Origin of the sequence: Pseudomonas sp. QC2, from assembly GCF_002859085.1 — a bacterium.
GTDB classification, from domain to species: domain Bacteria; phylum Pseudomonadota; class Gammaproteobacteria; order Pseudomonadales; family Pseudomonadaceae; genus Aquipseudomonas; species Aquipseudomonas petroselini.
The window spans coordinates 170,964-228,464 of the sequence record NZ_PKKS01000008.1 but is presented as its reverse complement, the minus strand read 5'-3'; the positions used below and the strand labels follow the sequence as shown (position 1 = coordinate 228,464).

The window sequence follows — 57,501 nt, the reverse complement described above, 5'->3', positions numbered from 1 at the left end:
AGCATGCCAGCGCAACAAGGGACTTGTCTTGAACGATCTTGCTCAGGCGAGCCTGACAGACACTTGCTCCACCGAGTCGCGTGCTTCGCGCAATTCGTGGGCGTCCTGGTTGAGCCGGTGAATGGTATTGAGCAGGCGCTGGCGCAGCACTTCATCGCCGAGTTTTTCGACCGCGCGCATCAAGTCGAACGCCGCGGTTTCGTTATTATCCGCGACGGAATCCAGGGTCTTGCGCAGGTTGCGAGTGGCACGGGTCACGCGGGGTCTTCCTTCATCAGCAATGGGGAGGCACTTTAGGACATTCATGTTTCATTTTAATTTCAAACACTTGTGGCGGATTTCAAGGGATTTGATCCATATCAATTGATACAGCATTTGACCGATACTTCAGCCATGCCGCTATCGAACCCTCTGGCATGCGAACTTTGCGTCCGCGAACTGATCCATGCTCTGCACCACCTACCACAGCGCGCCAGCAGCACCTGCTGAGCCATCGGAGCGTTAACCCATGCTTGTCGCAATTGGCATTTTCATCTTCACCATCGTACTGGTCATCTGGCAGCCCAAGGGCTTGGGCGTCGGCTGGAGTGCAACAATGGGCGCCATCCTGGCCCTGGCCTCTGGCGTGATCAGCCTGGCCGACATCCCGGTGGTGTGGCACATCATCTGGAACGCCACCGGGACCTTTGTCGCGTTGATCATCATCAGCCTGTTGCTGGACGAGGCCGGCTTCTTTGCCTGGACCGCCTTGCACGTCGCGCGCTGGGGCCGTGGCCGCGGCCGACGCCTGTTTGCTTATATGGTGTTGCTCGGCGCGCTGGTGTCGGCCCTGTTCGCCAATGACGGCGCGGCGCTGATCCTTACGCCGATCGTGATGTCGATGCTGTTGGCCCTGCGCTTCTCCCCGGCAGCGACCCTGGCATTCGTCATGGGCGCAGGCTTTATCGCCGACACCGCAAGCCTGCCGCTGGTGGTGTCGAACCTGGTCAATATCGTCTCGGCGGACTATTTCAAGATCGGCTTCAACGAATACGCGGCGGTGATGGTACCGGTCAACTTTGTCAGCGTCGCAGCTACGCTGGCGGTGTTGCTGTGGTTCTTCCGTCGCGATATCCCCCAGACCTACGACCCAGCCGACCTCGAAGACCCCGCCAGCGCCGTCCACGACCGCGCCACCTTCCGCGCCGGCTGGTGGGTGCTGGGCATCCTGCTGGTCGGTTGCTTCGCCCTGGAACCGCTGGGCATTCCCATCAGCGCGATTTCCGCCGTCTGCGCCGTGCTCCTGCTGGTGATCGCCGCCAAGGGCCACAAGATCTCCACACGCAAAGTGCTGAAGGAAGCACCGTGGCAGATCGTAATCTTTTCGCTCGGGATGTACCTGGTGGTGTACGGCTTGCGTAACGCCGGCCTCACCACCTACCTGGCGACCTGGCTCGACACCTTTGCCACTTACGGCGTGTGGGGCGCAGCCATGGGCACAGGGGTGCTGACGGCGCTGCTGTCCTCGGCGATGAACAACTTGCCGACGGTGTTGATCGGCGCGCTGTCCATCGAGTCCAGCCATGCCGTGGGCGTGGTCAAGGACGCGATGATCTACGCCAATGTCATCGGCAGCGACCTGGGCCCGAAAATCACCCCGATCGGCAGCTTGGCCACGTTGCTGTGGCTGCATATTCTTGCGCGTAAGGGCATCACCATCACCTGGGGCTACTACTTCAAGGTCGGCATCGTACTGACGTTGCCGGTGTTGTTGATCACCCTTGCCGCCCTCGCCGTGCGCCTGAGTGTCTGACGGAGATACCGCAATGAAAGTCCTGTTCATGTGCACCGCCAACAGTTGCCGCAGCATCTTGTCCGAAGCGGTGTTCAACCACCTGGCGCCGCCGGGTTTTGAGGCAACCAGCTCCGGCAGCTTTCCCAAGGGCCAGGTTCTGCCGCGTAGCCTGAGTACGCTACAGGCCGCGGGCATCAGCACCAAGGGCCTCTACAGCAAGGGTAACGAGGCCTTTGCAGACAGCCCGCCGGATGTGGTGATCACCGTGTGCGACAAGGCGGCCGGCGAAGCCTGCCCGGTGTACTTCGGGCCCGCCATGAAGGCGCATTGGGGCTTGGAAGACCCTTCGGATGTGCTCGGTGATGAAGCGAGTGTGCAAGCTGCATTCGACGCCACCCTGGCGATCATTGCCACGCGCTGCCGGGCGTTTTTTGCCGTGCCATTTGACCGCCTCAGCCCTGCGGAACGCAACGCTGAACTCGCGCGCATTGCACTGCTGTAACCGGAGGAACCATGACCACCCTGCCCTTGCCCGAGTCGAATCGATGAACGCCGTGCAACACGCCTGGCTGGGCCCCTACGAAATCAGCAGCACCGTCTGCACCGGCCTGACCTTTGCCCGCCACAGTCATGATGAATGCGTGATCGGCGTGAACCTGGTCGGCGAGGAAAAGGTCTGGCTGGACCGCCGGGAATTCGACGCCGGGCCGGGGTCGATTACCTTGTACAACCCTGGGCAGATCCAGGGCGGGGGTGCAGCGAATGGCGCGCCGTGGCAGTTTGTGAGCCTGTACGTCAACGCCGACCAATTGGCCGCCGACCTCGGGCTGGCACACGTGGAGTTCGATCGCTCGCTGTGTGTTCAGCCGGACCTCGCCCGGCGACTGGCGCAGACCGTACGAAGCGCATTGAGCGATGAGGCGCGGGCCCGCGAACTGAACGAAGACGCCTTGGTCCTGTTGCTCGGTGAGGTGGTCAGCCTCAGTGGCGTGCGCCTCGCGGGCAGCGCCGCCCCAGGCAAACACCTGATCAGCCGCGCCCAGGCATTGCTCGCCGAACACCTGCATCAAACATTGCCCTTGGAGCAGCTTAGCAATGAACTGGGGTTGACCAAGTTCCACCTGCTGCGCACGTTCCAGAAAGAAACCGGGCTGAGCCCGCGTCAGTGGGCCATGCAGTTACGCACCCGTCGGGCCAAGGGCCTGTTGCGGGCAGGCGTGGCGGTATCCGACATCGCCCACGACCTCGGGTTTGCCGACCAAAGCCATCTCAATCGGCACTTCCGCGCCGCCTACGGCATCACACCCGGTCGCTATCAAAGCGTGTTGAAGCGCTGACAGCGCAATCTGGTCCAAGACAGCGTCCCTGCTTATCGCCAAACTGCCCCCCTCTCTTGAAGGAATGCGGGCATGCTGACGATCTTTTTCTACGCGCTGATATTCGGTTTTGTGTTTTGCCTGTCGCCCGGCGCGGTGCTGGCGGAGACTTTGCGCCGTGGCTTACTCCACGGGTTCACCCCGGCGCTGCTGGTGCAGTTCGGCTCCCTGGTCGGCGACGCAGTGTGGGCGGTGATCGGCCTGACCGGAATCGCCCTGTTGATCCAGCATGACGCGGTGCGCGTGCCGTTGACCGTTGTCTGCGCGCTGTACCTGGCCTGGCTGGGCGTCCGTAGCCTGATCGATGCGTGGAAACTGCCAGAACCAGACGATGCCCCCACCACCACCCGGCAAAATGCGCTGGCCGTGGGCGCGGCGATTTCCCTGGCCAACCCGAAGAATATTGTCTACTGGGGCGCGCTGGGCAGTGCGCTGTCGGGCATCGTCGGTGCCACGCCGAGCCACGGGCAGACGCTGATGTTTTTCGCCGGGTTCATGCTGGCGTCGGTGCTGTCGTGTTTTCTGATCGCAGCGCTGGTCAACCTGCTGCGCAAGAACGCATCACCGTTGTGGCAACGCATCAGTTATGGCACTTGCGGGATAGTACTGATCTATCTGTCAGTTCTCGCGGCACTGGGTATATGAAGTTATATATGCACTCACTTTCGAACGCCTCTTGTCTGAATGAACTCTGAACAGCGGATCATTTAATTAATCATGCGTTGACATTTTGTAACCGTCTGAGTAGATTGCCCGTGCCCGCAACTTGGGCCTTTTTTAAACCTCACAAAAGAAGCCAATGGACACAGTATCTAGTCGCTGTCCGAGCACCGCATCAGCGGGCATCGGGCGCCAAACCCAGAATATGACAGGACTCGCTTCCCGGTCCGGTAAGCTGCGCTAGAGCTCGATGCTCCACCGTAACTGCCTCGCCGGTCGCCCGTCCGGTCCCGAGGTGTGTTATGACCTTCAAAACCCATGCTTTGCCCGATCCATCTACACTGGCCGCAGCCCTGCGCGCCAAGCATTGTGTTACCTGCGTGGTGTTTCTCCCGCAGCGCACGACCGGTGTCGCACCCTCCCCCCAAGACCCACAGAGACCGAAGGTTTTCAGCCTGGGTTTTTGCTGAGCGCTCGCGCCATTCAACCCCACTGAAACAGCCGTTTCCTGATTAAACCCTGGAGTTCTTTATGAACCATTCCAGTTGTAGTCCGCTGCGCGCTCGTTAACTAACGCGCCAGTAGAAGTTATGTAAGCACCTCATTTAAACCGATCGCGAAGTTAGCGACTCGGCATGCTTTCGCTCGCCTGTATTCAGGTAAGTACCGGGTATGTTTTGTCGAAAAGTTGGCGACAGGAGCACACACCATGAGCGCCGTAAAAAACGTCCCATTGAACAAAAAAACCAGCACCGCCGCTGACATCAAACTGTCGATGCGTGCCGCCCGCGAAGCCCACAACGGGCTGTCGGCCACCCTCGCGAACGTGCGTGCCACCCAAGACGGCTTGACCGAGTTGGATGCAACCGCCCGCCTGCAACGGGAAGGCCACAACGAAGTCGCCCACGACAAGCCGCCTCACGCCATCGTCCAGTTCCTGCAGGCACTGAACAACCCGTTCATCTACGTGCTGCTGACCCTGGGTGGCATCAGCTTCTTCACCGATTGCTGGCTGCCGATGCAGGACGGCGAAGACGCGGACCCCACCAAAGTCATCATTATCATGACCATGGTGCTGCTCAGCAGCCTGTTGCGCTTCTGGCAGGAACACCGCTCGGCCAAATCCGCCGAAGCCCTGAAAGCCATGGTGCGCACCACAGCCACCGTGCTGCGCCGTGAGCAAGTGGGCGCCCAACCGACCTTGCGCGAAATACCGATGCGCGAGCTGGTGGCTGGCGATATCGTGCAACTGTCGGCCGGCGACATGATCCCGGCCGATATCCGCTTGATCGAATCCCGCGACCTGTTCATCAGCCAGGCCGTGTTGACCGGCGAAGCCTTGCCGGTGGAGAAGTACGACACCCTTGGCGATGTCACGCAGAAATCCGCCGGGCCGGTGACCGCCGACCAAGGCAACCTGCTGGACCTGCCCAACATCTGCTTCATGGGCACCAACGTGGTCAGCGGCCGCGCCAAAGCCGTGGTGGTCGCGACCGGGCCGCGCACCTACTTTGGCTCCCTGGCCAAGGCGATTGTCGGCTCGCGGGTGCAAACCGCCTTCGACCGTGGGGTGAACAGCGTCAGTTGGTTGCTGATCCGCTTCATGTTGGTAATGGTGCCGATCGTGTTCTTCCTCAACGGTTTCTCCAAGGGCGACTGGGGCGATGCCTTTCTGTTTGCCTTGGCGGTTGCGGTCGGCCTTACCCCGGAAATGCTGCCGATGATCGTCAGCGCCAACCTGGCCAAGGGCGCCACCGCCATGGCCAAGCGCAAAGTGGTGGTCAAGCGCCTCAACGCGATCCAGAACTTCGGTTCGATGGACGTGCTGTGCACCGACAAGACCGGCACCCTGACCCAGGACAAGATCATCCTCGAACATCACGTCAACGCTTTCGGCCAGCGAGATGAGGCGGTGCTGTCCCTGGCCTGGCTCAACAGCTATCACCAGAGCGGCATGAAGAACCTGATGGACCAGGCGGTGGTGCAGTTTGCCGAGCAGAACCCGAAGTTCCAGGTGCCGTTCGCGTACAGCAAGGTCGATGAATTGCCCTTCGACTTCGTCCGCCGTCGCCTGTCGATCGTGGTCAAGGATGCCGCCGACGACCAGCTGTTGGTGTGCAAAGGCGCCGTGGAAGAGATGCTGAGCATTTCCACGCATGTGATGGAAGCCGGTAAAGCCGTGCCGCTGGATGAGCGTCGCCGTGAAGTGTTATTGGCGCTTGCCAACGACTACAACGAAGACGGTTTCCGTGTGCTGGTGGTGGCCAGCCGTCACATCCCTAAATCAATGGCACGCCAGCAATACACCACCGCCGATGAGCGCAACCTGGTGATCCAGGGCTTCCTGACCTTCCTCGATCCACCGAAGGAAACCGCTGGCCCGGCGATTGCGGCACTGCAACAGATCGGTGTGGCGGTCAAGGTACTGACCGGCGACAACGCCGTGGTCACCAGCAAGATCTGCCGCCAGGTCGGCCTGGAACCCGGCCAACCGCTGCTGGGGGCTGAAATTGAAGCGATGGACGACGCCACCCTGCTGCGCCGCGTGGAAGAACGCACGGTGTTCGCCAAGCTCACGCCGCTGCAGAAGTCGCGGGTGCTCAAGGCGCTGCAAGCCAACGGCCACACAGTGGGCTTCCTCGGTGACGGCATCAACGATGCGCCAGCGCTGCGCGATGCCGACGTGGGTATCTCGGTCGACAGTGGGACGGACATTGCCAAGGAATCGGCCGACATCATCCTGCTGGAAAAGAGCCTGATGGTGCTGGAAGAAGGCGTGCTCAAGGGCCGCGAAACCTTCGGCAATATCATGAAGTACCTGAACATGACCGCCAGCTCCAACTTCGGCAACGTGTTCTCGGTGCTGGTGGCCAGTGCGTTCATTCCGTTCCTGCCGATGCTGTCGATCCACCTGCTGCTGCAGAACCTGATGTACGACATCTCCCAACTGGCCCTGCCGTGGGACAAGATGGACAAGGAATACCTGGCCAAGCCGCGCAAGTGGGATGCGAAAAACATAGGTCGCTTCATGATCTGGATCGGGCCGACCTCGTCGATCTTCGACATCACCACCTTTGCGCTGATGTGGTACGTGTTCGCGGCCAATAGCGTGGAAATGCAGACCCTGTTCCAGTCCGGCTGGTTTATCGAGGGCCTGCTCTCGCAAACCCTGGTGGTGCACATGCTGCGCACCCGCAAGATCCCGTTCTTCCAGAGCACCGCCGCGTGGCCGGTGTTGATGATGACCTGCGTGGTGATCGTACTGGGGATCTACGTGCCGTTCTCGCCGCTGGGCACTCTGGTGGGCCTGCAACCGCTGCCGCTGGCGTACTTCCCATGGCTGGCAGGCACCCTGGTCAGCTACTGCTGCGTGGCCCAACTGATGAAGACGATCTACATCCGCCGCTTCAAGCAGTGGTACTGATCGCCCCCGCCGTTTAAACGGTGGCGGTCGCCCGGCCGCCACCGCGCACTACAAGGAAATACCTTATGCGCGTCTTGATCTGTGCAGGTCGTCATTACGCCGACACCAAAATGTCCCGCCAAGTGCTGGACGCTTACCACCGCCTGCGCCCGGTGCAGGTACTGATCCACGGCGGCAACCAATTCCTCGGCAGCGACGTCGAGGAGTGGGCGCGGGAACTGGGCATCGACGTGGTGCGCTACCCGCCCAACTGGCAACGCCACGGCAAGCAGGCGGAACGTCAGCGCAACCATTTCATGCTGACCGACAGCCGCCCTGACGTGGTCATCGCCTTGCCAGGCGGGGACGACACCTGCGAGCTGGTTTGCCAGGCCAAAGCCAACGGCATTTCGGTGCTGACCGTAGAAAGCTGAATTCAAGCGAGGTGCATCATGCACAAAAAACACCTTCCACTGCGCAAGGACGGGTTTGCCAAATACCGTGCGCGTCAGGCCCGAGGCGCACGCCACACCTTACTGCTACTGCCGCCGGCCAAGCGTCGCGCATTGCAGCGCAACCTGATCTTTATCGGGCTGACCCTGGGCACGTTGTTGACGCTTGCCGTTCTGTCAAAAGCCAACGCGGCCGGTGGTGCTTATGGGGTCGACGACGGCGCAATCAATGCGCCAGGTGAATGCAACATCGACGCCTGGTCCACCGCGAACCGGCACGACGGCAGCACCCATAATGAAACGCTGTCACCGGCCTGCACCTTCGCCGCGATGCCGTCGGTGCAGTGGGGCGCGGCGCTGTCACGCGCCAGCAGCACAGACACGCGCGAAACCCAGGTGAGCCCGCAGCTCAAGGCACAGGTGTGGTCACGGGATGACCTGGGGCTGCAAATGGCCGTGGCAGCCGGCGCGCACTTTGCACTGGATCGCCGGCACGGGCTTGATGGCGCCGACGTCAACATCCCGTTGACGTGGCAGCCGCTGGAGGCACTGCGACTTAACCTGAATGCCGGTTGGTCCCATGCCTACAACGACGGTGATCAGCAACACCGACTGACCTGGGGCACGGGTTTTGAGTACCAGGCAGCGCCCTTGCTGACGCTGATCGCCGAGCGTTACGGCCAGGAAGGCGGTGATCAGGCCTGGCAGGCCGGGCCGAGGTTCCATTTGGGCGAATATGTCGACATCGACTTGGTGGTCGGGCGCAGCCTGATCGGCGAGCGTGCGCAATGGCTGACCACCGGCGCCACGCTGCGTTTCTAGCGGCCACCCGTACTTCGGTGGCGCCTACAGACACCATTTTTCATCGAAGACGAAGATCAAGTGTGGGAGCTGTCGAGCCCCGGCGAGGCTGCGATAGCGGCAGCACTGCTGGCATTTTCTGTGCCTGACACACCGCTATCGCAGCCTCGCTAAATCTCGACAGCTCCCACAGGGGATCGGCTGTGTAAGTGGGATTTTGGTCGTAGCGGCGAGCGCATTTTGAGCCACGACGAAGATCAACTGTGGGAGCTGTCGAGCCCCGGCGAGGCTGCGAAGGCGGCGGCACTGCGGGCATCTTCAGCGTCTGACACACCGCTATCGCAGCCTCGCTAAAGCTCGACAGCTCCCACAAGGGATCGGCTGTGTAAGTGGGATTTCGGTCGTAGCGGCGAGCGCAATTTGAGCCACGACGAAGATCAAATGTGGGAGCTGTCGAGCCCCGGCGAGGCTGCGAAGACAGCGGCACTCCGGGCATCTTCAGCGCCTGACACACCGCTATCGCAGCCTCGCTAAAGCTCGACAGCTCCCACAAGGGATCGGCTCTGTAAGTGGGATTTCGGTCGTAGCGGCGAGCGCAATTTGAGCCACGACGAAGATCAAATGTGGGAGCTGTCGAGCCCCGGCGAGGCTGCGAAGGCGGCGGCACTGCGGGCATCTTCAGCGTCTGACACAACGCTATCGCAGCCTCGCTAAAGCTCGACAGCTCCCACAGGGGATTTGCTTTAGCCTGGAATTCCGTTTTCCCTCAGGCCTTGGCCTGTTGTTCCAGGTGCAGCTGTAATTGCGGGTCGATCTGCAGTTGCCCGGCCAGGTCGTCCAGGTAGTTGCGTTCGGCGTCCTGCTGATCATCCACCATCATCACACTGGCCAGGTAAACCTCTGCCGCAACAGCCGGGTCGCTGGCGAATTCGGCGAAGTCCGCCGCGTCCAGAGGCTTGGCAACCTCAGCGTCAAGCCACTGCTGCAATTGCGGGTCGTCGGTATGCCGGCCCAGTTCACTGGAAATCAGTTGCTGCTCTTTTTCATCAATGCGGCCGTCGGCTTTGGCGGCAGCAATCAAGGCACGCAACACCGCATGGCTATGGGCCTCAGCTTCGGCGCCGTCAAGCTGGTCCACAGTCTGCAAGGCTTGCTGCGGTGCATTGGCTTGCTGGCGCTGCCAGGCTTGGTAGGCCTGGAATGCCGCCATGCCCAGGGAAGCCAGCGCTGCATAGTTCATCCCGCCAGAGCGTCCTTGAGCCGGACGCGCGCCAGTGGCACCTCCCAACAGACCGCCCAGGCCGCCCAACAGACCACCCAAACCGCCACCGGCCGAAGAATTGCCAGTGCTGGTACCTTTCAATAAACCGCCGAGCAGCCCACCCAGGCCGCCCGAGGAAGCACTGCCCCCTTGCCCGGCGCGCAAGAGTTGCTCCAGTAAGTCGCTGGTGTTCATGGTGTCACCCTCCCAGGGCGCAGTGTTGGCGTCTACCAACCATAGCCCGCCGCTGTCGGAACACCATGACCGCCGGGCGGGCACGGCCTATCATGGCGTCACCGTGCCTGTGAGAGAAAACCCAAGTGAACCGGATTGAGCACCTCGCATTGATGGCGAGCTATAACCAGTGGATGAACCGCAAGCTCTATGACGCGGCCGGCACGCTGTCGGACGCGGCGTTACTCATGGACCGCAAGGCGTTTTTCGGCTCGATCCTCGGCACGCTGAATCATCTGGCCTTGGGCGACACAGTCTGGCTCAAGCGTTTTGCCGAGCATCCCGCAAACTACGCGGCATTGGCTCCGTTGAGTGCGATCACAGCCCCTGCCGATCTCAAGCAACTGGCCTTTGCCGATATCCGTGAGCTGTCAGCCCATCGCGCCTGGCTGGACCAGCTGATCGTCGACTGGGCTCACACGGTGCAGGACCCCGATCTGGACCATCGCCTGCATTACCACAACATGCGAGGTGTCGCCGCCGATAAAGACTTCTTCAGCCTGCTGGTGCATTTTTTCAATCACCAGACCCACCACCGGGGCCAGGCAACCACCCTGTTGAGCCAAGCAGGGCTGGATGTGGGCACTACGGACTTGCTGGCGCTGATCGATTGAATTCTGCATCAAACGCGGGAACGCACACGTTCACCGCGGCAGCGGCCCTGGGGTTGAACAGGCCCGCAAACAAAACCGAACGCTGCCTCGCCAATGGGGTCGAAATCCCAGGTGCCGGGATTTTTTAGCGCCCCGCCCTCCCCGCGTGCATTGTGGGTCTACCGATGCGCGTACCCCCAAGAAGGAGACGCTTACATGGTCATTCACTTCAAGGTCGCAGGTCACTTAGCCTGTGGCCATCACGGCACCAACCTCCCTTCCAGCACCGAGCTGAACCGAGTCAAATGCCGTACCTGCCGCAATACCGAAGCCTACAAGGACGCGCGCCGCACCCAGCGCAACGCCGCCCGCCGCGCCAACCGCAAAGCCAAGACCCATACCGCCGTTGATTGGCGCAGTGCGTGGACACAACGCCTCACCGACCTGCCCGGCTTGCAGCGTTTGCCACGCGGTTTCAGTGGTCAGCCTTTCGTGTAGGCCACTGATGCAAAAAAGCCCTGGATGTTCCGGGGCTTTTTGCACCCTACAAGCGAGGGATCAACTCCAGCACACCAATGTGGTGATGACCGAGAACTCCATCCGCAAACGAATCGGCAAAAAGGTCACGCCAACTAAGTGAGTTACGGAGCAATATTTGAAATTGCAGACCGGAAACAAACAAGGGCTTGCATCAGCTTTCGTCCGCAAACCCTTGATTTGATTCGCCATTCTGGCTTACGCCGAAGAGCTTCTGCCCGATTGCATCGAGATAAGTATCCTCGGCATTCCCACTGCTTTTTATGAAGCGTTGTTTGCTGACCATGTGATCAAGTACACGCACCAATTGGCTAGGTGAGCCGCTCTATGGCGAGCAAGATGGGCCGTCTTTAGCAGGGAGGTGTGATCCTTGAGTTATCGGAGACCGCAAAAGCTACTGACTGGAGCAATTGGCAGAGCCTCAAGAGCAGGGTCAGGAACTCCGCATTGAATGCCTCAGACCAGGCTCGGCCGTATCTGAGAGTCAGGTGTATGGAGGTCACGGGGTCTCCATTCTGAGCAGACTCGAGCGAGTAGCGTTCACCATCCGAAAATGCACCTCGGGCACATCCAGGGAACACCAACTCCAGAAATGTGATTACGGCCTCAGGGCATCCAATATCTAGCACGTCCTCGACGTTGGACAGATCGCTTTCACTGAGGTCTGTAGGCTTCAAAATAATAATGTCAAAGCTCATTGCTGCGGGCTCCCATCTTGTAATCCGTTTGGCATCGGCATTCCCTTTTATATGCCCAGCCATCACGCCTCGCGTAATCAAACCGGCGATCACTTATGCGGCAGCAATTGATCGATTTCGCTCGCCCAACTGGCTTTTATTCGCCACACCATCATGCACTAGCACGTTCATGCGGTTGGCCCGCTGGTTGGCAAACAGGTAGGTGTGTTCGCCATCCGCTTACCCTAGCTCCTCCTCCCCGTGCGGGAACTCACTCTGCTAAGGTATCGCCCCAATCGACAGCAAATGGAATCAACGAAGAATGGACTCATGGAAGATTCTGGCGTTAGCCCTACTGGCATCGGTCAACACTCAGGCCGTATCAGGTGACAACGTCAACCCTGTCGCGGCAGGAATATTTATCACAATTTCCTTCCCAACCATCTTAATTGGAGCAACCACATCGCTCACAACCGAGCCCCCAAAGATTTTCAAGTCCGCCAAGACCGATGCTCTGGCATTCATCGGTTCGGACAGCGAGATTCGTGGTGCAGAGTTTGAGCAGGCGGTGCGCTTTTATCGCACGACTTACACGCCACCGTTGATGACTGACCAGCAGCTGGCCCAGGCAATCGCGGCTTCATTCTGAGGTCGGCCGGCAAGCTGTCGTAGGCAATGGTCGTCATCGATGTGCTACCCCGCCTTGAGTTGGTGAATGGTTCCCGGTATTGATAGTTGTCAAATCACAAGGACGTCCACATGAGTGAAACGCAACACGCTGGCCCTCTCCGCCCCAAACTAACAATCGCGTTTTGGTCATTCGCGTTGGGGGTCGCTACAACGATAGCTGGAGCAGCCGCCCACTACGGTCGTCAGGACAGCGACCTGACAAACGTAAGGGAGCGAGTCGAAGACTTCAGAAAGGCAAACGACAGCCTAAATACTTCACTCAACCAATGGATAGAGGCGTACAACAAACAGGCCGCGACGCTCGCAGCTTCAGAGGAGAGAGTGCGTCAGTTGGAAAACGATCGGTGCACGCCCATCAAATCGGATGTCGACGATATAAGGTCCGATATCAGCTTGGCAATGAAGTACTACCCCGAGAGGGTTGGCTCCCTTAAAGAAATGATGGACCAATATCAACAGACTTTGCGCGCTTGCTATGCCGCGTCATCTAGTCCCACTCATACACCGTAAAAATCCAGCGCTACGATTTTGCACATTCTAAACCGTGGCGTGGATCACTTGACCCGGCGCTCGACGCCACCAAGTGCCTTGTCACAGTGCAGGCAGTACTCGCAGTTCAGCGTCCGGCACAGCCAGACCTTTGCCCCGTCCCTCACCTTCCCGCTCAGTACGCACAAGGTCGCCCAAAACGTGATAAGGCCGCAGGCGATGGCGTTGATCAGCTCAAGATTCAGGGTGGGTTACCGCATCTGAATTCTTTCAACATCTGCACATTCCTTTTGCTGAATCGCCCTTTCCATGGGCAATAAAAAACCCGACTCAAAGGCCGGGTTTGCAGGCTGATTTTACTCAGTTGTCAGGATGCTCGCTTGCTACTGAATCAGCGGCGTCTACATCCGACATGTCCTCTTCGAGCGGCGCGTCATCGTCTGGCGGCAACGGGATACCGTCTTCATCGCGCTTCGGGTCGTGCCCTGTCTCGTTGTCAGTGCCGCGAGTTACATCCTGCTGGGAAATATTCCCTGGTGCATTTTCATTGATTTCCATGCTGGCTCTCCGTTCTAACGCTCGGGATATCCGCGCTCAAACATGGGAGTCGGCAGGTCACAGCGAGTGCCGAGCACTGGACGAACGGCAGAAAACGAAGACGCCCCCGCACAAGGCGAGGCTTTCATAATTCCTTTCGCCCTACTTTGGGACCCGTAGTGCGGATCAAGACTGGCTTACGCTGCTTTCATTTGTCGAGATCTATCAGCTCGCCCATTCGCCCTCCTAACATTCCACGCAACCACGCACCATGAAACTCAATATTTTCGAGAGAAGTACCGTCACCTAGACGATGCTCAAAAACCTTGCCCTTCGCTCCGCGATACACGACGCGAAAATGTCCATCATGAGCAGACGATGTCATCACATAAGGGCGGATGGAGATGATTTCGCTAAACGGTACGTGTACTTCAACGGGGCTTCGACAACGACGAGTTAGGGTGAGGGTCAACAGCTGCTGGTTTTCGTCGAACGTGAAGGCCTGCACTTGAGGCTCAGAGACAACCCACGCAAAGAACGCACCAATGAACACTGCACTGGCCAGCATTATCAGAATGAAGGATGACGCTGTGAGGCTCTCACCCTGGTTAGCCTGCACACCCTGAATGACGTCCGGCCCTGTGAAAAGGAACGTCGCAAGCCCGTAGCCCGGTAAAAGCAGAAGCAGCGCAAGAGAGAAGCCAAAAACACCCATACCATTGCTTCCGATAATTGGTATTTCGGGGCCGTAATACCAAATAGGCGGGTGGGCAGTACTTAGCCCGCCAGCATTGGTTGCTGTGGCGCTAGCGGGTCTTTGATGATTCATCTGGCCGTCTCCAGGGATTGCAGCGCAGACGTTATCACTACTACCGGACAGTCTGGAAACGGATCACAGGGCTTTCTCTGGACATACCACTGTCGTGATGACCGAGCAGTACATCCGCAACCGCAAAGGCAAGAAAGTCTCACCAACGAAGTGAATTGCGGCCCCGTTGTTTTATTGCGGAGCGGAAACAAACAAGGGCTTGCATCAGCTTTCGCCCGCAAACCCTTGATTTTAGATGGTGCCCGAACCCGGAATCGAACCGGGACGCCCTTACGAGCGGGGGATTTTAAGTCCCATGCGTCTACCAGTTTCGCCATTCGGGCGGTAGCGCGTGTTGCAGGGTTGGGAATATATAGATCCAGCCGCTTCGACGCAAGTTCGCAGGGCAGCTTTCTTGCACCACGGAACAGCTGAAAAAGCTTGGTAGATCAGTGATCTAGATACGCGAATAAAGGCAAAGCAACAGGTTTTCGGCTCGAAGAGCCTCCCGCTACTCTGTTAAAGTCACGCCCACCCAAAACGCATGGAAGCGCTGCAGAATGGATTCATTCAAGGTTATCGCAATCGCCAGCCTGGCATTGCTCGGCACTCCGGTCGTAGCGGCCGAAAACAACAACCCGGTTCAAGGCGCGCTGATGCTCACGTCGGTCGCGCCCTTTTTGCTTGTCTCAGGGGCCACAGCCCTGACCTCCGCCATTCCAGAGCAGTTCACATCGTCCAAGAGTGATGCGCTGGCGTTTATCGGTTCAGGCGGTGAGATCCGTGGGGCACGGTTTGAACAAGCATCACGATTTTATCGTTCCACCTACAACACGCCGCTCATGTCTGACATGCAGTTGGCCCAGGCAATTGCCACGGCGTTCTGACCCACAGCCCCGGCGTCCGACGCGGGCTGCTTGAGTGAACCAGCCTCCACGCGCCTCTTATTCAACGATTCAACTGCCGTTGAATGCCAACCACAATAATAAAAATAGGTAATCTTAAAAATAATATAAATAACATTATCTGATAATTAGCTTATTCCAAAAAAGACTTTCACTCAGATTTTTTATAGGATTATCTTCGCTTCACAGACCGACCCCATACCTGGTGGAGGACGTACCTCCGACCATCAGGAGCCTACCAGGCTTAAGGGATCCTTCTCGCTATGCCACACATCGCCTCTCACGCCGCGCTCAACAACTTTCACTTGTCGCTGCTGACCAGCTCCCTGCTCCTGGCGGTCGCGCCCACTTTCGCCGAGGCGGCAACCGAGGACGCCAAGCTCGGCACTGTGACGGTGATCTCCACCGGCCTGCGTGGCCAGGAACGCACCGTGGCTGACAGCCCGGCGCCGATCGATGTGATCAACAGCGACCAGTTGCTTAAGACCGGCCGCGCCGAGTTGTCCGAGGCGATTGCCAAGCTGTTGCCGTCCTTCAACTTCGGCACCAACATCGCCGGCTACAACTCGGTGACCCGCCCGCTGAGCAACCGCAGCCTCGGGCCTGCCTACACGTTGGTGCTGGTCAACGGCAAGCGCCGGCACAACGGTGCCACCGGCCAACGCGGTTCCATCGACAACAGCGGCGCGAACGCGGTGGACATCGACCTGATCCCGGTCAGCGCGGTGGACCATATCGAAGTACTCAAAGACAGCGCTGCCGCGCAATACGGTTCGGACGCGGTGGCCGGGGTGATCAATATCATCCTCAAGTCCACCCATGACGGCGGGCACCTGGAAACCAGCTATGGGCAGCTGTATACCGGCCAGGGCGAAACCATCAAGGTCGCGGGCGACCAGGGTTTCAAGTGGGGTGATAGCGGCTTCTTCCACCTTTCGGCCGATGCGCGCAAACGCGGCAGCGCCTCCTGGAACGACAAGGCCGACAACAGCGTGCGGGCCTTCAATGACCCGGCCAAGGAAGCGGCTTGGGACCGGGTAGCGATCAAGAACGGCGACCCCGACCTGAAGGCCTTCAACCTGGCCTACAACGCCGAACTGCCCCTGGAAGACCTCACGCTGTACTCGTTCTCTACCTACGGTGAACGTGACGCCGAAGCCGCCAACTATTTCCGCCTGCCCACCGGCACGGCGGCGGTGCCTGAGGTGTTCCCCGACGGTTACTTCCCGCTGAACAACATCAAGGACCGTGACTACCAGTTCCTGTTCGGCGGCAAGGGCTTGGTGGCCGACTGGAACTGGGACCTGAGCACCACCTACGGGCGCAACAACGTGCACCATTCCAGCGACCTGAACATCAACCCGTCGCTGGGCACCGCATCACCGACCCAGTTCGACAACCTGGCAACCTTCCGCTTCGAGCAGTGGGTCAACAACCTGGACTTCACCCGCCGCTACGACAGCCTGTTCAAGCTGACGCCACCAGTGCAGGTGTCGGCGGGCCTGGAGCATCGCTGGGAGCATTTCAGTACGTTCGCCGGCGACCCCGAGGCTTATCTCACCGGCACCTACCCCGCCGCTTCCGGCGCGCAGGCCGCCGTGACGATTCGCCCGGAAGATCAAGTGAGCCTGATCCGCAACAACTACGCGGGTTACCTGGACCTCGGTTTCGACCTGACCGAGCGTTGGTTTCTCGACGTGGCCGGTCGCGTCGAGCATTACGACGATGACTCCGGCAATACCTTCGGCCTGAAAGTGAATTCGCGCTACGAACTGACCAACACCGTGGCCGTGCGCGGCACCGTGGGCACTGGTTTCCGTGCACCCTCCCTGACGCAGATCGGCTACACCGTGGCCGACAACCGGGTGGCGGTGGATGTGAACGGCAATGTGGTGCCCGCCGTGACCCGCCTGACGCCGTCGGGCAGCAACCTGGCCAAGGCCCTCGGTGGCGATGACCTCAAGCCGGAGAAGTCGCGCAACTTAGGGCTGGGCCTGACCTGGCAACCGGCGCCACGCACCAGCATCACCGCCGATGCCTACCTGATCGACATCGACGACCGTATCGCCCTGACCAGCAATATCTACGACCGCGGCAATGGCGCGATCAACGCCATCCTCGCCGCGCAAGGCGTGCCCACCGGCACCTGGGTCAACTATTACACCAACGCCTTTGACACGCGCACCAAGGGCCTGGATGTGGTGGCTGACCACACCACCCCGCTGGACGCCTGGGGCGATGTGCGCTGGAGCCTGGGCTTCAACTGGAACAAGACCACCATTGAAGGCACCCGCGACACGCCGAGTGCGCTGGCCGGTTCCGGCGTGACCCTGGTGGGCCGCGACCGCGAAGGCGACCTCACCGACGCATCACCCAAGACCAAGTGGATCCTGGGCGCCAACTGGAAGGTCGAGGACCTGGCCGTCAACCTGCAAACCGCCCGCTATGGCGCGGTCAAGACCCTGGCCGTCAACCCCAGCGGCGACCGCAGCTTCGGCGCCAAATGGATCACCGACCTGGACATCAGCTACACCTTCGTCGACAGCGTCACCGTCAGCATCGGCGGTACCAACATCTTCGACGTACGTCCCGACAAAAACGCCGTGTACAGCAACCTCGGCCTGGCGGCCTACGGCAACCCGCCGTTCTACCCAGGCGGCGGCTATTGGTACACCAAGCTGGCCTACGACTTCTGATTCACACCTTGCATGCACCCGAAACGCCACATGAGGGCACCCCATTGAATACCTCCAACTTGATGAGCCGTCTGCTGGCCCCCTGCGCCTTGGCGCTAAGCCTCGCCGCTTGCTCGCCCGGGAATGACACCCAGGCCGGCAAAACCCTGAACATCGCGTTCTTCGGCGACAACACCACCCTGGTCAGTGTCGACCCGTTCCAGGTCTATTGGCTGGAACACCGTGTGCTGCTGCGCAATGTCGCCGAGTCCCTGACCGACCAGGACCCGCAGACCGGCAAAATCATTCCCTGGCTGGCCAAAAGCTGGGAGGTGAGTGACGACGCGCTGACCTACACCTTCCACCTGCGCGATAACGTCACGTTCAGCAATGGCGAGCGCTTCGATGCCAAGGCGGTGAAGATCGCCTTCGACAGTGACAAGGCCCTGGCGACCGAGCTGCCGGCGACCTTCGGCGCCACCTACCTGGCGGGTTATGACCACGCCGAAGTGGTGGACGACTTCACCGTCAAACTGGTGCTCTCGAAACCCAACGCCGGCTTCCTGCAAGCCACGTCGACGACCAACCTGGCGATCCTCGCGCCCGCCTCCTACGCCCTGACCGTCAAGGAGCGCTCCCTGGGCAAGATCATCGGCACCGGGCCCTTCGTGCTGGCCAGCTACACCCCGGAAGTCGGTGCGCACCTGACCAAGCGCAAGGGTTACGCCTGGGCCTCGGCCAACATGAAAAACCAGGGAGAAGCGCACCTGGACGCCGTGGACATCAGCTATATCCCCGAAGAAAGCGTGCGCAACGGCCTGTTCCTGCAAGGCAAGGCCGACATCCTATGGCCGCGCAACCCGTTCTCGGAAGTCGACCTGAAACTGTTCCAGTCCAAGGGCGCAACCATCCAGAGCCGCTCGCTGCCAGGGCCTGCGCTCAACCTGTACCCCAACACCCGTGGCGAACGCATCCTCGCGGACCCGCACGTGCGCCTGGCCGTGCAAAAGGCGCTCGACCGCAAGAGCTACGCCAGCACCGTCTACAACGCCGAGTTCCCGGTGGTGGACGGCATTTTCGACGTGACCACGCCTTACTTCAAAAGCCAGGGCAATAAGCTCGCCTACGACCCGGCGGGCGCCGAGCAACTGCTGGATCAGGCCGGCTGGACCAAGGGTGCGGACGGTTACCGGCACAAGAACGGCAAGCGCCTGAGCCTGAGCTACAACATCAGCCCAGCGGAAACGGCGGGCGACGTGCTGATCCAAGACCAACTGCGCAAGGTCGGGATCGAGCTGAAACTCAGCGTGGTCACCCGCGCCGAATGGGTCGCCAACAACTCCGCGGGCAATTACGACCTGACGATCAACTACATGACCCGCGCCGACCCGATCATCCTGCAAACCATCCTGGACCCGCGTAGCGCCAACAGCTCGACCCTGGCCACCAACACCTACGAGCCAGCGGCGCTGGACAAAGCCAAAGCCTTATTTGATGCCGGTATCACCGCGACCCAAAGCCAACAGCGCGCCGCGGCCTACGGCGACCTGCAAGACCTGCTGATTGATGAAAGCTCGGCATTCCCGGTGTATGAACGCGTGTGGCAGGCGGCGACGTCGCCCAAGGTGAAGAACTTCCGCTGGACCGCCGAAGGCTTTGCGCTGCTGGGTGATATCGAGATCGGCACGCCATGAGCCGTTACCTGATCGGTCGGGTGGGCCAAGCGCTGCTGGTGCTGTGGGGCGCCTACAGCATCACGTATTTCATCCTTTATCTGCTGCCGGGCGACACGCTGTCGATCATGCTCAGCGCCTCGGGCATGGAAGCCGACTCGTTGTCGGTGGAAGACCTGGCAAAAGCGCGGGCTTACTACGGCCTGGACAAGGGCCTGTTCGAACAGTATTTCGACCTGCTGCTGGGCGCACTGCGGGGCGACTTTGGCCAGTCACTCTCGCTTAACCGCCCGGTAGCCGAGCTGCTCGCCGAACGCCTGCCGCAAACCTTGTCCCTGGCAGGCCTGGCCATCGTGCTGTCGCTACTGGGTGGCATCGGCCTGGCCTACCTCACCGCCTATATCCGCTGGCAACCGTTGAAAAAAGCCCTGGCGCGCCTGCCGTCCCTGGGTTTTTCGGTGCCGGTGTTCTGGATGGGCCTGCTGTTGATCCAGGTGTTCGCCTTCGGCCTCGGCTGGTTCCCCGCCACCGGCAGCCGGGGCGTTGAAAGCCTGGTGCTGCCCGCCATCACCCTGGCGATTCCGAGCGCGGCGGTGTACGCCCAGGTGCTGCAACGCAGTTTCCAGGGTGTCTGGAAAGAGTCCTACATCACCACCGCCTACGCCAAGGGCCTGAGCCGTGGCCAGGTGCAGGCGCGCCACGGGTTCAAGAATGCCGCGCTGCCGATCCTCACGCTGATCGGCCTGCAGGTCGGCAACACGGTGTCGGGCGCGGTGCTGGTGGAAACCATCTTCGCCCGCTCCGGCATTGGCCGCCTGGCCCAGGAGGCGGTGTTGCGCCAGGACATTCCAGTGGTGCTGGCGATTGTCGCGGTGTCGGCGGCGGCGTTTGTCCTGGTCAACCTGTTGGTCGACCTGCTCTACCCGTGGCTCGACCCGCGTATCTCCCACACGCCAAAGGTGTCCTAGACCATGACCATCCTTGAGCAGAACCTGGGCCGCAAGGCCATCCCGGCCAGCCCCGCACTCTGGCGGCGCCGCAGCCGCCTTCAACGCGCGACGGCGGTGGTGTTGCCGCTGCTGCGCCGGCCGGGGTTCAGCCTGGCGCTGTTGGTGGTGGTGTTTTCTCTGGTGGCGGCCGTCGCGCCGCACCTGTTGAGCAACTTTGACCCTTACGCCACGTCCCCCCTCGACAAGCTGCGCGCCCCCAACCTGAGCCACTGGTTCGGCACCGATGAGCTGGGCCGCGACCTGTACACCCGCGTGGTATACGGCGCCAGCCTGTCGGTACTCGCGGCGTTCCTGGCCGTCGGTATCGCGCTGTTGGGCGGCCTGGGCCTGGGCATCCTGTCGGGCTTTGCCGGTGGCCGCATTGATGCCGTGATCATGCGCTTCGTCGATGTGCTGCTGGCCCTGCCCGGCCTGCTGCTGGCCCTGGCAATCGTCACGGCCATCGGCTTCGGTACCGTGCCGGTGGCCATCGCCGTGGGCATCGGCATTATCCCAGGGTTCGCCCGCACCACCCGTGCCGAAGTGCTGCGGGTCAAGACCCTGCCCTACGTCGAGGCCGCGCGCCTGGGCGGCGCCAGCTGGGCGCGCACCTTGCTGCGGCACATCTTGCCCAACGCCTGGGGACCGGTGGCGGTACTCGCGACCCTGGACTTTGGCGCGGCCATCCTGGCCACTGCCGGCCTGAGTTTCCTCGGTTTTGGCGCCGCGCCACCGGCCGCCGAATGGGGCACCTTGATCGCCAACGGCCGGCACTTTCTGATCACCGCCCCGTGGGTGTCGCTGCTGCCCGGCCTGTTCCTGGTCGCCGTGGTGTTCAGCCTCAACCATATCGCCCGCACCTTCGAGGAGATCCAGCGATGAGCGCTTTAGTGGATGTTCGCCAACTCAGTGTCACCTACCGTTCCGGCGGGCAAGTCAACCAAGCGGTGCGCACGCTGTCGTTCGCCATCGCCCAAGGCGAGACCGTGGCGATTGTCGGCGAGTCCGGCTCGGGCAAGTCGACCCTGGCCAACGCCATCCTCGGCCTGCTGCCGGACACTGCACAGATCAGCGCCGGGCAATTATGGGTCGACGGTCACGACCTGACCCACGCCAGCGAGCGGCAGAAACGCACCCTGCGCGGCCGCACCGTCGGCCTGGTGCCACAGGACCCAATGGTCAGCCTCAACCCGACCCTGCGCGTCGGCCAGCAAATCGCCGAGGCGCTGATATTGGCCAAAGGCAAACGCTACCCCGCGGTGGATGCGGACATTGTCGAGTTGCTGCAACAGGTCGGCATCGACAAACCGGTGCTGCGCGCCCGCCAATACCCCCATGAGCTGTCCGGCGGCATGCGCCAGCGCGTGCTGATCGCCATCGCCCTGGCCGGCAACCCGCGCCTGATCATCGCCGACGAGCCCACCAGCGCGTTGGACGTCACCGTGCAGCGCAAGATTCTCGACCACTTGCAACGCCTGGTCAGTGAACGCGGGATTTCGCTGCTGATCATTACCCACGACCTGGGCGTGGCCACCGACCGCGCCGACCGGATCCTGGTGATGCAACAAGGCCAAGTGGTCGAGCAAGGCCCGCCACGGCAGATCCTGAACGCACCGCAGCATGACTACACGCGCGCATTGATTGCCGCCGCACCGGCGTTCGCCAAGCGTCGCGAACCCTTGATCAAGATTGACCCGCTGCAGGCGCCGATCCTGCGCCTGCAAAACGTCGGCAAGACGTTCACCTTGCCCAAGGTCAAGGGTGAGGACTCGACCTTCGTGGCCCTGGAAGACCTGAGCCTGCAGGTGTTTCCCGGCCAGACACTGGCCATCGTCGGCGAGTCGGGTTCGGGCAAGAGCACCGCGCTGCGCATCGCCCTGGGCCTGGAACAACCCACACGAGGTCGGGTCTGGTTCGAACAGCAGGACGTCACTCACCTGAGCTGGCGCGAATTCCGCCCGCTGCGCCAACGCCTGCAACTGGTGCAGCAAAACCCGTTTGCCGCCCTCGACCCGCGCTTCACCGTGTTCGACAGCATCGTCGAGCCGCTGGTGTCGTTCGGCGTGCTCAAGGGCCCGGCCCTGGAGCAGGCGGCACGGGAGTTGATCAGCCGCGTGCACTTGCCGGTGAGTTTTCTGGATCGTCTGCCGCGCGAACTCTCCGGCGGCCAGTGCCAACGGGTCGCCATCGCCCGGGCCCTGGCATTGAAACCCGACCTGCTGCTGCTCGACGAACCGGTCAGCGCCCTGGATGTGTCGGTGCAGGCGCACATTCTCGACCTGCTGGAAGAGCTGCAACGGGAGATGGGGATTGCCTATGTGCTGGTGTCCCACGACCTGTCGGTGGTGGCTAACTTTGCGCATGAGGTGCTGGTGCTGCGCAATGGCCGCGTGGTTGAGCAGGGTTCGGTCGCACACATCTTCAACCAGCCGGCCAGCGACTACACCCGTGAACTGATTGCCGCCATCCCTGGCCGGCACGTGACCGCCACCGCCGCCTGAGGGCTACGGCGCCGAACAGTCCCGCGCCACGATGCCCTTCTCCTGGGCATACGCGGCGGACTTGGCCTCGATCAGCGGGCGCAGGGTGGCGCGGTCGGCTTGTAGCCAGTCGGTCACCAGCACCCACTTTTGCCCGTCCCATTGCTGCACGCGGGCCGAACCGCCACCTTCATGATCGGCGCAGGTCAACTTCAGTGGCGCCAGCAAACCTTCAAGGCCCAATGCTTTGATGCGCGCGGCGTCGATGTCCAGGTGTTCGAAGGCCCAGCGGGTTTCCTCGCCATTGAGCGCACGGTGACCAAACTTGGCCTGGCCGGTGCGCAGCGCTTCGACCGCAATCGCCGCGTTGATCAGGCCGATATTGTAGTAGACCTTGCCGAAGTAGCTGGCGTCCTTGAGGTTGCTTTTGCCGGGATCGAGGATGAACTGCTTGAGCTTCTTATGGATGTCAAAGGTGTCGCCTCCGGGGAATGGCGCCAGGGCCTGGTAGCCTTTGGCGGCAGTGCCGGCGGGAATCACATCGGCTTCGGAGCCTGCCCACACATCACCGATCAGGCGGTCCACCGGCACGCCAAAGCGCACGGCGGTCTTGATGGCGACCGGCGTGGACACGCCCCAGGTGCGCAAGAACACCCAGTCCGGGTTGAGCTGGCGGACCTGGCGCCATTGGGTGGACTGCTCGTTACCGGGGTCGGCGACCGGGATCTGAATGTTCTCGAAACCGTACTTTTCGGCGAGCAGCTGCATGGCCGCCTGGGTTTCACGACCGTAGGCAGAATCGTGGTAGACCGTCACGATTTTCTTGCCCTTGAGCTTGTCCAGGCCGCCTTCGCGTTGGGCGATGTAGTTGATCCCCACCGACGCCTGGCCGTAGTAGTTGAGCAGCAGCGGGAAGGCGTAAGGGAACACGCGGCCATCGGTCGACTCGGTACGCCCGCCCGCGCCGTCGATCAGCGGAATGTGATCAACCGCCGCACGGTCCATCAACGCGTAGGAAGCCGGCGTGCTGTGAGTGAAGAAGAATGCGGTGGGTGCGCCGTCCAGGCCGCCTTTGTAGCGTTCGTAGCATTCGATGATGCGGTCGGTTTTCCATTCGGTCTCGCATTCCTGCCAGACCAGCTTGACGCCATTCACGCCGCCCTCGACTTCGTTGATGTAGCGGAAATAGTCGATCTCCCCTGCCCACCACGGAATCCCGCTGGAGGCATAGGCCCCGACGCGGTAGGTGGCCAGTGGGATGAACTGTCGGTCGTTGGCCGCCTGGGCGAGCGTGGACAATGGCCCGCCCAGGGCGCCGAGTGCCAGCAGGCTGGCGAAAACAGTGCGTTGCAAGACGTTGTGCATGGGTATGGTTTCTTATGAAAAGGTTGGGGATTTCCCTCCCGTGGTCGGGTCAGCGCCAATCACCTCACAACACAATCCATGCCAACCCCTCAAGCCCTCAAACTCAGGTGCTCACGCGCGACCGTGGGAGCCCTCGGCCCGCAAAATCGGGCACTTTATTGAATGTCTGTTGCGCCACCAACACTGCATTCGCCAGGCCTGCGGCGAAATGGCGCGGGAAAGCACTTTTACTTCATCCCCGAACTGCGGCTAAATATCTGCCCCCCTTGCGTCGACTGCTCTGATGGCTACGTTCAAACGCATCAGCCCCTGGATCGCCTGCCTGGCCCTGCTGCTGAACATGCTGGCCATGCCGCTGAGCCGTGCCATGCAGACGCCGGATACCGGCTTGATGCTGTGGGGCGGATTCTGTTCCGGGGGCGCCTCCCAGGCCCTGCCGCCGGGGTTTGACCGGCTGATCGACCTCTCGCAGTCCGGCCCCGCCAAACCCGCGATGAAGCACAGCGACTGCTGCTGTGGTCATGCCGGGCTGGCCGCACTGCCGTCCGACTATTACCGGCACTGGCTGCCGCGCTTCACGCCGGATACCGTCCTCGACAACCCGACACTGCCCGCGCTGCACCCCAGGGTTCGCTGGCCGAACTTGACCCCGCGCGCCTCCCCTGTTGCCTGATCGACCCCACCTTCGTTGTGTTCGTCTTTTGGTCATCAAGAGGTCTGGCTTATGCCTGCTCCATTCCTTGTGCCCGGCGCAAAACGTCGCCCGGGTTCGCGTTACCTGTGGCCGCTGCTTTCCACCGGCCTGTTCATTCTTCACCCGCTTGCCGCCGTTGGTAACACTGAGGATTCGACCCTCACCCTCGGTACCGTCACGGTGCAAGGCGCAACGGGTGCCAGCGGCCCGCTGAGCACCGCCAGCGTACTCAGCTCGGTGGATATCCTCGGCGCGGACATCCTGGAAAAAATGCCGGTCAACTACAGCTGGGAACTGTTCAGCCGCGCGCCGGGGGTCATGCTCACCGAGTTCAACCAAGGCACGACGTCCGGCAAAATCTCCTTTCGCGGCTTCAATGGCGAAGGCGAAGTGAATGCGGTGAAGCTGCTGATCGATGGCATCCCCAGCAACAGCAACGACGGCAACATGCCGTTCTTGGACATGATCTTCCCGCTGGAGCTCGACAGTATCGAGGTGGTGCGCGGCACCAGCGATGCGCGCTATGGCCTCAACAATATCGCCGGCAACGTCAACATGCTCACCCGCACAGGCGGCGAATACACCCGGGCACGGCTGCGCTATGGCAGCTACAACACCCAGGAAGCTCAACTCGCCAAAGGCATCCAAGGCAGCAACTGGACGCAGAACTACTTCTTCGCTTACCAGAAGTCCGATGGCTACCGCGATCATGCCGAGGCGGACAAATTCTCGCTGTCCGGCAAATGGTTCTATACGCCGGACGACGACAGCTACCGTATCGGCCTGATCGCCCGGCATTATGAAACCGAGGCACAGGAGCCCGGCTACTTGAGTGAAGAGGATACCCACCAGCATCCGCGCATGACCAACAGTTACAACGCCACCGACAAAGGCACGCGGCGCATGAACCAGCTCAGTGTGCATGTCGACACCGAGCTGGCCGAGACCCTGGCTTGGTCGGCGAAAACCTACGTGAACACCTTCGACGACCGGCGCTGGACGCAATACTGGAGCACCAGCGCCCAGCAGGAACGCGACGCCTACGAAACCCAGTACGGCGCCCTCACCTCCCTGACCTGGCGCCCGCAGGTCAGCTGGCTGTACGACTTCGCCCTGGAAGGCGGCGCGGACATGCAGCAGCAACAGAACAAGAGCGAGCGCTACCGCACCCGTGACCGGGCGCGCCAGGCACAAACCCGCGACCAGCAATTTGACTTCGACACTTACGGTGCCTATATCCAGGCCGAGATCAAACCGTTCGAGTCGCTGAAGATCATCCCGGCGTATCGCGTCGACAAGATCCAGGGGGACTTCACCAATGAAATGACCGGCCTGGATTACGACATCAATGACTATGGGTTGATCAAACAACCCAAGCTCAGCGTGGTGTATTCACCCTGGGAGGTGGCCAGCGTGTACGCCAACTGGGGACGTACCTTCCAGGTGGGCACCGGCGCGGCGGCCTACAAGATTCCGCCCAGGGACACCGACCTGGCGCCGTCGATCAATGAAGGCTGGGAAACCGGCATTAAATTCACCCCTGCCGACTGGATCGACGGCCGTGTGGCGTATTGGCAACAGGACGCCAGTGGCGAAGTCAGCCGCCGGCTCAACGACCCGAGTGGCGAGTCGGATAATGTCGGCGAAACCCGCCGCTGGGGCTACGACGCCCAGTTAAACCTGCACCCGAACGCGCGCACCGACATCTGGATGGCCTACGCCTGGCAGTACTCGAAAATCCTCAAGGCCAGCGCCACGCTGCCCAACAGTAAAGGTCAGGAAATCGACCACATCCCCCATCACCTGTACAACGCGGGCGTCAGCTACAAGGCCACGCCGTCGCTGCAACTGACCGCCTGGATGAACGGCCAGACGAACTACTACCTGGAGCGCGAGAACACCAAGGGCACCTACGGCGGCTATGTCCTGATGAACCTGGGGGCGACGTATCAGGTGACCGAGTCGGTGAGCGTTGACCTGCAGCTGAAAAACCTCACCAACCGCTACTACGAGTACGTCTGGTATGACCCGGACGGTGCGCGTGCGTCACTGCACTCACCGGGTGACGGGCGTGCGTTGTACAGCGGGGTGACGCTGGATTTCTGATCGGCGCACACGCAAAAAAGTCCACACCCGTCAGGGCGTGGACTTTTCGATCTGCGGTTACTGCTTGGCGTGTTTCGCCTGAACCTCGGGCATCGCCGAGGAGTGGTGGTTGAGGATTTTCCACTGGCCGCCGACCTGCTCGTAGACAAAGGTGTAGCGGGCCTGCACATGACGCACCTTGCCGTTCTTCTCGGTCAGGGTGAAGGTGTAGACCCCGCTGTCCATCGCCACGTTACTGCCCAGTTGACGGATTTCACGGTAATTGATCTGGCCTACCGGCTTGAGGGTCATGAAGTGATCAAAGTAATCCGTGATCTGCTCCGGGGTGGTACGGACCTGGTTGGACACGGTCGGCTGCAGCACCGCGCCCGGTGCATACAAGTCGACCACCGACTTGACGTTACCGGTCTGCAGCGCGCTGTTCCAACGGTCAAACAACCCGGCAATCTCGCGGTCTTGCGCATTGGCAGGCGCCTGGGCCACGTCGCGGTAGACGTAGGGAGCGGTCTGGGCCGCCTGCACAAAGGGGGCGCTCAAGGCAAAAATCACGGCGATCGACACGGCTTTAACGTTCATTGGGATGCTCCTGTTGTGAGTGAGCCCACTTTGCCAATCGCCTGCCCGGCCGACATCGGCCAACCGGAGCCATTTGCCTATGCCATTTGGCAGATGGCGCCCAACCCGCTCGCCAAGGTTTAATAGCCTCCCTCGCGCCTGCGAAACTGTGTCGACAGCGGAGCCCAAGCATGCAAAACACACCACACGATCCCGGGAGTGCCTTGGCTATCCGCGCGCATTATCGACAATCCGAAAGTCGTACCGCGCGGTTGCGGTTGCTGGTCGATACCGGGCAGGCGCTACCCCAACTGGCGCCGGAGGCCATGCGTGAGCGCGTGCTGTCGCGGGCATGCGCGTTCCTGGCGATGGACCATGGGTTGATTCAGGAGTGGGATGCCGAGGGCGGCATCACGGTTACCGCGCGTCATGGCAGCCAGGATCGCCTCAGCAGCCTTGCCGCCGTCGCTGACCGGCGCCTGCGCAATCCCTGCTGGCTGGAGCTGCCGGGCAGTGCCCTGCCCAGTGTGTTGCAGGTGCCGTTGCGCGGTGACGACGGCGATGCCTTGGGCGTGCTGGTGCTGGGCAATAGCGTCAGCCTGCGCGCGCCCGACCACGAAGACAGTGAATCACTGCAATTGCTCGCCACGCTGCTGGCCGCGCACCTGCAGAACGATCGGCTGCTGACCACCCTCAAGGCGCGGGACAGGACGCTGTCCGATCTGGTCAACCGGCTGCTGCACGCCCAGGAAGACGAGCGCAAACGCGTGGCCTACGACTTGCACGACGGGTTGGCGCAAACCCTCGCGGGGTTGCATCAGCGCCTGCAAGGGTTTGCCGGGCGCTGCCCGACGCTGCCAGGCACCTTGAACGCGGACCTGCAGGCGATTCTGACCCTGGCCCAGCATTCGGTGGGTGAAGGCCGGCAACTGATCGCCGGCCTGCGCCCGACTGTGCTGGACGATTTCGGATTATTCAAGGCGCTCGACAAAGAGGCTGACCGCCTGCGCGAAGCCGGCGTCAGCGTGCAATGGTCCACCGGCTACGCGGAGCGCTTGCCCAGCCAGGTGGAAATCGCCCTGTTCAGGATCGGCCAGGAAGCCATCAATAACGTGCTCAAGCATGCGCAGGCTGGCCATGTGCAACTGGCCCTGGCACTGCACGACGGCCAGGTTTCGCTGCGCATAGACGACAACGGCAAAGGCTTTGACCCCGGCCAACCGCTCGACGCCCAGGATGCGCAGCACCTGGGCCTCGCCACCATGCATGAGCGCGCCAGCCTGCTGGGCGGGCAGTTCATCTGCACCAGCGCCCCCGGTGGTGGCACTCAACTGCACGCTCGCGTGCCTGCCCCTCTGAATGGAATGCCGCAATGAGCCGACTCTTGCGCCTGGTGCTGGCGGACGACCATGAAGTCACACGCACCGGTTTTGTCGCACTGCTGGCGGGTCACCCGCAGTTCGAAGTCGTCGGCCAGGCCCGCGATGGGCAGCAAGCGGTGGAGCTGTGTGAACAGCTGCTGCCGGATATCGTCATCCTCGACATTCGGATGCCGGTGCTCAATGGACTGGGCGCGGCGCGCCTGCTGCAACAGCGCCTGCCGGCCATCAAGGTGGTAATTTTCACCATGGACGACAGCCCCGACCATCTGGAAGCCGCGATGAACGCCGGGGCCGTGGGGTACCTGCTCAAAGACGCCAGCCGCGACGAGGTGATCGAGGCGTTGCAACGAGTCGCCGCCGGTGAAGAAGCGCTCAACACGGCGGTGAGCGCGCGGTTGTTGCGACGCATGACCGAACGCAACGCCGCCGGCAGCGTACCCACCGAGCACCTGACCCCACGGGAGCGCCAGGTGCTCGGGCTGGTGGCGAACGGCATGAGCAACCGGCAAATCGGTGAGCACCTGGGGATTACCACCGGCACCGCCAAGGCCCATGTTGAACGGGTCATCGGCAAGCTCGGTGCCGCCGATCGAACCCAGGCGGCTGTGCGCGGCATCGCACTGGGCCTGGTGACACAGTCATGAAAAGACGGTGGGCCGACCTGCCCCTGCGCGGCAAGGCGCTGGTGGTGATTTCCCTGCCGCTGGTGGTGCTGCTGCTGTCGCTGGTGCTGATCTACACCACCGAGCGGCAGACCGCACGCGCCGAAGAAGACGTGCGTCGGGTATTGCGCGTGCAAAGCGATATCCGCGCCGTACACACGCTGTTGGCCGAGGCGGCTGCCAGCGTGCGTGGCTACCTGCTGACGCGTCGCGAGGACTTCCTGCCAGGCTACCTGAACGCCAAGCCACAGATTGCAGCGGCCCTGCAGCGGCTCGACGGCAATGTGCGCGATCAGCGCGTGCGCGAACAACTCGTCGCCATCAGGCCGCTGATCAACAGCAAAGTCGAGGGGCTGGAAGACATGCTCAGCGACCCGACGACCAGCACCGCCACGATGACCGAGATCCTGGTCAGCAACAAACACATCCTCGACGCCCTGCGCCAACACATCGCCAACATGCTCATGCTGGAGGACTCGTTGCTGGCCGAGCGCACCGCCGCTGCGGCCGAGACGCGCCAGCGGTTACTACTGTCCACGTGGCTGGCGGCGATCTGCGGGTTGTTCGGGGCTATTGTCGCGGTGCTGTTCTTGTCCAAGGGCATTGTGGCGCGTGTGCAGAATGTGCAAGGCAACGCACAACGCCTGGCCCTCGGCCAACCGCTGTTGCCACAACCGCCGGAGCATGACGAGATTGGCCAGTTGGGCACGCGGCTGGTGGAGGCCGGCTTGCTGCTGGCGGAACGCGAACGCGCGCTGCGCGAGAACGAAGAACGTTTACGGCTGATCATCGACGGGGTGAAGGACTACGGGATTTTCGCCCTCGACACGGCGGGCCACGTCACCAGCTGGAACGCCGGGGCCGAGCGGATCAAGGGCTACACCGAGCAGGAAATCATCGGCCAGCATTTCTCGGTGTTCTACCTGCCACAGGAATGCCCGCAACACCCGGCCATGGCCCTGGATGAGGCCACCCGCCACGGGCATTACATGGAAGAAGGCTGGCGCCTGCGCCAGGACGGCACGCGTTTTTGGGCCAGCGTGGTGATCACGGCACAGTTCGACGCAACCGGGGCTTTGCGCGGTTTTTCGAAGATCACCCGCGACATCACCGACCGCCGCGCGGCGGAGATGGCGCTGGGTAACGCCCGTGAGGAGGCCGAGCGCGCCAGCCGGGCCAAGAGCGAGTTTTTGTCGCGCATGAGCCACGAGCTGCGCACCCCGCTCAACTCGATCCTGGGCTTTGCACAGCTGCTCGACATGGACTCGGCTGCAGGGCAAAAAGCGCACGTCGGGCATATCCTGCGGGCCGGCCAACACCTGCTGACGCTGATCAACGAAGTGTTGGACATTGCCAAGATCGAGGCCGGACGTCTGCCGTTGAACATCGAGCCGATCCGGTTGGCGGGCGCACTGCAGGAAGCCCTGGCGCTGGTGTCTCCCATGGCCGCCGACGCCGGTATCCAGTTGCAGCCGCTGCCTGCGCTGGCGGCGGATATCGGCATCGCGGCCGACCCTCAACGCTTGACCCAGGTGCTGCTGAACTTGCTGTCCAATGCGATCAAATACAACCAGCCGCAGGGCCAGGTGAGCATTGAGGTCAAGGTCGAAGGGCCGCGCATCGGCGTGGCGGTGTGCGATACCGGCAAAGGCATCCCGGCGGACAAGCTCGGGCAGTTGTTCAAACCGTTCGAGCGCCTGGGCGCCGACCCGAATGTGGAAGGCAGCGGCCTGGGCCTGGCGCTGAGTAAAAGCCTGCTGGAAAAGATGGATGGCCAACTGAGCGTGCACACCCAACAGGGCATCGGTTCACGCTTCACGCTGGAGTTGCCGTTCGTGAGTGTGCAGGCATCCAATGGCCTGCCCGCCGCCGTCGCCGACACGGTGTCGATACGCCCTGCCCCCGTCGCCCCCGCCACCCAAGGCAAGGTGCTGTATATCGAAGACAACCTCTCCAGCCTCGCGCTGATCGAGACGTTGCTGCACCGCAGGCCGGGGATAAAACTGCTGTCCAGCATGCAAGGCCAACTCGGCCTGGACCTGGCCGCGCAGCATGCGCCCCGGTTGATTCTGCTGGACGTGTCACTGCCGGACATCGACGGCTTGGCCGTGCTGCAGCGGTTGCGCCGCTCCGCGATCACCCAGGACACACCGGTGCTGATGCTCACCGCCGATGCCAGCGACCTCACCCGCCAAGCCTTGCACGCAGCCGGCGCGACGGCCATTCTGCACAAGCCGATCAACGTGCCGGCCTTTTTAGCCCACCTCGACCAGTACTTTCCGGAGCCCGCGTGAACCTTGACCTGCGCATCCTGATCATCGACGACCAACGCCCGAACCTTGAGCTGGTGGAACAATTGCTGGCACGTGAAGGGCTGACCAACGTACTGAGCAGCACCGAGCCATTGCGCACCCTGGAGCTGTTCAACAGCTTCGAACCGGACCTGGTCATTCTTGACCTGCACATGCCCGAGCTCGACGGTTTTGCGGTGCTGGAGCAACTCAACCGACGCATTCCCAACGGTGAATACCTGCCGATCCTGGTGCTGACCGCCGACGCCACCCGCGACACCCGCCTGCGCGCCCTGGCACTCGGTGCCAGGGACTTCATCAGCAAACCCTTGGATGCGTTGGAAACCATGCTGCGGGTATGGAACCTGCTGGAAACCCGCGTGCTGTACAAAACCTTGCGCACGCGGGTGCCGGCGGACCAGATCGAGTTGTTGCAACGACGCGGCACTATGACCGCGCCCAGCACGCTTGAGGGAGGGCCGGGTTCACCGGCGATACGACGTTGTTAATCCGACCGGCTACAGCGTAGCGTCGATCTTTTTGGCTGCCGCCTCACTCACCCAGCCGTGCCAGATGTCCGGGTGTTGCTGGAGGAACAGCTTTGCCAGCTTGGGAGAGTCGATGTGCTCCCTGGTCATCCGTGCCAAGTTCTGGTTGAGCAGGTCAATCGGCAAATTGACCTTTTCCAGCACCGCGACCAGTTCAGGTGCTTGCTCATGGAAAGCTTTGGATAAACCCACCTGAATGCTGATCTTCTTATCCACCCCCGGTTTCTCCTCCAGCTTGATCAGGTCGACTTGCCCCATCAACGGCGTAGGCGTCCAGTAATAGAACAGGATCGGCTCACCCCGCTTGTAACTCGACAGCACCGCCGCATCCAAAGCCGGGCCGGTACCCGGTCGAAAGTTGGTATAGCGCGATTCCAGGCCATAGCTTTTGAGCATTTCGCTGTTCTCCAGCTCGCACGTCCATCCCGCCGGACAATTGTAGAAACGGCCTTTGCCGGGCTCTTCCGGGTCCTTGAACAGCTCGGCGTACTGCGCCAGATCGGCAATCGTCTTGAGCGCTGGCGCCTTGGCTTTCAGCGCGCGCTTGGCATCCCCTTCCACCACGTAGCGGGGCACGTACCACCCTTCGGTCGCGCCAAGGATGGGTGCGCCCACCCCTACGACCTTGCCGCTGGCGGCGGCCTTGTTCCAGACCTCGCTGCGCCCCACCCACTCTTCGGACAGCACCTGAACGTCATTACTGCTCAACGCGCTCTCCATGGTGATGGAGTTCCCAGGCAAGGTATCGACCGTACAGCCATAGCCCTCCTTGAGCAGGGTTTGCAGCACGTCAGTCAGCAACATGGCGCTCTCCCAATTCAATCCGGCGAACTTCACCGGTTTGCCCGAATCGCACCAACCGGCAGCCTGGGTCGCTGCGCTGCCCGTAAACAGCCCAAGCGAGAGCAGGCCAGCCATCACGTTTCTATTCAGCTTCATCATCGGTGCACCTATGCAGTGAAAGGGTCAGATCAGGGAGGGGCAGATGGCAGCGAAATACGCTCTGAAAAGTTATGTGTCAGCCAGCTTTATGTAGTGTAGGAAACCAGTCTTCACGCAGCCGCTGGCCTGTTTGCATGGCGTGCCCCGGGTACGGTGGAGAGGTGCGACCAGGGCGTTCGAGGTAGCGAACGTCATCACCTACCCAGCGCAGCGACAGTACCCGGCGACGCTGTGCGGAACCATTGCCCCTGGCGCCATGCACCGTTCGAAAATCAAACAGCACCGCATCACCGGGTTGCATTTCCCATTCCAGTACCGGCATACCCTCCTCCGCATCCGGATCCGGTGCATCTCGATAGTCGTCGGCCCCTTGGTAAAAGTCGCTTTGATCGGCCCAGCGCACCGGCCTTATCCCTTGCTCCCAACGATGGGAGCCGGGCAACAGCCGCAGGGTTGACTCACGTACCGGGTCCACCGGAATCCAGAAACTCACGGACTGGCTGCCCTCAAGAAAGTAATACGGAATGTCCTGATGCCAGGGTGTGGCTTTTTGCGCACCGGGCTCTTTGACCAGGACATGGTCATGGAAGAACTGCGCGGTGCGCGACTGCATTACCTGCGCGGCGATGGACGCTGCCGGCGACTGTTCGATGATTGCGCGAAACTCAGGAATACGCTGCCAGTTGCAGTAGTCATCGAAAAAACCGCCGGACGAGTCGTCACCTTGCTCGACGTAGCGGCTGGCGTACCCGCCAGGCTCTGCGAGGTTGCGCTCGATGCCTGCCGCAATGTGTGCGATCCAGTCGCTGAAGACGCCTCTCAGGCACACCGCGCCATCACGCTGGAAGGCGTCGATGTCTTTTGGGTCGACGGTGTATGAACGGTGGGTCATGGCCTGAAACTCCCAATAACAAGATGAAGGGTGTGCAGGCCCAATATTCCATGCCGCTCAAATAAGATAAAATAACAACTCTTGATTTATCACCCAAGAAAAACCAATGAACTTCACCTTGCGTCAATTGCGCTACGCACTGGCTGCGGCCAAGCACGGCAACCTCACCCTGGCTGCCGAGGAACTGCACGTTTCCCAACCGTCGATATCCACCGCGATCACTGAGCTTGAAGGCCTTTACGGCCAACCGCTATTTGTGCGCCAACGCGGTCTGGGTGTGTCGTTGACGCCGTTTGGTCGAACGGTGATGGCGCAGGCAAAACGCGTACTCGCTGAAGCGCGAACGTTTGCAGATATAGGCAGCGAACCCGACGATTTTGCCGGAGACCTTGTACTGGGTTGCTATGCCGATATTGCCCCCTACTGCCTGCCCCAGATTCTCAGGCGCTTGCAGCAGGTGTCGCCCCGCATCAGCGTGGATATGCGTGAAGGCGGGTTTGAATATTTGGGAAAACGCCTCGGTGAAGGCACGCTGGAGCTTGCATTGACCTACGACCTGGGCTTGCCGGTCAACACGGAGCGCGTCGAACTGTGCCAATTGACTGCCCACGCCTTGCTGGCGGCAGATCACCCCTTGGCGCAGGAAACACGCGTTGATATGGCCGCACTCAGTGCATGCAACCTGGTGGTGATGGATCAGATCCACAGCTGGCAGCACATTCTGGATTTGTTCAACAGCTTTGGCCTGACACCGGGCAGCGTCCAACCCACCCACAGCTTTGAATTTCAGCGCAGCCTGGTTGCCAACGGCTTTGGCGTGGCACTCACCTACACCCGCCCTTTCGGCGATCACAGCTACGATGGCCAGCCTTTGGTGTGTCGACCCATCAAACAGCAGTTGCCCACGCAACGCATCGTGCTGGCCTACGACCGGCGCTACCCGTTGACGCCGCCCGCCGAAGCGTTCAAGGCTCAGGCGTTGGCCTGGTTCTCGCAGCGACAACCGTTCGCAATCTTCTGAATCTGTGACACAGCCCTCATGACGCGGTTGCCTGCGGCGGCGCCGCACCTGAGAATCCCCCCCCCCTCCATTGCGCACTACAGGGATATTCCGCACATGGCCGCTTCAAATAAATGGCTGATGTCATCGCTCGCGTATTACCTCGATTTTTTCACCGCTCCTCTCTTCGTTATCCTCGCTATTTACTTGGCGCCCTTCGATCCCGCACTGGCCATCGCCGGCCTGCTGGCCTGGAGCCTGGTGGAATACTCGGCACACCGTTTTCTGTTCCATTCACTGTATCGCCGCGAACATTGGACCCACCATATCGACGTACTCGCCTACATCGGTGTGTCGAGCTGGAAAACCAGCTCGACCTTTTCCGCGCTGTTGCTGGTTGCCTGGTACAGCGGCCTGACCTCGGCCTTTATCGGCGTGGTAGCGGGTTACTTTTATTACATCTCGGTGCACTACGTGATGCACCGCCCCGCGCATTGGGCTTACCGTTTTATGCCGACGCTGGTGGCCAATCATGACCTGCACCATCGCCAAGGTGTGGAGAAGAACTTCGGGGTGTCGTCGCCGCTGTGGGACCATGTGTTTGGCACCTACGTTCGCGCTGAACCCCTCACCCATTACGATTAAGCGTTCAGGCTGACGGGACCTGTTGCGCACACCGCAACAGTCTTTTGTCATCATTCCTATTGATAGCCCCCTAACGAAACCCCCATGCTAGAGGGCTAACACCTCGCTTATATCATTCCGAATGATAGTTACCTTTGCTTCATTCGATTCGTGACATACCCCCTCGCCGCGCATGATCCGCCCATCTCAAATACATTGGCGGATACACCTCATGGAACAGTCACTCAAACATTTGCGCTTCCCCCTGGCGATTTTGGCCGTGGTGGTGATGAGCGCGTGCGGCAAGACCCCGGACCAAGCGGCCGCCATGCCAGCGGCCAAAGTCAGCGTGGCCAAGGTGCTGGAACAACCGGTCAACGAGTGGGATGAATTCACCGGTCGCCTGGAAGCGCCCGAAACCGTACAGATTCGTCCACGGGTCTCTGGCCAGATTGACCAAGTCGCTTTCACTGAAGGCGCTTTGGTCAAGAAAGGCGACCTGCTTTTCCAGATCGACCCACGCCCGTTCCAGGCCGAAGTGCGTCGCCTTGAAGCCCAGTTGCAACAAACCCGCGCCGCTGCCACCCGTAGCGACAACGAAGCGCAACGTGGCGAACGCCTGCGCCAGAGCAATGCGATCTCCGCCGAACTGGCCGACTCGCGCACCACCTCCGCCCAGGAAGCCCGCGCCGCCGTCGCCGGGATCCAGGCGCAATTGGACCTGGCCAAGCTGAACCTGAGCTTTACCCGCGTGACGTCGCCGATCAGCGGCCGCGTCAGCCGTGCCGAAATCACCGCCGGCAACCTGGTGACCGCCGATGTCACGGCGCTGACCAGCGTGGTCTCCACCGACAAGGTCTACGCCTATTTCGACGCCGATGAGCGCGTTTTCCTCAAGTACACCGAACTGGCTCGCCAAGGCCGTCGTGGTGCGACCACCCCGGTGTACCTGGGCCTGTCCAACGAAACCGGCAACCCGCACCTGGGCCAGATGAACTTCGTCGACAACCAGGTCAACCCGGCCACCGGCACCATCCGCGGTCGCGCCGTGTTCGATAACAGCAAAGGCGAATACACCCCTGGCCTGTACGCCCGCTTGAAGCTGGTCGGCAGCGGCACCTACTCCGCCGTGTTGATCAACGACGAAGCGGTCGGCACCGACCTGGGCAAGAAGTTCGTGCTGGTGATGGAAGGCGACAAGCCGGCTTATCGCTCGGTGGAACTGGGGCCGAAGATCGAAGGTTTGCGCATCGTGCGCAGCGGCTTGAACAAAGACGACACCATTATCGTCAAGGGCCTGCAACGCGTGCGCCCTGGCTCGCCGGTCGCCCCGGAAACCATTCCGATGGCCAGCAAGGAAACCCTCGCCGCCTTGGCCCAACAACGACAAGCGCTTGAAGCCAGCAACCTGGAACAAGTGGCGCCGGAAAAAACCGCGCCCAAACTGGCCAGCGCTGCGACTCCACGCGGTTAAGGGATACGACTCAAGATGAATTTTTCCAAGTTCTTCATTTCGCGGCCGATCTTCGCAGCGGTGCTCTCGCTGTTGATCCTGATCGCCGGTGCGATCTCGCTGTTCCAATTGCCGATCAGCGAATACCCGGAAGTGGTGCCGCCGACGGTGGTGGTACGCGCCAACTTCCCGGGCGCCAACCCCAAAGTCATCGGTGAAACCGTGGCCGCGCCGCTGGAACAGGCGATCACCGGCGTCGAGAACATGCTGTACATGTCCTCGCAGTCGACCGCCGACGGCAAGCTGACGCTGACCATCACCTTCGCCCTGGGCACCGACCTGGACAACGCGCAGGTGCAAGTGCAAAACCGCGTGACCCGGACTCAGCCGAAATTGCCTGAAGAAGTGACGCGCATCGGTATCACCGTGGACAAGGCCTCCCCCGACCTGACCATGGTGGTGCACTTGACCTCCCCGGATCAGCGCTACGACATGCTGTACCTGTCCAACTACGCCTTGCTCAACGTCAAGGATGAGCTGGCGCGGCTGGGCGGTGTGGGTGATGTGCAGCTGTTCGGCATGGGCGACTACTCCCTGCGTGTCTGGCTGGACCCGAACAAGACCGCTTCGCGTAACCTGACCGCGACCGATGTGGTCACGGCGATCCGCGAGCAGAACCGTCAAGTGGCCGCGGGTGCGCTGGGTGCACAACCTGCGCCGACTGCCACCGCGTTCCAGTTATCCGTGAACACCCAAGGTCGCTTGGTGACCGAGGAAGAGTTCGAGAACATCGTGATTCGTTCAGGCGCAAACGGTGAAATCACCCGCCTCAAAGACATCGCGCGGATCGAGCTGGGTTCCAGCCAATACGCCCTGCGTTCGTTGCTCAACAACCAGCCGGCCGTGGCGATCCCGATCTTCCAGCGCCCAGGCTCCAACGCCATCGAGATTTCCAACGAAGTCCGCGGCAAGATGGATGAGCTGAAAAAGAGCTTCCCGCAAGGGATGGACTACAGCATCGTCTATGACCCGACCATCTTTGTGCGTGGCTCCATCGAAGCCGTAGTGCATACCCTCTTCGAAGCGTTGATCCTGGTGGTATTGGTCGTCATCCTGTTCCTGCAAACCTGGCGCGCCTCGATCATTCCGTTGGTAGCGGTGCCGGTATCCTTGATCGGTACGTTTGCGGTGATGCACCTGTTTGGCTTCTCGCTCAACGCGTTGTCGCTGTTCGGCCTGGTACTGGCCATCGGTATCGTGGTGGACGACGCCATCGTGGTGGTGGAGAACGTCGAGCGCAACATCGAGCTGGGCCTGGAACCGTTTGCGGCGACTGAAAAAGCCATGAGCGAAGTGACCGGTCCGATCATCGCCACGGCGTTGGTGCTGTGTGCGGTGTTCATTCCGGCGGCCTTTATCAGCGGCTTGACCGGGCAGTTCTATAAGCAGTTCGCCTTGACCATTGCGATCTCGACGGTGATTTCGGCCTTCAACTCGCTGACCTTGTCCCCGGCCCTGGCCGCCGTGTTGCTGCGCAGCCATGACGCGCCGAAGGATCGCTTTTCCAAGGTTCTCGACAAGCTCTTCGGCGGATGGCTGTTCAAACCGTTCAACCGCTTCTTTGACAAAGCCAGCCACGGCTATGTCGCCACCGTACGCCGTGTGATTCGCGGCAGTGGTATCGCGCTGTTCCTGTACGCCGGGTTGATGGTGCTGACCTGGTTTGGTTTCGCCCATACCCCGACCGGTTTCGTGCCGGCCCAGGACAAGCAATACCTGGTGGCCTTCGCCCAGTTACCGGACGCCGCCAGCCTGGACCGCACCGAAGACGTGATCAAGCGTATGTCCGACATCGCACTGAAACAGCCGGGCGTGGAAGCCGCCGTGGCCTTCCCAGGCCTGTCGATCAACGGTTTCACCAACAGCCCGAACAGCGGCATCGTGTTCGTGACCTTGAAGCCGTTCGACGAGCGTAAAGACCCGAGCATGTCCGCCGGTGCGATTGCCGGCGCGTTGAACGGCAAATACAGCGACATCCAGGAAGCCTACATGGCGATCTTCCCACCGCCGCCGGTTCAGGGCCTGGGGACGATCGGCGGCTTCCGCCTGCAGATCGAAGACCGTGGCAACCTGGGTTATGACGAGCTGTACAAAGAAGTGCAGAACATCATCACCAAGAGCCGCACCACGCCGGAGCTGTTCGGCCTGTTCACCAGCTACACGGTCAACGTGCCCCAGGTCGATGCCGCCATCGACCGTGAAAAGGCCAAGACCCACGGCGTGGCGATCAGCGACATCTTCGACACCCTGCAGATCTACCTGGGTTCGTTGTATGCCAACGACTTCAACCGCTTCGGTCGGACCTACCAGGTCAACGTGCAGGCTGAGCAACAGTTCCGCCTGGATGAAGACCAGATCGGCCAGCTGAAAGTGCGCAACAACAAAGGCGAGATGATCCCGCTGGCGACCTTTATCAAGGTCAGCGACACCTCGGGCCCGGACCGCGTGATGCACTACAACGGCTTTATCACCGCTGAAATCAACGGCAACGCGGCACCGGGCTACAGCTCCGGCCAGGCCCAGGCGGCGATTGAAAAACTGTTGAAAGAGGAACTGCCCAACGGCATGACCTACGAGTGGACCGACCTGACCTATCAGCAAATCCTCTCGGGCAACACTGCACTGTTCGTGTTCCCGCTCTGCGTACTGCTGGCGTTCCTGGTACTGGCGGCCCAATACGAAAGCTGGAGCCTGCCGTTGGCGGTGATCCTGATCGTACCGATGACGCTGCTGTCGGCGATTACCGGGGTGATCATCTCGGGCGGCGACAACAACATCTTTACCCAGATCGGCTTGATCGTACTGGTGGGCCTGGCGTGTAAGAACGCGATTCTGATCGTCGAGTTCGCCAAGGATAAACAGGCCGAAGGCCTCGACCCGCTCGCCGCGGTGCTGGAAGCCTGCCGTTTGCGTCTGCGGCCGATCCTGATGACCTCGTTCGCCTTCATCATGGGTGTGGTGCCACTGGTGTTGTCCAGCGGTGCCGGTGCCGAGATGCGTCATGCCATGGGCGTGGCGGTGTTCTCCGGGATGATCGGTGTGACCTTCTTCGGTCTGTTGCTGACGCCAGTGTTCTACGTACTGATCCGTCGCTATGTGGAGCGCAGCGAAGCGCGCAAAGCGGCCAAGGCCTTGAAGCTGGAGACACAGCAATGAGTGTGAAAGTCTTTCTGCCGAGCTTGCTGGTACTGGCGCTGAGCGCCTGTGCCGTAGGCCCGGACTACAAAACCCAGACCCCGGAGGCGGCCAATATCACGGCCGCTGCCGATGCCAAGCAGTACGATCACGCCAAGTTCGAAGGCATCTGGTGGCAGCAGTTCGAGGACCCGACGCTCAACCAATTGGTCACGCAGTCGCTGCAAGGCAACCGTGATCTGCGCGTCGCCTTTGCCCGCCTGCGGGCCGCACGGGCGATCCGCGATGACGCCAGCAATGACGCCATGCCGACCATCACCAGCCGGGCCAGCAGTGATCAGGGCAAAGGCCAGATTCCGGGCCAGACCACTCGCCGCGTGAAGACCGAGCGTTACGACCTCGGGCTGGACATGGCCTGGGAACTCGACCTGTTCGGCCGCATCCAGCGCAACCTGGAAGCCACCGACGCCGACCAGCAGGCCGCCGAGGCTGACTTGTACCAGCTGCAAGTCACCCTGATCGCCGAACTGGTGGACGCCTACGGTCAACTGCGTGGCGCGCAACTGCGTGAACGCATTGCCCTGGACAACCTGAAGAACCAGCAGGAATCGCGCACCATCACCGTCAGCCTGCGCGATGCCGGTGTGGGCGACCAACTCGACGTGGAGCGTGCCGATGCACGCCTCGCGGCGGTTGAAGCCAGCGTGCCGCAACTGCAGGCCGAACAAGTGCGCGAGCGTAACCGCATCGCCACCCTCCTCGGCCAGCGACCCGACAAGCTCACCGTAGACCTGGGCCCAAAAGACCTGCCGGCGATTGCTAAGGCGCTACCGATCGGCGACCCGGGGCAACTGCTGCAACGTCGCCCGGACATTCTCAGCGCCGAACGCAAACTGGCTGCCGCCACCGCGCGTATCGGCGTGGCCAAGGCCGACCTGTTCCCACGCGTCAGCCTCAGCGGCTTCCTTGGCTTTACCGCCGGGCGCGGCTCGCAGATCGGCTCATCCGCCGCGAATGCCTGGGCCCTGGGCCCGAGCATCACCTGGGCCGCGTTTGACCTGGGCAGCGTGCGCGCCCGCTTGCGCGGCGCCGATGCCGAGGCCGATGGCGCCCTGGCAAGCTACGAGCAGCAAGTGTTGCTGGCGCTGGAAGAATCCGAGAACGCCTTCAGCGACTACGGCAAGCGTCAACAACGCCTGGTCTCGCTGATCCGCCAAAGCGAATCCAGCCGCGCTGCCGCCGACCTGGCCGCGATCCGCTACCGCGAAGGCACAGTGGACTTCCTGGTATTGCTCGACGCGCAACGTGAGCGTTTGGCAGCCGAGGACTCCCAGGCCCAGGCCGAAGTGGACCTGTATCGCGGGATTGTGGCGATCTACAAGGCGCTGGGGGGTGGGTGGAAGCCGGATACGGTGGTCGCTACCGCCAAGTGATGTAAAGAGCTCCTTTGGTTGGTCGCATCCAGCCAATTTTTAGCCCCGTGATCCATTTGGTCACGGGGCTTTTTTTGTTTGGAACGTCCTAAAATATGGAAGGTTACTTCCGTAAGACAAACCAGAAGTCCCAAGTAAGTAATTTCCTAATACCGCACTGCGCCTTGCGGAGAGAGTGAAGTATTTTCTATCAATGCAGCCACCTCTCCGATTGGAGATGCGATACATAAATTACAAAGTGCACATTTGCGCAAGACTGATAACATAGCCTTTTTTAATCAAGGTGCGCCGATTAGTTCAGGAGTCGAGAACGCATCTTTAAACTCAAACTTCAAGTCTTTCGAGCTTACAAAAAACCAGGTATTCAAACAATAAAATGGGGATTTCAAACATACTAAAAAACAAGAACGATAACTTATACTACTCCTTATCAATACTCATGAATCTTGATGTTCAAAGAAGTTTGTTTGTGCTTTACCTGCTGCAGCTTGGTATCACACAAGGAGAGATAGGTATTCTTCAATCTTTTCTATTCTTTTCTTCAGTAGCGTTAGAGATCCCGTCTGGTTTACTCGCCGATCGATACGGCCGCAAATTTTCTCTTATCATTAGCTTTTTAGGATTATTTATAAGCGGCATTGGGTTTTTATTATTTTCCTCTTTCACTCCTTTCGCAATTATATTTTGCTTATTCGGCGCCAGTATCGCTATGGGCTCCGGGTCAGACAGAGCACTATTGTATGACAACTTACTAGCTGAGCATCGAGCGGAAGACTACCCTAAAATAATATCGCGGGCGCGTGCCATTGGCGCGGTTTCGTTAGGTGTATCTATGCTTCTTGGTGGCGTATTGCAAGATACTTTTGACTGGAATAGCGTATATATATTTTTTGCGTTATCCAAGCTTATCGGAGCTTTTGCTGTAACACTCATCCCAGAAATAAAACTCCCGCACACGTCACTTAACCCGATCAAACAATCAGGTATAAACAATAAAAAAACAGAGGGGATTTTTACTCTACTCATTAATTTTTTCCGCTCTAAAAAAGGTGCCTTCCTTATACCTTTGTTTATTGGATATTCTTTATTTGAGCTTTCAACAATTCCTTTGTTCATCTACGGCCAGCCATTTTTCTCCCTGCAGGGTTTAGACGTGCCTATGATCGCTGGTATTTATGCTACGGTTGAAGCTATATCTGCATTAATGTTCATGGTTGCTGGTTACGTTTGTTCCAGGCTCTCTCTCGGCACAATTGCTCTCACTACGACCTGCGCCGTCACCTTTCTTCTTTTTGTTTTATCTTTAAATATCGGAGTAATCACTTCAATTGCAACCTTTCTTCTAATAATGTCGCTCCCTGCCATATATGAAACCGCATATGAAACCTATATTCACGACAATATTGAGTCACGTATCCGAGCGTCTTGTCTCTCAGTTGCAAATCTAGTTAACTCAGTCATCATCGGTATCTCCTACACTGTTTTCGGAGGACTATTAGATAGGTATGGCTTCTCGCTGACTTTGATCATAGTTGCAGCCACCTGTTTTGTTGGCTTGTTTGGTATTAGCACAACATTGCTCTTAGGTGGCAAAAAAAACGATTTAACAAGACAAGAAGCCTGAATATGGATTTTGGAAATCCATCCGCAGCTTGGCGGTCTTGGTCGAATTGGACATCAAATTTGCCGTGTTCGACCTTGTGATGTTTTTTCTGAACCGCGACCGCATGAAGGGAGTAGAGCCTTATCTGCGCGCTAATGCTTTATGTAGCATCATTCAATATCAAACTCCGATAGTGCCCAGGATTAGACCCACTCCACTTACGAAACGCCTTATAAAACGAGCTCGTATCAGCAAACCCCAACCGCTCCGCAATCTCGGCAAAACTGATCTGCGGCTCTGCCAGCCACACAATCGCCAGCTCTTTGCGCACACTGTCCTTGAGCCCCTGATACGTCTGCCCTTCTTCCGCCAGACGACGGCGCAGGGTGGAGGCAGAGATGCACAGGCTGGCGGCGAGGCCTTCGGTTTCCGGCCAGGTGTCCGGGGGCAGTTGGCGCAGGTCGTGCTTGATGCGGGTGGCGAGGCTGTCGGGGTCGCGGTATTTGACCAGGATGTTGGCGGGCGCGTGGGCCAGGAAGCGTTTGAGTTCTTCAGCGGTTCGCTTGATCGGCAGGTCCAGGCAGTCGGCGGAGAAGATCATGCGGGTACGCGGCCGATCGAAACGCAGGTTGTCGGAGAACATGACTTGGTAGTCGTCGCAGAAATCCGGTTTCGCACAACGCAGTTCAATCGCCAGGATCGGAATCCGCCGTCCCGCCAGCCAACAGGCGACGCCGTGTACGATCATCCAGTAGGTAAAGTAAGTGAAGGCACGGTTAGGTTCAGACTCGGGTTCGAGCAACACAATCTCCGCCAGACTTTGTTGACGCACCAATTCAGCGGGCAGGCGCTCGAGCATCAACGACAGAAACCCCAGGCCGGTTTCCAGGCCAGTGGCCAAGGTCGGCTGCGCCATCGCCGCATGGCAGAGGAACGCCAAGCTGCCGGACTTGAGCTTGCGTGGGTCCATGCCGAAAAACTCATCATCCAGGCGCCGTGCCAGCAGGCGCCACAGGCGTGCATAGGTCGTGGCCGAGACCCGCGCGCCGGGCTCGGCCAACCGTTGCGGTTCGATCCCGGCTTTAAGCAGCACTTCGGCAGTGGCCGCCCCAGGGGCGCAGCTTTGCAACAAGGCTTCGCGCACGAGGTGGAGGGAGATGGTGTCTTTTTCCGACATTGGCGCGGTCCGTGCCCTGGGTGGCGTGAAATGCCGCCATCTTAGGCAGTCGCGCGACAAAAGAGTAGGCGCCGCGCAACCGGTCTCGGGTATTCTGCGCCGGGATATTTACTGACAGGAAGTTGCACTGATGAGTTGTTGGGAAGTACTTGGGCTACCGCATGACGCTGACACTCGCACAATCAAGCGTCAGTACGCCGTCTTGCTCAAGCAGCATCGTCCGGATGAGGACCCCAGCGGCTTCCAGCGCTTGCGCGAGGCGTATGAGCATGCCCTCGAGTGGAGCCGTTTAGAGGCGCCCGCTGACACACCGCAGCCGGTGCCCGTCGACAGCGTGCAACCTGCCCCGGCCGAACCGGACACGCGTGTCGAACAGGCCCGCGCCTTGGTGGCGCAGGCCACTCCCAGTGATCTGCGTCACCTCTATCAGCAAGCCAGGGAGAGTGAGTGCGCCGACGCCTTTGAGGCCCTGCTGTTGCAGCGCTGCCTGACGTCGACAGACCCCGCCATCAGCGAGTGGGCCGTCACCCACCTGCATTGGCTGACCCCCTGGTTACGCGAAGCCCCCGCACGCTTGCCCGCATACCGCCTTGATGCGCTGCTGGAACAGATGTTTGCGCACGTTGAGCAACGGTTGGTCGGGCTGCTCGATCAACAACAGGTCGAAGCCTTCAAGGCCGCATTGAGCGAACTGAACCACACTGAATGGCTCAAGCCGCTGCCTCGCCACGCGCGGATCAACGACGTGCTGGCCCGTGCCCTACTGGCGAGCCGATGCTGGTCCGAGGACCTGTTCGACACCTTGTGCGCCCAGCAAGCCTGGTCCGATAAGGACTTGGAAAACCCCTGCCCCGAGCCTGAATGGTCGCAGCTCCAGGCGCGCAATGCGCTGGAGCGTTTCAAGGCGCATGCACTCGCGCAGGCCAGCCTGGACTCGCGCGATGCGGAGTGTCGCGCAGCCAAATTGCTGTTTGGCGACATGCCACTGGCGCAACGGCAACGTTTCGCCCGGCGCTTTGGCGAGTCCGACTGGAACGCCTGCCGTACGCTCAGCGAAACCATCCTCAGCCAGTACCCGTCACTCTGCGCCCTGATGCCCGGCGGCGATCCGTATTTCTGGCGCGACTGGGAACGTGCCACCCGACCGTGGCCGATGTTCGTAGCTTTACTGGGCATGGCCGCCGGCTGGACGATCCACGACCAACAGGTGACCGACCATACCCTGATGGAAACCCTCGGAATGGCGCCAACCTGGGCCTTCCTGATTGCCATTCCAGCGTTGTTGATCCTGGCGATCTGGCGTCCCGCCACCGATGGCTACGGTGAAATCGACGACGGACTCTCGCCGCTGTCGCGCTGGCTGAGCTTTCGCCGACCCTCGCCCTTGTTCATCCGCGAGATTTTGCCGTGCTGGCTGTTGGGTGCGTTGATCTGGATCATCCTTGGCCTTTACGCCTTTATCGGCTACGTGGCGACGCTGCAGGGCCTGGGTGTCGCACAGCGGTTGTTCGGCAGGCGTGGCTGACACGCGCTCAACAGCTGTTCAGCCACGGTTCAGCAAATGTCAAGATTGCCTGTTTAGTAATGAGTATCATTATGTTACAACTTAGCCTCCTATCTAGTTGTGACGCGGTGCCGAATGCTCGTTCCTTTTCTCATCATGCTGCGCGAAGGCATTGAAGCCGCATTGATTGTTGGCATTATCGCCAGTTACCTGCAGCAGACCGGCCGGGGCCAGTGGATGCCCGCCGTGTGGATCGGCGTGTTTCTCGCCGCTGCGCTGGCCCTGCTGGTCGGTGGCGGCCTGGAGCTGGTCAGCGCCGAATTCCCGCAAAAGCAGCAGGAGCTGTTCGAAGGCATCGTCGGCCTGGTCGCCGTGGGCATCCTCAGTTCCATGGTGTTCTGGATGCGCAAAGTGGCGCGCTCCATCAAGCACTCGCTGCACGAATCCCTTGATCACGCGCTGGCCGGCTCCAAGCATCAAGTCACCGCCCTGATTCTCATGGTGTTTTTCGCCGTGGCCCGTGAAGGCCTGGAAACCGTGTTCTTCCTGCTGGCGGTGTTCCAGCAGAGCGAAGGCCCAGGCGCACCGATTGGCGCCCTGCTCGGCCTGATCCTGGCGATCATCGTGGGTTTCCTGATCTACACCGGCAGCATGCGCCTGAACCTCTCTGCGTTTTTCCGCTGGACCGGCCTGTTTATCCTGGTGGTGGCCGCCGGCATCCTCGCCAATTCAGTGCAAGCGCTGCACGAAGCCGGCGTGTGGAATCACCTGCAGACCGTGCTGTTCGACTTCAGCGCCGCGCTGCCAATGGACAGCCCGCTGGGCTCGGTACTTGCCGGCATGTTCGGCTATCAGGAAGCCCCCACCATCAGCACCCTCGGCGCCTACCTGATTTACCTGGTGGTGGCCCTGGTGATGTTCTTCCTGCCCGCCGCGCCGTCCAAGCCTGCCACCGCGCACTCTTCCGTTTCCAGCCAGTAAGGACCGTCCCTTGTCCAACCCAACTCCTCAACCGGCTTCGCCACCCCGCGCCCTGCGCTGGGCCGTGGCGGGCTCGGTGGTCGTGATGATCGCCGCCGGTGGCCTGTTCTATTACGCCTCACAGTTGGCGGCCAGCAAGCGCCAGACCAACCACAATGAAATTGCCGTGACCATTCATGGCCACGCCTGTGAGCCGAATGAACTGACGGTACCGGCCGGCCGCGCCAGCTTCCGCATCATCAACCGCTCCGACCGTGCGGTGGAATGGGAAATCCTCGACGGCGTGCTGGTGGTCGAAGAACGGGAAAACATCGCCCCCGGCCTCAGCCAGGTGATCAATGCCAACCTGTTGCCCGGCGACTATGCAATCACCTGCGGCCTGCTGAGCAATCCACGTGGCACCTTGCACGTGACGCCCACCGCCGAATCCGACGCACAGGCCAAGGCCAAGCCGTCGATGGTGGCTTTTATTGGCCCGCTGTCGGAGTTCCGCGTGTACTTGAGCAGCCAGGGCAGCGCGCTGATCAAGGCGGTGACCGCCTTGCAGCAAGCCATCGACAGCGGCGACCTCGCCCAGGCTCAAGCGCTCTATGTTCCCGCCCGTGAGGCCTACCAGCGACTGGCCCCGGCGTCTCAACGCCTGGCGGAGTTGGACAATGCGATCAACGCCCGCGCCGACTACTTTGAAAAACGCGAACAGGACCCGGCCTTCAGTGGCTTCCACCGCGTGGAGTACAGCCTGTTCCAGCAACGCAGCCTCGACGGCCTGGCGCCGATTGCGCAGCGCCTGGTAACCGACGTCACCACCCTCAAGCAACAATTGCTGGCCCAGTCGCTGCCGCCGGAGCAACTGGTGAGCATCGTGGTACGCAACCTCAACAGCCTGGCCGATGTACGTGCCATCAGCGGTGAAGAGGAGCGCTACAGCCACGTCGACCTGAATGGCTTCGCCGCCAACCTGGAGGCCGCCCACAAGGTCGTCGAGTTGATGCGACCGCTGCTGAGTAAATCTGCCGCCGACCTGTTGCCCAAGGTCGACAGCGCCCTCGCCGCCTTCGATGCCGAACTCCAGGGCTTCAAGGTCGACAAGGGCTATGCCACCTACGACAGCATTACCGCCGATCAGCGCAAGCAGATCGCCGACAAGGCCAAGGCTCTGGCCGTTGCACTCGATGGAATCGACCCCGCCCTTGGCCTTTCCGGCCTGCAGTGAAGACGACCGCATACATGAGCGATTCAGCACAGTTTGACCCCCAACGCCGGCGTGTCCTCCTGGGCATGGCGGCCACCGGCGCCGCCATAGCCGGCAGCAGCCTGACCTGCCCAGCCATGGCCGCCGCCGCCGAGCAAGTCACCACCGCGCCACGCAGTGATAAAACCCAGGACCACCACGACTTTTTCGGCACGCACCAAACCGGCATCGTCACCCCACGCCCGGCCTGCGGCATGCTCGTGGCGTTCGACGTACTGGCCAGTGATCGTGAAGACCTGGAGCGCCTGTTCCGCACCTTGAACGAACGCATCGCCTTCCTGATGACCGGCGGCACCGTGCCGCAAGTCGACCCGAAACTGCCGCCCACCGACTCAGGGATCCTCGGCCCGGTGGTCACACCGGACAACCTGACCATCACCGTGTCCGTCGGCGAATCACTGTTCGATGAGCGCTTCGGCCTCGCGGCGGTCAAGCCCAAGCGCTTGAGCCGCATGGTCGGTTTCCCCAACGATGCGCTCGAACCGGCGCAGTGCCACGGCGACCTGAGCCTGCAATTCAGCTCCAACACCACGGACACCAATATCCACGCCCTGCGCGACATCGTGAAGAACCTGCCGGACCTGCTGCTGGTGCGCTGGAAACAGGAAGGCAGCGTGCCGCCCCAGGCGCCTGCCAAACCTGACGAGCCGGCCCAGAGCGCACGTAACTTCCTCGGTTTCCGTGACGGTTCGGCCAACCCGAACTCCAACGATGACAAGGCGATGAACCAGATTGTATGGGTGCAGCCTGGCAGCGACGAACCGGCCTGGGCGGCCAACGGCAGCTATCAGGCCGTGCGCATCATCCGCAACTTCGTTGAGCGCTGGGACCGTACCCCGCTGCAAGAGCAGGAAAGCATCATCGGCCGCATCAAGCCCACCGGCGCGCCTATGGACGGCGACAAAGAAAGCCAGGTGCCCGACTACAGCAAGGACCCGGAAGGCAAGTTGACCAAGCTCGATGCCCACATCCGCCTGGCCAACCCGCGCACCCCGCAGACTCAGGCCAACCTGATCCTGCGCCGGCCGTTCAACTACTCCAACGGCGTCAACAAAAACGGTCAGCTGGACATGGGGCTGTTGTTCATCTGCTACCAGGCTGACCTGGAGAAAGGCTTTATCAGCGTGCAAACCCGGCTCAACGGCGAGCCCCTGGAGGAATACCTCAAGCCGGTCGGCGGCGGGTATTTCTTCACCCTACCGGGGGTCACGGGACCGAAGGATTTCCTCGGGCGCACGCTGCTGGCTGCAACGCACCCTCACACCACTGCCCCTACCTAAAACAAACCCCAGAGCGGAAACCCTCCCATGAAAAAGTCGTTTATCGCGTTGTCGTTATTGCTGACCCTTTCGCCGCTGGCAGCCTTCGCCGCTACCGCGCCGCTGGATTTGGTAGGGCCGGTGTCGGACTACAAAATCTACGTCACCGAAGAAATCGGTGAACTGGTCACCCAGACCCAAGCGTTCACCGACGCCATCAACAAAGGCGACCTGGCCACCGCCAAGAAACTCTATGCGCCGACCCGTGTGCACTATGAGTCCATCGAGCCAATCGCCGAGTTGTTCAGCGACCTCGATGCATCCATCGACTCCCGCGTCGACGACCACGAAAAAGGCGTGACCGCCGAAGACTTCACCGGCTTCCACCGCATCGAATACGCGCTGTTCTCACAGAACACCACCAAAGGCCTGGAAACCCTCACCGCCAAGCTCAACACCGACGTCAACGACCTCAAGACCCGCGTCGACGGCCTGACCTTCCCACCGGAGAAAGTCGTGGGCGGCGCCGCAGCACTGTTGGAAGAAGTCGCCGCCACCAAGATCTCCGGCGAAGAAGACCGCTACAGCCACACCGACCTGTATGACTTCCAGGGCAACATCGACGGCGCGAAGAAAATCGTCGACCTGTTCCGTGGGCAGATCGAGAAACAAGACAAGGCCTTCCTGGCCAAGGTCGACAAAAACTTCGCCAACGTGGACAAGATCCTGGCCAAGTACAAGACCAAGGACGGCGGCTTCGAGACCTACGACAAGGTCAAGGAAAACGACCGCAAGGCCCTGGTGGGTCCGGTCAATACCCTGGCGGAGGACCTGTCCACCTTGCGTGGCAAGCTGGGCTTGAACTAAACGCCGCACAAAAAAAGACCCAGCCCTGTTGAAGGGGCTGGGTCTTTTTTTTGCCTGCCAGTTTACAGGATCCGGTACAGCAACCGCTCGATGCGCACGCGGCTGACCCGACGCAGGAACTTGCCGACCGCTTCCGGATAGTCAGGCAGCGTTTGCAAATCCTGATAACGCTCGATGCGCGTGGTGTGCTGGAAAATCTGCGCCAGCTCGGTGCGCCGCGGCGCCAGCCACTGGCCTTGGGGGTCATCGATCAACAAGGCGTTTTCCAAATCGAGACGGAACGCGCGCGGGTTGAGGTTGTTGCCGGTGAGCAAGGTGTAGCGCTGGTCGACCCACATCCCCTTGAGGTGGTAGGTGTTGTCGCCGTCGCGCCACAGGTGCAGGTTCAGTTGGCCACTGTCGATCATCGGCTGATGGCGTTTGGCGAAGCGGCGCAGGCTGATTTCGTACAGGTACGGCAGCGCGGCAATGACCTTGAATGGCTCGCTCGGCGGGATGTAGAAGTCGTTGGCGGTCTTGTCGCCGACGACGATGTCGATCTTCACCCCACGCGCCAGGGCACGGTTGATCTCGCGGGTCACCGGCAGCGGCAGGTTGAAGTACGGCGTGCAGATGGTCAGTTGCTGCTGGGCGCTGGCGATCAGTTCGAGGATCACCCGGTTCAGCGGGTTGTTCTTGCCCACCCCGAGCAACGGGCTGACCGACAGGTGACCATTGGGCAACTGCCCCGTCGTGGTGTCATAGGTCGCGTGTTTCAGGCGGCTGCGCAAGTCGCCGATATCATTGCGCAAGCTGCGCGTGGTGGGTGGGTTGGGCAGGTCCAGGCGATTAACCGCCTTGGAGGCGATCAGCCCGTGTTCCACCAGGTGTTGCATCGAGTCCGCCAGGGGCTTGCTGTGGATCAGGTGGTAGCGGTCGAAACGGTATTTGTCGAACTTGTGCAAGTACACGTTGTTCAGGCTAGCCCCGCTGTACAGCACGCTGTCGTCGATCACGAAGCCCTTGAGGTGCAGCACGCCGAACAGCTCGCGGGTTTGCACCGGCACGCCATACACCGGCACGTCGCTGATGTGGCTTTGGGTCATGGCCTGGTACCAGGCGCTGTTGCCCGGCTGTTTACCGGCACCGATCAAGCCACGCTGGGCGCGCAGCCAGTCGACCACCACCACGATCTCCAACTCCGGCCGCGCAGCCTTGGCCGCGTGCAGGGCATCGTAGATCTCCTGCCCCGCTTCGTCCTGCTGCAGATACAGCGCGACGATGTAGATACGCCGCGTGGCCTGGGCGATTTTTTCCAGCAGGCAACGGCGGTACGCGTCGGCGCCGGACAGCACCTCAAGGGCATCGGGAGTGAGGGGGAAACCGCGCAGTTTGGGCAACAGGGAGCGTTTGAAGAACGACGGCATAAGGCTCGCAATGGGTCGAATCCGAAGAGTCCCCGAGCTTACACCATGGGGGTGCTCAGGTCTTGCTGCGCGGCATGTAAAAATTTATTGACCAAGAAGAACGATCGTTCTACTGTTTGCAACATGAACGATATGACCGGTAATGAAACCCGCGACATCATCCTCGACGTGGCCGAAAAGTTGATCTATCGCCATGGCATCGCCGCCACGGGCATGGACTTCCTGGTGAAAACCGCCGGCGTCTCGAGAAAAAGCGTTTACCGCTACTTCGCCAACAAAGACGAATTGGTGATTGCCGCCCTGCAACGTCGTGACGAGCGCTGGATGCAGTGGCTGCGCGACGAAGTGGAACGCAGCGAAGGCACGGGTGAACGGCTGCTCGCGGTGTTCAGCGCGCTCAAGGCCTGGTTCGACACAGCGGATTTCCGCGGCTGTGCGTTTATCAACACCAGCGGCGAAACCGGCAACCCGCACGACCCGGTGCGCCTGCTGGCCAAGGCCCACAAACAGAAACTGTTCGAGTACGCACTTGAACTCTGTCAAGCACATGGCACCCCCGACCCGGCACAGCAGGCCGCGCAACTGCTGATCCTGATCGATGGCGCCATCACCGTTGCCCTGGTGATGGGTGATTCAACAGCTGCCGATAATGCGCAATGCATGGCGCGAACGTTATTGGGACTGTGAACGCACAGGTCAGCGCAACTTTCGACTGAAACCTTATTGTCTTGAGGAAAATGCCCATGTCATCCGCCGCAGAAACACGCCCGCCGCTGCCGCCGTTCACGCGCGAGTCGGCTATCGAAAAAGTCCGCCTGGCCGAAGACGGCTGGAATTCCCGCGACCCGCACCGCGTATCCCTGGCCTACACCCTCGACACCCACTGGCGTAACCGCGCCGAATTTGCCTACAACCGCGAAGACGCCAAGGGCTTCCTGACCCGCAAATGGGCCAAGGAGCTGGATTATCGGTTGATCAAAGAGCTGTGGGCGTTTACCGACAACCGCATCGCGGTGCGTTATGCCTATGAATGGCACGACGATTCCGGCAACTGGTTCCGTTCCTATGGCAACGAGAACTGGGAGTTCGACGAAAACGGCCTGATGGCCAATCGTTTTGCCTGCATCAACGACCTGCCGATCAAGGAAAGCGAACGCAAGTTCCACTGGCCGCTGGGGCGGCGCCCGGATGATCATCCGGGGCTTTCTGATCTGGGGCTTTAAGACCTGGCAAATGTGTGAGGGGGCGGTGCGACGATTCGACTTGCCCCCTCACGCGCGGCTACGGCACTTCAGTCCTGATTCAGCCCTACCCGATACAGCACCCCATCATCCGCATCCGTCAGCACATACAAGAACCCATCCGGCCCCTGCCGCACATCGCGGATCCGCGCTTTCAAGCCTCCCAGCAAGCGCTCTTCGTGAATCACCTTGTCGCCATCAAACTGCAAGCGGATCAACTCCTGGTCGACCAGCGCACCGATAAACACGTTGTGCTGCCAGGGCTTGAAGCGATCCGCATCATAAAACGCCATACCGCTGATACCCGGTGATTTTTCCCAGACGTGATGCGGCGGCACTGTGCCTTCCACCGTCTTGCCCTTGGCTTCGGGAATCGGTGTCAGCGAATAATTGATGCCGTGGGTTGCCAGCGGCCAACCGTAGTTCTTGCCCCGCTCGATGATGTTGATCTCATCACCGCCACGCGGACCGTGTTCGTTTTCCCAGATCGTGCCACTCCAGGGGTTCAACGCCAGCCCCTGAGGGTTGCGCTGGCCGTAGGACCAGATCTCCGGGCGCACGCCTTCTTGACCGACAAAGGGGTTGTCGTCCGGCACGCGGCCATCCGGATAGATGCGCACGACCTTGCCTTGCAATTTGTCCAGGTCCTGGGCGGTCGGGCGATCGTTGTTTTCCCCCAGCGTCACGAACAGGTAGCCATCACGGTCAAAGGCCAGGCGTGAACCGAAGTGATTGCCGGTGGACAGCTTCGGCTCCTGGCGCAGGATGACGGTGAAGTCGGTCAAGCCACTGAGATCAGCCGCCAGGCGACCACGGCCCACCGCAGTGCCGGCCGTACCGCCCTTGCCGCCGCCTTCGGCGTAGGACAGGTAGACCATGCGGTCCTGCTTGAAGTCGGGCGACAGCACCACGTCCAACAGGCCGCCCTGCCCTTTGGCCCATACTTCAGGCACGCCTTTCAGCGGCGCGGAGAGCTTGCCGTCCGGGCTGACAAAACGCAGGTGGCCAGGACGTTCGGTAACCAGGAAGCCTTGCTTGTCCGGCAGAAAGGCCACGGCCCACGGGTGATCGAGGCCTTTGGCGATGGGGGTGGCGGTAATGCTGCCTTGTTCGCTGGGAAACTGCTGGGCGTCGGCGGCGAAAACCGTGGTCAACGGCAGCAACGTGGTTGCACACAGGGCGGCTATAAGGGTTTTGCGTAGAAACATAAGGCTGAATCCTTACCGGCGATTGCCGTTGGCATCATAGGTGGGGGCTTTGGTTTCGGTGGTCGGACGGCTGGGGGCGGCATCGCGTTGCGGGTAACGGTTGCCGATACCGCCGTTCTCCAGGGTCGGCGTGCGCGTGGTCGGCCCGGTCTGGATACCGCGAATGGCCGGCGCATTGGGCTGAGTGCCCTGCATGCTATTGGGGTTGGCCCGGTGGATCGGGCCGTTGTTGGCGTTGTTGTTGCCGGGCAGGTTTTGCGCATGCGCCAAAGGCGCAAGGGCTAGGCCCACCAGCAGCGCTGCAACGTGACGCATACCGCTATTCATGACGAAACCTCTCAGGGCGAGGATTACCTGCTTTCGATAACACGCTACGCCTAGGGTTCGGCTTTCGACACTAAATAGTTTCTCATCAGGTGTAACACGATCTGTCCGCGCATCTGTCGGTGGAAACTTTTCGTACAGCGTCCGAGTCACCAGAACACAGCCTCTACTTAAGGAATCGCACCTATGCCACGGGCAATCTGGAAAGGCGCCATCAGCTTTGGCCTGGTGCATATCCCGGTCTCGCTGGTCTCGGCCACGTCATCACAGGGCGTGGACTTTGACTGGCTCGACAAGCGCAGCATGGACCCGGTGGGCTACAAGCGCATCAACAAGACCACCGGTAAAGAGGTGACGAAAGAGAACATCGTCAAAGGCGTTGCGTTCGAAAAAGGCCGCTATGTGGTGCTCAGCGAAGAGGAAATCCGCTCGGCCCACCCCAAGTCGACCCAGACCATCGAAATCATCGCGTTTGTCGCCAGTGACCAGATCCCGTTGCAGAACATCGACACCCCCTACTTCCTCGCGCCGGATAAACGGGGCGGCAAGGTCTACGCGCTGCTAAGGGAAACCCTTAAAAAAACCGGCAAAGTTGCGCTGGCCAATGTGGTGCTGCACACCAAGCAGCATCTGGCGGCCTTGATGCCACTGGAATCGGCGCTGGTGCTGGTGATGCTGCGCTGGCCCGCCGAAGTCCGCAGCCTGGACGACCTGGAACTGGACAGCGACGTGACCAAACCCAGCCTAGCCAAGGGCGAACTGGACATGGCCAAGCGCCTGGTAGAAGACATGAGCGCCGACTGGCAGCCGGATGACTACCGTGACAGTTTCCAGGAAAAAATCATGGCGCTGGTGGCCAAGAAGGCCAAGGCCGGCAAGATCGAAGACGTGGAAACCAGCCAGGACAGCGAAGCGCGCAAGTCCGCCGACGTGATCGACCTGACGGAACTGCTCAAGCGCAGCCTGGCCGGCAAGCCCGCCAAGAAGCCGGCGGCGAAGAAATCCACCAAGGCCTCATGACCCATGCCAAAGCCCCTCAGCGAGTACAACCGTAAGCGCGACTTCGGCGTTACCGGCGAACCGGCAGGCCGTGCACCTGCCGGCAAACGCAACGCGTCGGCGCTGTCTTTTGTGATCCAGAAACATGACGCGCGCAACCTGCACTATGACTTTCGCCTGGAACTCGACGGCGTGCTGCTCAGTTGGGCGGTGCCCAAGGGCCCGAGCCTGGACCCGAGCCAAAAGCGCCTGGCCGTCCACGTGGAAGATCACCCCCTCAGCTATGGCAGCTTCGAAGGCAGTATTCCCGCCGGCCAATACGGCGCCGGCGACGTCATCGTGTGGGATCGCGGCATCTGGCAACCCCATGATGACCCGCGTAAGGCCTACGCCGCCGGCAAGCTCACATTCACCCTGGTCGGCGAGAAACTCTCCGGCGACTGGGCGCTGGTGCGCACCCGCCTGAAGGGCAGCGGCGACAAGGAACAATGGCTGTTGATCAAGGAAAAGGACGCGCAGGCACGCCCGGCAGACGACTACGACATCGTTCAGGCTCAACCGGACAGCGTGGTCAGCGACGCCTCGGCAGGTAAATCCAACGTTAAATTCAACGTTAAATACAACGCCAAGCCCAGCACCAAAGCCACGCGACAACAAGCAGCGGCAACCGCCCTCCCCGAACAATTCAACCCACAATTGGCCACGCTGGTCGACCGCGCCCCCGAAGGCGACTGGCAGTACGAAATCAAGTTCGACGGTTACCGCATGCTCACGCGCATTCGTGACGGCGAGGTGCGCCTGTTCACCCGCAACGGCCATGACTGGACCGAACGCCTGCCACGCCAGGTCAAGGCCCTGCAGGCCCTCAAGCTCAAGGACAGCTGGCTCGACGGCGAGGTGGTCAGCCTGAACGGCGACGGCCTGCCGGACTTCCAGGCGCTGCAAAACGCCTTCGATATCGGCCGCAGCCTGGACATTGTCTACTACCTGTTCGATGCGCCATTCCTCAACGGCCAGGATCAACGCCAGGCGCCTGTGGAGGCACGCCGCGCCGCGCTCAAGGACGCGCTGGCCGTAAGCAGAAGCAAGTTGCTGCGGTTCTCCGAAGCCTTCACCGCCCACCCTAGCGATATCTTCGAAAGTGCCTGTGACCTCGCCCTGGAAGGCGTGATCGGTAAGCGCCTGGGCAGCCCCTATGTGTCGAGTCGCAGTGCCGATTGGATCAAGCTCAAATGCCGCCTGCGCCAGGAGTTCGTGATCGTCGGCTACACCCGGCCACAGGGTTCACGCAGTGGTTTCGGCGCGTTGTTGCTGGCGGTGAATGACGATGCCGGGCTGGTGTATGCCGGGCGTGTGGGCACAGGCTTTGATCACGCGGCACTGAAAGCGATTTATGCGCAACTCAAGCCCATGGAACGCAAGGCATCGCCGCTGGAAAAGCCGCTGAGCAGCGCCCAGGCCCGTGGCGTGCACTGGGTGGAGCCGACGTTGGTTGGCGAGGTGCAATTCGCCGAATGGACCCGG

At 60.8% G+C, this 57,501-nt stretch carries 50 protein-coding genes, 1 tRNA gene and 1 pseudogene (1 of these 52 cut by a window edge); 38 read left to right on the top strand and 14 right to left on the bottom strand.

Annotation, left to right across the window (positions count from 1 at the left end; all coding sequences use genetic code 11):
• Window positions 1-42 precede the first annotated feature (42 nt).
• Window positions 43-258 carry a hypothetical protein gene (locus QCBJ_RS07775; RefSeq protein ID WP_043205333.1) on the bottom strand — a complete coding sequence of 72 codons (216 nt, stop codon included), beginning with the start codon at window positions 256-258 and terminating at the stop codon, window positions 43-45.
• 250 nt (window positions 259-508) lie between these two features.
• Here QCBJ_RS07775 and QCBJ_RS07770 point away from each other — a divergent pair, with 250 nt between their 5' ends.
• From QCBJ_RS07770 to QCBJ_RS07740, 7 genes are all read left to right on the top strand, one after another.
• Window positions 509-1,792, top strand: a complete 1,284-nt coding sequence (locus QCBJ_RS07770) for an arsenic transporter (RefSeq protein ID WP_012724144.1) — start codon at window positions 509-511, stop codon at window positions 1,790-1,792.
• 13 nt (window positions 1,793-1,805) lie between these two features.
• On the top strand, window positions 1,806-2,276 hold the full coding sequence (locus QCBJ_RS07765) for an arsenate reductase ArsC (RefSeq protein WP_102060467.1): 471 nt from the start codon (window positions 1,806-1,808) through the stop codon (window positions 2,274-2,276).
• A 43-nt stretch (window positions 2,277-2,319) separates the two neighbouring features.
• Window positions 2,320-3,111: an AraC family transcriptional regulator gene (locus QCBJ_RS07760; RefSeq protein WP_102060466.1), complete on the top strand. Its 792-nt coding sequence runs from the start codon at window positions 2,320-2,322 to the stop codon at window positions 3,109-3,111.
• 72 nt (window positions 3,112-3,183) lie between these two features.
• A complete protein-coding gene (locus tag QCBJ_RS07755) occupies window positions 3,184-3,795 on the top strand; it encodes a LysE family transporter (protein WP_012724141.1) in 612 nt (203 codons plus the stop codon).
• A 724-nt stretch (window positions 3,796-4,519) separates the two neighbouring features.
• Complete coding sequence (gene mgtA / locus QCBJ_RS07750) at window positions 4,520-7,234, top strand: magnesium-translocating P-type ATPase (RefSeq protein ID WP_102060465.1); 2,715 nt, start codon at window positions 4,520-4,522, stop codon at window positions 7,232-7,234.
• Between the two features lie 65 nt (window positions 7,235-7,299).
• Window positions 7,300-7,647 (top strand): DUF2493 domain-containing protein, encoded by a 348-nt coding sequence (locus tag QCBJ_RS07745; RefSeq protein WP_043205330.1) that lies wholly within the window; start codon window positions 7,300-7,302, stop codon window positions 7,645-7,647.
• Window positions 7,648-7,665: 18 nt separating this feature from the next.
• Complete coding sequence (locus QCBJ_RS07740) at window positions 7,666-8,487, top strand: hypothetical protein (RefSeq protein ID WP_102060464.1); 822 nt, start codon at window positions 7,666-7,668, stop codon at window positions 8,485-8,487.
• 745 nt (window positions 8,488-9,232) lie between these two features.
• On the opposite strand, the gene QCBJ_RS07735 is transcribed toward QCBJ_RS07740, so the two are convergent.
• A complete protein-coding gene (locus tag QCBJ_RS07735; RefSeq protein WP_102060463.1) occupies window positions 9,233-9,922 on the bottom strand; it encodes a tellurite resistance TerB family protein in 690 nt (229 codons plus the stop codon).
• Window positions 9,923-10,047: 125 nt separating this feature from the next.
• Here QCBJ_RS07735 and QCBJ_RS07730 point away from each other — a divergent pair, with 125 nt between their 5' ends.
• The 3 genes from QCBJ_RS07730 (at window position 10,048) to QCBJ_RS07710 (ending at window position 12,417) form a co-directional block, all read left to right on the top strand.
• The gene (locus QCBJ_RS07730; protein ID WP_102060462.1) at window positions 10,048-10,575 is read left to right on the top strand and encodes a DinB family protein; all 528 of its coding nucleotides are present in this window, start codon (window positions 10,048-10,050) and stop codon (window positions 10,573-10,575) included.
• 195 nt (window positions 10,576-10,770) lie between these two features.
• Window positions 10,771-11,052: a hypothetical protein gene (locus tag QCBJ_RS07725; protein ID WP_102060461.1), complete on the top strand. Its 282-nt coding sequence runs from the start codon at window positions 10,771-10,773 to the stop codon at window positions 11,050-11,052.
• A 1,038-nt stretch (window positions 11,053-12,090) separates the two neighbouring features.
• The gene (locus QCBJ_RS07710; protein ID WP_012724133.1) at window positions 12,091-12,417 is read left to right on the top strand and encodes a DUF2388 domain-containing protein; all 327 of its coding nucleotides are present in this window, start codon (window positions 12,091-12,093) and stop codon (window positions 12,415-12,417) included.
• Between the two features lie 595 nt (window positions 12,418-13,012).
• Here QCBJ_RS07710 and QCBJ_RS30310 read toward each other — a convergent pair.
• The 3 genes from QCBJ_RS30310 to QCBJ_RS07690 all read right to left on the bottom strand — a co-directional run bounded on the left by QCBJ_RS30310 (window position 13,013) and on the right by QCBJ_RS07690 (window position 14,313).
• Window positions 13,013-13,192: a hypothetical protein gene (locus tag QCBJ_RS30310; RefSeq protein ID WP_102060458.1), complete on the bottom strand. Its 180-nt coding sequence runs from the start codon at window positions 13,190-13,192 to the stop codon at window positions 13,013-13,015.
• Window positions 13,193-13,307: 115 nt separating this feature from the next.
• Window positions 13,308-13,505 (bottom strand): hypothetical protein, encoded by a 198-nt coding sequence (locus tag QCBJ_RS07695; protein ID WP_043205324.1) that lies wholly within the window; start codon window positions 13,503-13,505, stop codon window positions 13,308-13,310.
• A 187-nt stretch (window positions 13,506-13,692) separates the two neighbouring features.
• Window positions 13,693-14,313 (bottom strand): hypothetical protein, encoded by a 621-nt coding sequence (locus tag QCBJ_RS07690; RefSeq protein ID WP_256581463.1) that lies wholly within the window; start codon window positions 14,311-14,313, stop codon window positions 13,693-13,695.
• A gap of 79 nt (window positions 14,314-14,392) precedes the next feature.
• On the opposite strand from QCBJ_RS07690, the pseudogene QCBJ_RS30635 reads away from it, so the two are divergent.
• Window positions 14,393-14,467: pseudogene (locus QCBJ_RS30635) on the top strand (integrase); the annotation flags it as partial.
• Between the two features lie 82 nt (window positions 14,468-14,549).
• Here the strand turns inward: QCBJ_RS30635 and QCBJ_RS07680 are convergent.
• Window positions 14,550-14,636, bottom strand: a tRNA-Leu gene (locus tag QCBJ_RS07680).
• A gap of 216 nt (window positions 14,637-14,852) precedes the next feature.
• Between QCBJ_RS07680 and QCBJ_RS07675 the strand changes: the two genes are divergently transcribed.
• From QCBJ_RS07675 to QCBJ_RS07650, 6 genes are all read left to right on the top strand, one after another.
• The gene (locus tag QCBJ_RS07675; protein WP_012724130.1) at window positions 14,853-15,179 is read left to right on the top strand and encodes a DUF2388 domain-containing protein; all 327 of its coding nucleotides are present in this window, start codon (window positions 14,853-14,855) and stop codon (window positions 15,177-15,179) included.
• Between the two features lie 281 nt (window positions 15,180-15,460).
• Window positions 15,461-17,893: a TonB-dependent siderophore receptor gene (locus QCBJ_RS07670; RefSeq protein ID WP_102060456.1), complete on the top strand. Its 2,433-nt coding sequence runs from the start codon at window positions 15,461-15,463 to the stop codon at window positions 17,891-17,893.
• Between the two features lie 62 nt (window positions 17,894-17,955).
• Window positions 17,956-19,566, top strand: a complete 1,611-nt coding sequence (locus QCBJ_RS07665; RefSeq protein WP_177410652.1) for an ABC transporter substrate-binding protein — start codon at window positions 17,956-17,958, stop codon at window positions 19,564-19,566.
• Entirely contained in the window at window positions 19,563-20,513 is a 951-nt protein-coding gene (locus tag QCBJ_RS07660; RefSeq protein ID WP_102060454.1) for an ABC transporter permease, read from the top strand. Before QCBJ_RS07665 ends, QCBJ_RS07660 begins: the two co-directional genes overlap by 4 nt.
• 3 nt (window positions 20,514-20,516) lie before the next feature.
• On the top strand, window positions 20,517-21,416 hold the full coding sequence (locus tag QCBJ_RS07655) for an ABC transporter permease (protein WP_102060453.1): 900 nt from the start codon (window positions 20,517-20,519) through the stop codon (window positions 21,414-21,416).
• Entirely contained in the window at window positions 21,413-23,035 is a 1,623-nt protein-coding gene (locus QCBJ_RS07650) for an ABC transporter ATP-binding protein (protein WP_102060452.1), read from the top strand. The genes QCBJ_RS07655 and QCBJ_RS07650 overlap by 4 nt, the downstream gene beginning before the upstream one ends.
• A gap of 3 nt (window positions 23,036-23,038) precedes the next feature.
• On the opposite strand, the gene QCBJ_RS07645 is transcribed toward QCBJ_RS07650, so the two are convergent.
• Entirely contained in the window at window positions 23,039-24,379 is a 1,341-nt protein-coding gene (locus QCBJ_RS07645; protein WP_064052410.1) for an ABC transporter substrate-binding protein, read from the bottom strand.
• A 283-nt stretch (window positions 24,380-24,662) separates the two neighbouring features.
• Between QCBJ_RS07645 and QCBJ_RS07640 the strand changes: the two genes are divergently transcribed.
• Together QCBJ_RS07640 and QCBJ_RS07635 are read left to right on the top strand one after the other, a co-directional pair.
• Window positions 24,663-25,052: a DUF2946 family protein gene (locus QCBJ_RS07640; RefSeq protein WP_012724123.1), complete on the top strand. Its 390-nt coding sequence runs from the start codon at window positions 24,663-24,665 to the stop codon at window positions 25,050-25,052.
• 51 nt (window positions 25,053-25,103) lie between these two features.
• Window positions 25,104-27,179 (top strand): TonB-dependent receptor, encoded by a 2,076-nt coding sequence (locus QCBJ_RS07635; RefSeq protein ID WP_102060451.1) that lies wholly within the window; start codon window positions 25,104-25,106, stop codon window positions 27,177-27,179.
• Window positions 27,180-27,236: 57 nt separating this feature from the next.
• Here QCBJ_RS07635 and QCBJ_RS07630 read toward each other — a convergent pair whose 3' ends face one another.
• Window positions 27,237-27,755 carry an SgcJ/EcaC family oxidoreductase gene (locus QCBJ_RS07630; RefSeq protein ID WP_012724121.1) on the bottom strand — a complete coding sequence of 173 codons (519 nt, stop codon included), beginning with the start codon at window positions 27,753-27,755 and terminating at the stop codon, window positions 27,237-27,239.
• 170 nt (window positions 27,756-27,925) lie between these two features.
• On the opposite strand from QCBJ_RS07630, the gene QCBJ_RS07625 reads away from it, so the two are divergent.
• From QCBJ_RS07625 to QCBJ_RS07610, 4 genes are read left to right on the top strand one after another with little or no spacing between them, the layout of a single operon-like run.
• The gene (locus tag QCBJ_RS07625) at window positions 27,926-29,110 is read left to right on the top strand and encodes a sensor histidine kinase (RefSeq protein ID WP_102060450.1); all 1,185 of its coding nucleotides are present in this window, start codon (window positions 27,926-27,928) and stop codon (window positions 29,108-29,110) included.
• Window positions 29,107-29,760, top strand: coding sequence for a response regulator transcription factor (locus QCBJ_RS07620; RefSeq protein WP_046034215.1), 654 nt, complete (start codon window positions 29,107-29,109; stop codon window positions 29,758-29,760). Before QCBJ_RS07625 ends, QCBJ_RS07620 begins: the two co-directional genes overlap by 4 nt.
• On the top strand, window positions 29,757-32,072 hold the full coding sequence (locus tag QCBJ_RS07615) for an ATP-binding protein (protein WP_102060449.1): 2,316 nt from the start codon (window positions 29,757-29,759) through the stop codon (window positions 32,070-32,072). The genes QCBJ_RS07620 and QCBJ_RS07615 overlap by 4 nt, the downstream gene beginning before the upstream one ends.
• The gene (locus QCBJ_RS07610) at window positions 32,069-32,578 is read left to right on the top strand and encodes a response regulator (protein ID WP_012724117.1); all 510 of its coding nucleotides are present in this window, start codon (window positions 32,069-32,071) and stop codon (window positions 32,576-32,578) included. Before QCBJ_RS07615 ends, QCBJ_RS07610 begins: the two co-directional genes overlap by 4 nt.
• Window positions 32,579-32,587: 9 nt before the next feature.
• Here QCBJ_RS07610 and QCBJ_RS07605 read toward each other — a convergent pair whose 3' ends face one another.
• Both QCBJ_RS07605 and QCBJ_RS07600 read right to left on the bottom strand, forming a co-directional pair.
• Entirely contained in the window at window positions 32,588-33,556 is a 969-nt protein-coding gene (locus QCBJ_RS07605) for an ABC transporter substrate-binding protein (RefSeq protein WP_102060576.1), read from the bottom strand.
• A gap of 79 nt (window positions 33,557-33,635) precedes the next feature.
• Window positions 33,636-34,451: a phytanoyl-CoA dioxygenase family protein gene (locus tag QCBJ_RS07600; RefSeq protein WP_012724115.1), complete on the bottom strand. Its 816-nt coding sequence runs from the start codon at window positions 34,449-34,451 to the stop codon at window positions 33,636-33,638.
• A gap of 106 nt (window positions 34,452-34,557) precedes the next feature.
• On the opposite strand from QCBJ_RS07600, the gene QCBJ_RS07595 reads away from it, so the two are divergent.
• The 6 genes from QCBJ_RS07595 (at window position 34,558) to QCBJ_RS07570 (ending at window position 43,780) form a co-directional block, all read left to right on the top strand.
• Window positions 34,558-35,472: a LysR family transcriptional regulator gene (locus QCBJ_RS07595; protein WP_102060448.1), complete on the top strand. Its 915-nt coding sequence runs from the start codon at window positions 34,558-34,560 to the stop codon at window positions 35,470-35,472.
• Window positions 35,473-35,568: 96 nt separating this feature from the next.
• Window positions 35,569-36,096, top strand: a complete 528-nt coding sequence (locus tag QCBJ_RS07590) for a sterol desaturase family protein (protein WP_102060447.1) — start codon at window positions 35,569-35,571, stop codon at window positions 36,094-36,096.
• A 211-nt stretch (window positions 36,097-36,307) separates the two neighbouring features.
• On the top strand, window positions 36,308-37,549 hold the full coding sequence (gene mexE, locus QCBJ_RS07585; protein ID WP_012724112.1) for a multidrug efflux RND transporter periplasmic adaptor subunit MexE: 1,242 nt from the start codon (window positions 36,308-36,310) through the stop codon (window positions 37,547-37,549).
• A 15-nt stretch (window positions 37,550-37,564) separates the two neighbouring features.
• Window positions 37,565-40,744 carry an efflux RND transporter permease subunit gene (locus QCBJ_RS07580; protein ID WP_102060446.1) on the top strand — a complete coding sequence of 1,060 codons (3,180 nt, stop codon included), beginning with the start codon at window positions 37,565-37,567 and terminating at the stop codon, window positions 40,742-40,744.
• Window positions 40,741-42,156: an efflux transporter outer membrane subunit gene (locus QCBJ_RS07575; RefSeq protein ID WP_093544612.1), complete on the top strand. Its 1,416-nt coding sequence runs from the start codon at window positions 40,741-40,743 to the stop codon at window positions 42,154-42,156. The genes QCBJ_RS07580 and QCBJ_RS07575 overlap by 4 nt, the downstream gene beginning before the upstream one ends.
• 469 nt (window positions 42,157-42,625) lie before the next feature.
• Window positions 42,626-43,780 carry an MFS transporter gene (locus QCBJ_RS07570; protein WP_256581462.1) on the top strand — a complete coding sequence of 385 codons (1,155 nt, stop codon included), beginning with the start codon at window positions 42,626-42,628 and terminating at the stop codon, window positions 43,778-43,780.
• A gap of 139 nt (window positions 43,781-43,919) precedes the next feature.
• On the opposite strand, the gene QCBJ_RS07560 is transcribed toward QCBJ_RS07570, so the two are convergent.
• Window positions 43,920-44,936: an AraC family transcriptional regulator gene (locus tag QCBJ_RS07560; protein ID WP_102060444.1), complete on the bottom strand. Its 1,017-nt coding sequence runs from the start codon at window positions 44,934-44,936 to the stop codon at window positions 43,920-43,922.
• Window positions 44,937-45,066: 130 nt separating this feature from the next.
• On the opposite strand from QCBJ_RS07560, the gene QCBJ_RS07555 reads away from it, so the two are divergent.
• The 5 genes from QCBJ_RS07555 to efeO (QCBJ_RS07535) all read left to right on the top strand — a co-directional run bounded on the left by QCBJ_RS07555 (window position 45,067) and on the right by efeO (QCBJ_RS07535) (window position 50,799).
• Window positions 45,067-46,461, top strand: a complete 1,395-nt coding sequence (locus QCBJ_RS07555; RefSeq protein ID WP_102060443.1) for a J domain-containing protein — start codon at window positions 45,067-45,069, stop codon at window positions 46,459-46,461.
• A gap of 114 nt (window positions 46,462-46,575) precedes the next feature.
• On the top strand, window positions 46,576-47,421 hold the full coding sequence (gene efeU / locus QCBJ_RS07550; RefSeq protein WP_102060442.1) for an iron uptake transporter permease EfeU: 846 nt from the start codon (window positions 46,576-46,578) through the stop codon (window positions 47,419-47,421).
• Between the two features lie 10 nt (window positions 47,422-47,431).
• Window positions 47,432-48,634 carry an iron uptake system protein EfeO gene (gene efeO, locus QCBJ_RS07545; protein WP_093544622.1) on the top strand — a complete coding sequence of 401 codons (1,203 nt, stop codon included), beginning with the start codon at window positions 47,432-47,434 and terminating at the stop codon, window positions 48,632-48,634.
• Window positions 48,635-48,648: 14 nt separating this feature from the next.
• Entirely contained in the window at window positions 48,649-49,953 is a 1,305-nt protein-coding gene (gene efeB, locus QCBJ_RS07540; RefSeq protein ID WP_102060575.1) for an iron uptake transporter deferrochelatase/peroxidase subunit, read from the top strand.
• A 27-nt stretch (window positions 49,954-49,980) separates the two neighbouring features.
• The gene (efeO, locus tag QCBJ_RS07535; protein WP_102060441.1) at window positions 49,981-50,799 is read left to right on the top strand and encodes an iron uptake system protein EfeO; all 819 of its coding nucleotides are present in this window, start codon (window positions 49,981-49,983) and stop codon (window positions 50,797-50,799) included.
• 62 nt (window positions 50,800-50,861) lie between these two features.
• Here the strand turns inward: efeO (QCBJ_RS07535) and pssA are convergent, their stop codons facing one another.
• The gene (gene pssA, locus QCBJ_RS07530; protein WP_102060440.1) at window positions 50,862-52,205 is read right to left on the bottom strand and encodes a CDP-diacylglycerol--serine O-phosphatidyltransferase; all 1,344 of its coding nucleotides are present in this window, start codon (window positions 52,203-52,205) and stop codon (window positions 50,862-50,864) included.
• Between the two features lie 123 nt (window positions 52,206-52,328).
• Here pssA and QCBJ_RS07525 point away from each other — a divergent pair, with 123 nt between their 5' ends.
• Window positions 52,329-52,892, top strand: coding sequence for a TetR/AcrR family transcriptional regulator (locus QCBJ_RS07525; protein WP_012724097.1), 564 nt, complete (start codon window positions 52,329-52,331; stop codon window positions 52,890-52,892).
• Between the two features lie 56 nt (window positions 52,893-52,948).
• On the top strand, window positions 52,949-53,428 hold the full coding sequence (locus QCBJ_RS07520; RefSeq protein ID WP_012724096.1) for a nuclear transport factor 2 family protein: 480 nt from the start codon (window positions 52,949-52,951) through the stop codon (window positions 53,426-53,428).
• A gap of 68 nt (window positions 53,429-53,496) precedes the next feature.
• Here QCBJ_RS07520 and QCBJ_RS07515 read toward each other — a convergent pair whose 3' ends face one another.
• Together QCBJ_RS07515 and QCBJ_RS07510 are read right to left on the bottom strand one after the other, a co-directional pair.
• Window positions 53,497-54,654, bottom strand: coding sequence for a PQQ-dependent sugar dehydrogenase (locus tag QCBJ_RS07515; protein WP_102060439.1), 1,158 nt, complete (start codon window positions 54,652-54,654; stop codon window positions 53,497-53,499).
• A 12-nt stretch (window positions 54,655-54,666) separates the two neighbouring features.
• Window positions 54,667-54,981: a hypothetical protein gene (locus QCBJ_RS07510; protein WP_046034227.1), complete on the bottom strand. Its 315-nt coding sequence runs from the start codon at window positions 54,979-54,981 to the stop codon at window positions 54,667-54,669.
• Window positions 54,982-55,164: 183 nt separating this feature from the next.
• Here QCBJ_RS07510 and QCBJ_RS07505 point away from each other — a divergent pair, with 183 nt between their 5' ends.
• Window positions 55,165-55,998 carry a Ku protein gene (locus QCBJ_RS07505; RefSeq protein WP_012724093.1) on the top strand — a complete coding sequence of 278 codons (834 nt, stop codon included), beginning with the start codon at window positions 55,165-55,167 and terminating at the stop codon, window positions 55,996-55,998.
• Between the two features lie 3 nt (window positions 55,999-56,001).
• Window positions 56,002-57,501: the 5' portion of a DNA ligase D gene (gene ligD / locus QCBJ_RS07500; protein WP_102060438.1), read on the top strand. 1,005 nt of this gene lie beyond the right edge of the window; the window shows 1,500 of its 2,505 coding nt (coding positions 1-1,500); it begins with the start codon at window positions 56,002-56,004; the stop codon falls past the right edge of the window.

Coding starts and splice junctions, on each gene's coding strand:
- QCBJ_RS07770 (WP_012724144.1), top strand. CDS start 509: ATGCTTGTCGCAATTGGCATTTTCATCTTCACCATCGTACTGGTCATC.
- QCBJ_RS07765 (WP_102060467.1), top strand. CDS start 1,806: ATGAAAGTCCTGTTCATGTGCACCGCCAACAGTTGCCGCAGCATCTTG.
- QCBJ_RS07760 (WP_102060466.1), top strand. CDS start 2,320: ATGAACGCCGTGCAACACGCCTGGCTGGGCCCCTACGAAATCAGCAGC.
- QCBJ_RS07755 (WP_012724141.1), top strand. CDS start 3,184: ATGCTGACGATCTTTTTCTACGCGCTGATATTCGGTTTTGTGTTTTGC.
- mgtA (WP_102060465.1), top strand. CDS start 4,520: ATGAGCGCCGTAAAAAACGTCCCATTGAACAAAAAAACCAGCACCGCC.
- QCBJ_RS07745 (WP_043205330.1), top strand. CDS start 7,300: ATGCGCGTCTTGATCTGTGCAGGTCGTCATTACGCCGACACCAAAATG.
- QCBJ_RS07740 (WP_102060464.1), top strand. CDS start 7,666: ATGCACAAAAAACACCTTCCACTGCGCAAGGACGGGTTTGCCAAATAC.
- QCBJ_RS07735 (WP_102060463.1), bottom strand. CDS start 9,922: ATGAACACCAGCGACTTACTGGAGCAACTCTTGCGCGCCGGGCAAGGG.
- QCBJ_RS07725 (WP_102060461.1), top strand. CDS start 10,771: ATGGTCATTCACTTCAAGGTCGCAGGTCACTTAGCCTGTGGCCATCAC.
- QCBJ_RS07710 (WP_012724133.1), top strand. CDS start 12,091: ATGGACTCATGGAAGATTCTGGCGTTAGCCCTACTGGCATCGGTCAAC.
- QCBJ_RS07695 (WP_043205324.1), bottom strand. CDS start 13,505: ATGGAAATCAATGAAAATGCACCAGGGAATATTTCCCAGCAGGATGTA.
- QCBJ_RS07690 (WP_256581463.1), bottom strand. CDS start 14,313: ATGAATCATCAAAGACCCGCTAGCGCCACAGCAACCAATGCTGGCGGG.
- QCBJ_RS07675 (WP_012724130.1), top strand. CDS start 14,853: ATGGATTCATTCAAGGTTATCGCAATCGCCAGCCTGGCATTGCTCGGC.
- QCBJ_RS07670 (WP_102060456.1), top strand. CDS start 15,461: ATGCCACACATCGCCTCTCACGCCGCGCTCAACAACTTTCACTTGTCG.
- QCBJ_RS07665 (WP_177410652.1), top strand. CDS start 17,956: ATGAGCCGTCTGCTGGCCCCCTGCGCCTTGGCGCTAAGCCTCGCCGCT.
- QCBJ_RS07660 (WP_102060454.1), top strand. CDS start 19,563: ATGAGCCGTTACCTGATCGGTCGGGTGGGCCAAGCGCTGCTGGTGCTG.
- QCBJ_RS07655 (WP_102060453.1), top strand. CDS start 20,517: ATGACCATCCTTGAGCAGAACCTGGGCCGCAAGGCCATCCCGGCCAGC.
- QCBJ_RS07650 (WP_102060452.1), top strand. CDS start 21,413: ATGAGCGCTTTAGTGGATGTTCGCCAACTCAGTGTCACCTACCGTTCC.
- QCBJ_RS07645 (WP_064052410.1), bottom strand. CDS start 24,379: ATGCACAACGTCTTGCAACGCACTGTTTTCGCCAGCCTGCTGGCACTC.
- QCBJ_RS07640 (WP_012724123.1), top strand. CDS start 24,663: ATGGCTACGTTCAAACGCATCAGCCCCTGGATCGCCTGCCTGGCCCTG.
- QCBJ_RS07635 (WP_102060451.1), top strand. CDS start 25,104: ATGCCTGCTCCATTCCTTGTGCCCGGCGCAAAACGTCGCCCGGGTTCG.
- QCBJ_RS07630 (WP_012724121.1), bottom strand. CDS start 27,755: ATGAACGTTAAAGCCGTGTCGATCGCCGTGATTTTTGCCTTGAGCGCC.
- QCBJ_RS07625 (WP_102060450.1), top strand. CDS start 27,926: ATGCAAAACACACCACACGATCCCGGGAGTGCCTTGGCTATCCGCGCG.
- QCBJ_RS07620 (WP_046034215.1), top strand. CDS start 29,107: ATGAGCCGACTCTTGCGCCTGGTGCTGGCGGACGACCATGAAGTCACA.
- QCBJ_RS07615 (WP_102060449.1), top strand. CDS start 29,757: ATGAAAAGACGGTGGGCCGACCTGCCCCTGCGCGGCAAGGCGCTGGTG.
- QCBJ_RS07605 (WP_102060576.1), bottom strand. CDS start 33,556: ATGAAGCTGAATAGAAACGTGATGGCTGGCCTGCTCTCGCTTGGGCTG.
- QCBJ_RS07600 (WP_012724115.1), bottom strand. CDS start 34,451: ATGACCCACCGTTCATACACCGTCGACCCAAAAGACATCGACGCCTTC.
- QCBJ_RS07595 (WP_102060448.1), top strand. CDS start 34,558: ATGAACTTCACCTTGCGTCAATTGCGCTACGCACTGGCTGCGGCCAAG.
- QCBJ_RS07590 (WP_102060447.1), top strand. CDS start 35,569: ATGGCCGCTTCAAATAAATGGCTGATGTCATCGCTCGCGTATTACCTC.
- mexE (WP_012724112.1), top strand. CDS start 36,308: ATGGAACAGTCACTCAAACATTTGCGCTTCCCCCTGGCGATTTTGGCC.
- QCBJ_RS07580 (WP_102060446.1), top strand. CDS start 37,565: ATGAATTTTTCCAAGTTCTTCATTTCGCGGCCGATCTTCGCAGCGGTG.
- QCBJ_RS07575 (WP_093544612.1), top strand. CDS start 40,741: ATGAGTGTGAAAGTCTTTCTGCCGAGCTTGCTGGTACTGGCGCTGAGC.
- QCBJ_RS07560 (WP_102060444.1), bottom strand. CDS start 44,936: ATGTCGGAAAAAGACACCATCTCCCTCCACCTCGTGCGCGAAGCCTTG.
- QCBJ_RS07555 (WP_102060443.1), top strand. CDS start 45,067: ATGAGTTGTTGGGAAGTACTTGGGCTACCGCATGACGCTGACACTCGC.
- efeU (WP_102060442.1), top strand. CDS start 46,576: ATGCTCGTTCCTTTTCTCATCATGCTGCGCGAAGGCATTGAAGCCGCA.
- efeB (WP_102060575.1), top strand. CDS start 48,649: ATGAGCGATTCAGCACAGTTTGACCCCCAACGCCGGCGTGTCCTCCTG.
- efeO (WP_102060441.1), top strand. CDS start 49,981: ATGAAAAAGTCGTTTATCGCGTTGTCGTTATTGCTGACCCTTTCGCCG.
- pssA (WP_102060440.1), bottom strand. CDS start 52,205: ATGCCGTCGTTCTTCAAACGCTCCCTGTTGCCCAAACTGCGCGGTTTC.
- QCBJ_RS07525 (WP_012724097.1), top strand. CDS start 52,329: ATGAACGATATGACCGGTAATGAAACCCGCGACATCATCCTCGACGTG.
- QCBJ_RS07520 (WP_012724096.1), top strand. CDS start 52,949: ATGTCATCCGCCGCAGAAACACGCCCGCCGCTGCCGCCGTTCACGCGC.
- QCBJ_RS07515 (WP_102060439.1), bottom strand. CDS start 54,654: ATGTTTCTACGCAAAACCCTTATAGCCGCCCTGTGTGCAACCACGTTG.
- QCBJ_RS07510 (WP_046034227.1), bottom strand. CDS start 54,981: ATGAATAGCGGTATGCGTCACGTTGCAGCGCTGCTGGTGGGCCTAGCC.
- QCBJ_RS07505 (WP_012724093.1), top strand. CDS start 55,165: ATGCCACGGGCAATCTGGAAAGGCGCCATCAGCTTTGGCCTGGTGCAT.